Here is a 44,424-nt window from a genome sequence, read left to right as displayed (position 1 = left end):
CGGCCTCGGCCTCTCGGGCGGGCAGTCGCGCCGGCTCGCACTCGCGCGGCTGCTGCTGCGGCCCGTGCCGCTGTGGCTGCTCGACGAACCGACCGAGGCGCTCGACGCCGCCACCGCGCACGACGTGCTGCAGCGCCTGGCGCAGCAGGCCGGTGCGCGCACGCTGCTGATCGCCACGCACCTGCGCCGCGAAGCCGCGCTGGCCGACCGCCTCGTGTGCATGGCGCAGGGCCGCATCGTCGCCGACCTGCGCCGTGGCACGGAGGCCTTCGAGGCCGTGCTGCGCGGCCTGCGCCCCGATTGATGAGTTGACCGACCGAGCAACGAACGAACAGAACATATAAAGGAAGCCCCCATGGACCTTGACATCGTCGCGCTCTCGCGCCTGCAGTTCGCCGTGACGGCGCTGTACCACTTCCTGTTCGTGCCGCTCACGCTCGGACTGTCGATCATCCTGGCCATCATGGAGACGGTCTACGTGATGACCGGGCGCGTCATCTGGCGCGACATGACCAAGTTCTGGGGCGTGCTGTTCGGCATCAACTTCGCGATGGGCGTGGCCACCGGCATCGTGATGGAGTTCCAGTTCGGCATGAACTGGAGCTACTACAGCCACTACGTCGGCGACATCTTCGGTGCGCCGCTGGCCATCGAAGGGCTCATGGCCTTCTTCATGGAAGCGACCTTCGTGGGCCTGTTCTTCTTCGGCTGGGACAAGCTCTCCAAGGTGGGCCACCTCACGGCCACCTGGGCCGTGGCCATCGGCTCCAACTTCTCGGCGCTGTGGATCCTCATCGCCAACGGCTGGATGCAGAACCCCGTGGGCGCGGCCTTCAACCCCGCGACCATGCGCATGGAGGTGACCGACTTCGCCGCCGTGCTGACCAACCCGGTGGCGCAGGCCAAGTTCGTGCACACCGTGTCGGCCGGCTATGTGTGCGCCGCGGTGTTCGTGCTCGGCGTGTCGGCGTGGTACCTGCTCAAGGGCCGCCACATCGAGCTGGCCAAGCGCTCGATGACCGTGGCCGCATCGTTCGGCCTGGCCGCCGCGCTGTCGGTGGCGGTGCTCGGCGACGAGAGCGGCTACCTCTCGGGCGAACACCAGAAGATGAAGCTGGCCGCCATCGAAGGCATGTGGGAGACGCAGCCCGCGCCCGCCGCCTTCACCGTGATCGGCTTCCCCGACCAGAAGGCGCGCGAGACGCACTACGCGATCCACATCCCGGCGGTGATGGGCCTCATCGGCACGCGCTCGCTCAACACCGTGATGCCCGGCATCGACGAGCTCGTGAAGCGCGCCGAGGCCCGCATCCGCGAGGGCCTGAAGGCCTACGACGCGCTGCAGAAGATCCGCGAGGCCGGCGGCACCGACAAGGTCACGCAGGGCGTGCGCGGCGACTTCGAGGACAACGGCATCAACATGGGCTACGCGCTGCTGCTCAAGCGCTACGTGGACGACCCGCGCCAGGCCACCGACGAGCAGATCGCCAAGGCCGCGTGGGACACCGTGCCGCAGGTGGCGCCGCTGTTCTGGCTGTTCCGCGTGATGGTGGGCATCGGCATGCTGCTGATCCTGCTGACGGGCACCTTCTTCGTGCTGTCGGCGCGCCGTGCGCTCGACCGCCACCGCTGGCTGCTGAAGGTCGCGGTGTGGGCGATTCCGCTGCCGTGGATCGCCATCGAATCCGGCTGGCTGGTGGCGGAGTTCGGTCGCCAGCCCTGGGTGATCGAAGGCGTGCTGCCGACCGCGGTGGCCGTGTCGAACCTGGGCGTGACGACACTGCTGATCACGCTCGCGGGTTTCATCGCGATCTACACCACGCTGCTCATCATCGAGATGAAGCTGATGCTCAAGGCCATCCGCAAGGGGTCCGAGGTCGAGCATGCGCCTACCGAGGGCGATGCCCGCTCGCACATTCCGCCGGCGCGTGCCGCCACGTCTTCCTCTTCTGCCTCGACCGGGAGCGCCGCATGATCCTCCACACACTCCTCGACTACGACACCCTGCGCTTCATCTGGTGGCTGCTGATCGGCGTGCTGCTGGTCGGCTTCGCGGTGACCGACGGCTTCGACCTGGGCGCCGGCATGCTGCTGCCCTTTGCGGCGCGCAACGACATCGAACGGCGCGTGGTCATCAACAGCGTGGGCCCGGTGTGGGAGGGCAACCAGGTGTGGCTCATCCTGGGCGGCGGTGCCGTCTTTGCGGCCTGGCCGCAGCTGTACGCCGTGTCGTTCTCGGGCTTCTACCTGGCGATGTTCGTGATCCTGTCGGCGCTCATCCTGCGGCCGGTGGCCTTCAAGTTCCGCAGCAAGCGCGAGTCGCCGCAGTGGCGCGCGCGCTGGGACGGCGTGCTGTTCTTCAGCGGCTTCGTGCCCGCGCTGATCTGCGGCGTGGCCGTGGGCAACGTGCTGCAGGGCGTGCCGTTCCGCTTCGGCGCCGACATGCACATCTTCTACGACGGCAGCTTCTTCGGCCTGCTGAACCCCTTCGCCATCCTCTGCGGGCTGGTGTCGGTGGCGATGCTGGTGATGCACGGCGCGGCCTGGCTGCTGCTCAAGACCGCCGGGCCGGTGGCCGAGCGTGCGCGCAGCTACGGCATGGTCGCGGCGGTGCTCACGCTCGTGTTCTACGCGCTGGCCGGTGTGTGGCTGGCCATGGGCATCGGGGGCTTTCGCATCAGCAGCGTGGTCGACGCGGTGGGCCCGTCGAACCCGATGCTCAAGACCGTCGAGCTGCATGCCGGCGCCTGGATGGGCAACTACGCGGCGCACCCCTGGACCATCGCCGCGCCGGCGGCGGGCTTCGTCGGCACGCTGGGCGCATTGCTCGGGCTGGTGCTGCGCCGGCCGGGGTTCGCGCTGCTCACGGCGGCACTGGGCATCGCCGGCATCATCCTGAGCGTGGGCGCGTCGATGTTCCCGTTCATCCTGCCGTCGTCGATCGACCCGCGCGCCAGCCTCACGGTGTGGGATTCGTCGTCGAGCCACCTGACGCTGTTCATCATGCTGGTGGTCACCGCGATCTTCATCCCGATCATCGTGGCCTACACCACCTGGGTCTACCACGTGCTGTGGGGCAAGGTCGACGAGCAAGCCATCCGCGACGAGAGCGGGCACGCCTACTGAAACGGGAAGGAAAAAGACATGTGGTACTTCGCCTGGATCCTCGGCCTGCCGCTGGCCGCCGCCTTCGCCGTGCTCAACGCCATGTGGTACGAGCTGATGGACGACGAGGCCATCCGCAAGGAAAAGCTCGGCACGCCGGAAACCCCGCAGGGGCAGGAACGGCTGTGAGGGCGTAGCGCCCCGTCCGTTCCCTCAGTCTCGCGGCGCGACTCAGGTTTCGCCCGCGGGGCCTTTGCTCTTCTTCGACGCACCGCCCGTGAGGCGGTCCTTGAGCGTCAGCACCTTCGTCACCGTCGCGCCCATGCCCATGAGCTGCATGGCGGTCTCGGGCGCCAGGCGCTGCACGTCGTCGAACCACTTCATCAGCCGGTCGATCAGGTCGTGCATCTCGCGCATGCGGGCCTGCGCGTGGCGCTCGGCGTCGCTGGTGGGCGATTCGAGCAGCGCGTTGCGCAGCATCGAGAGCGTGGGCTCGATCTCGCGGCGCCGGCGTTCCTCGGCCAGCACGCGGAAGATTTCCCACACGTCCTTCGGCGCCTCGAAGTACTCGCGCCGGTCGCCCGCGTGGTGGCGCAGGTGCACGAGGCGCCAGGCCTGCAGCTCCTTCAAACCCATGCTCACGTTGGAGCGCGAGAACTCCAGCATCTCGGCGATCTCGTCGGCGTTGAGCGCGCGCTCCGACAGGAAGATCAGCGCGTAGATCTGACCGACGGTGCGGTTGATGCCCCACTTGCTGCCCATCTCGCCGAAGTGGGCGACGAACTGGCGGTTGAGGGGAGGGAGTTCGGGTGCGGAAGCCATGCGGCGGATTGTCGCGCCGGATTGCTGGACCTTCGGAAGTTTCCGAAAACTCCGCAGGGCACCCACTTCGCACGAATACCTAGTTTCAGCGATGGGTTTGAAACAATTTATTTACAAAAATAAATGTTTGCTGACTATTTGCCCGCTTCTGGTGCAAGCGGCCCTCTTTCTCAAGGTTTTCCTCCCCATGAACAAAGCACATCGCAGCCTCTGGAACTCGGCACTCGGCGCCTGGGTTGCCGTTTCCGAACACACCCACGCCAGGGGCAAGAAGAGTCGCGGGGCCGTGGCGCTGGCGGCGGCGGGTGCGGCGTCGCTGCTGATGCTGGCCGGGCCGTCATTCGCGGGGGGCGATGGCGGTGGAGGGGGTTACCTGGTCAACGGCAACCATGGCGTGGGGCACACGGCGGGCAACAGCACGACCGGTGAAGGCGGTCATGGGGGGCAGGGCGATCAGTCCGCCGCGGGTGCCGCCGGGGGCGCCCTCGGTGCCAACGGAACGAACGGGGCTGCGGCGTCGAGCGGCAACAACCCGGACAGGCTCGACGGCAGTGGTGGCGGCGGCGGCGGTTCCGCCCGGACCGGCTCCGCGCCTGTCACCACCTCGATCAAGGCCGGTAGCGGCGGCAACGGGGGGACCGGCGGCTACGCCGGCTCAATAGACCCTGGCGGTGCAGGCGGCGGCGGCGGTGGTGGCAGTGTGCTCGCCACCCAATCATTCGAAGTCAAGACGACGGGGGCGCTCCTCGGCGGCGATGGCGGCAACGGCGGCGATGCGTTCACAGGCACTTCGTCCCTGAAGGGGACTGGCGGCGGCGGCGGCGCAGGCGTGCTGGTGGTGCCTGTGGGCGGCGTGACGATCACCAACGCCGGCTCAATCGCGGGCGGCAACGGCGGCAAGGGCCTGGCCGCCCGAGGAACCCATCCGATTGTGAACGTGACGGTCTATGGCGGTGCCGGCGGCAACGGTGAAGGCGGCGCGCAGGGCGGCACGCAACTGGGTGCGTATGCGCAGGGCGGCGCGGGCATCGTCGGCAGCAATCTCACCATCGTCAACAGCGGCATCATTTCCGGTGGACTCGCAGGCGACGGGGTGACCCGCGCCAATTCGCTCCAGCTGGGCGGCAGCAACAACTCGCTCACGCTCCAGGCAGGCTCCGTGCTCAACGGCGGCGTGGTCGCCCAGGGCACGGGCAACACGCTGCGCCTAGAGGGTACGAACATCGAGGACGACGCGTTCGAGGGCTTCTCGCGCATCCATGCCGCCAGCGGCAGCAACTGGAGGCTGGCCGGCAGATTCCTGCCCGCGGGCAATCTCGCGGTCACCGTCGACGGCAGCGGCGCGACGCCCGCGCAGTTGGCGATGAACGGCTTCATCTCCGGCATCGGCAGCCTTACGGTCGACGGCGGCGGCACACTGGCGCTGGGCAGTCCCAACGCGTACCTCGGCGGAACCACGATCAAGACAGGCACCACGGTGCAGATCGGCACGGCCGGCGCGCTCGGCGCCGGCACGGTCACGCTCGACGGCGGCACGCTGGCCGCCACCTCGAGCCTCGACCTGACCAACAACCTGACCTTCGCGACCGGCCAGCGCAGCACGGTAGCCGCCGCAGGCGGCAAATCACTCGGGATCGGTGGCAGTCTGTGGCTGGGCGCCGGGGCGACCGCCGTCTTCGGCAGCGCCGCTGAGGACGGCACTGTGCGCCTGGGCAGCGGCACCACCACCGTCACCAGCAATGCGGCGGTCGTCGTGGCCGGTGGCACGCTGCAGGTGTCGGACGCGGTGCGCGCCGGCACGATCCTCGCCAACGTGGCGTCGACCACCGTGGAGGCGGGGGCCACGCTCGACCTGAACGGCTACAGCATCACCATTGCCAATCTGCAGGGCACCGGCACGCTGAACACCCGGACCGGCGCCGGCTCGGCCCAGGCCACGACGGTGCGGTCCGGCAACTTCTCCGGCGCGATCACCGGCACGGGCCAGCTCGTGAAAACGACGGCGGGCACGCTGACCCTGACGGGCGCCAGCACCTACACCGGCGGCACGACCATCAGCGCGGGGACGCTGCAGATCGGCGACGGCGGCAGCCTCATCGGCAACGTGGTCAACAACGGCACGCTGGCTTTCGACCGCACCGACAGCAGCACCTTCTCCGGCGCCATCAGCGGCTCGGGCGACGTGACGAAATGGGGCACCGGCACGGTCACGCTCTCGGGCAGCAACACCTACCAGGGCGGCACCACCGTTCGCGGCGGCACGCTGCGGTCCGGCGCCGCATCGGCCCTGTCGCAGAACACGGCGTACACCGTGCTTGGCGGCGTGCTGGACCTGGGCAGCTTCAACCTGCGTGCCTCGAGCCTGTCGGGCACCGCAGGCACCGTTCAGCTGGGCAGCGCCACCCTGACTGTCGGGTCGGCCAACGCCAGCACCACCTTTGCAGGCAGCATCGACGGTACGGGCTCGCTGGTCAAGGAAGGCTCCGGCACCTTGACGCTCTCGGGTTCGAACACCTACACCGGCGGCACGACGGTCAGCGCGGGCACCTTGCAGATCGGCAGCGGCGGCAACAACGGCAGCATCACCGGCGACGTCACCAACCACGCGGCGCTGGTCTTCAACCGCGCCAACGGCATCGCTTTCGCGGGCAACATCAGCGGCGTCGGCAGCGTGACGAAGACCGGCGCGGGCACGCTGGTCTACACCGGCAGCGCCACGCACGCCGGTGGCACCACCATCGACGGCGGCACCCTGCAGATCGGCGATGGCGGCACCGTCGGCAGCATCGCCGGCAACGTCACCAACAACGCGGCGCTGGTCTTCAACCGATCGAACGATGCGGCCTTCGCGGGCAACATCACCGGCAGCGGCAACGTGACGAAGACCGGCGCGGGCACGCTGGTCTACACCGGCAACGCCACGCACACCGGCGGCACGACCATTGACAGCGGCACCCTTGAGATCCGCGACAGCGGCAGCATCGTCGGCCACATCGCCAACAACGCCGCGCTGGTGTTCAACCGCAGCGCCGACACCACCTTCGCCGGCAACATCAGCGGCACCGGCAGCCTGCTGCAGAAGGGCGCGCGCAAGCTGACCCTGACCGGCGACAACACCTTCACGGGCACGACCACCGTCGTGGCCGGCAACATCCTGCAGATCGGCGCGGGTGGCACCACCGGCAGCATCACGGGGAGCATCAGCAACGACGGCGACCTGGTCTTCGACCGCGCGGGCGAGCTGAGCTACGCAGGCGTCATCAGCGGCTCCGGCACCCTGTCCAAGAACGGCACGGGTGTGCTGGAACTGACGGGCGCCAGCACCTACAGCGGCGCGACCGAGGTCAACGCCGGCACGCTGCGCGTGAACAACACCACCGGCAGCGCCACGGGCACGAGCACGGTGCAGGTCAAGAGCGGCGCCACGCTCAGCGGCGGCGGCAGCATCGCGGGCCAGGTCACCATCGCCAACGGCGCGACGCTCGCACCGGGCAGCAACCTCGGCACGCTGACCACGGGCATGCTGCGCTTCGATCCCGGCGCCTTCCTGAGCTACGAGCTGGGCCAGGCGGGCGTGGCGGGCGGCCCGCTCAACGACCTCGTCAAGGTCAACGGCGGCCTCGTGCTCGACGGCACGCTCAACGTGGCAGAGGCGCCCGGCGGCACCTTCGGGCCCGGGTTGTACCGACTGATCAGCTACTCCGGCTTGCTGATCGACAACGGCTTGAACATCGGCACGGCGCCGGCAGGCACGGCGGCCGGCGACCTGCACGTGCAGTCGTCGGTGCTGGGCGAGATCAACCTGATCAACAGCAAGGGCGTGTCGCTCGGCTTCTGGGACGGCGCGGGCGGCGATGCTTCCACCTACAACGACGGCACGATCAGCGGCGGCTCCGGCACCTGGCGCCTCGGCAACTCCACCCTCAACGACCCGTCCGACAGTTGGACCGGCGCCAACGGCAAGACCAACACCGGCTGGCAGCAGAACCAGTTCGCGCTGTTCGGCGGCGCGGCCGGCACGGTCCGGGTGGACAACACGGGCGGCGCCATCAGCATCGACGGCGCGCAGTTCTCCACCAGTGGCTATCTCGTCACCGGCGACGCGCTGACGCTGGGCAACGCCAACACCGTCATCAAGGTCGGCGACGGCACGGCCTCGGGAGCGCAGATGCAGGCCACCATCGCGTCGGTGCTGAGCGGCGCGGGCGGCCTCACGAAGGACGACCTGGGCACGCTGGTCCTCCAGGGCGCCAACACTTACACCGGCGGAACGCTCGTGCGCGCCGGCACGCTGCAGGGCGACACCACCAGCCTGCGCGGCGCCATCGTCAACGACGCCCGGGTGGTCTTCGACCAGGTGGCCAGCGGCAGCTTCGCAGGCACGATGAGCGGCGCGGGCAGCCTGCGCAAGATCGGCGGCGGCGAGCTGCTGCTCACGGCGGCCAACAGCTACAAGGGCGGCACGCAGGTCGATGGCGGCACCTTGAATGTGGGCGTGACAGGCGCGGTGGGTACCGGTCCGGTGGGCGTGAGCAGTGGCGCGGCCTTGATCTTCAGCGGCAGTGCGGATGCGGAAAGCCTAAAGATCACGGCAGGCGCCGCCCAGTCGGGCAACGGCGGCTTCGTCCAGTTCCAGGACAACGCCTCGGCCGGCCACGCGACCTTGACCGCGCATGCCGGCGGCTCGATCGACTTCCGTGGCAACGCGACGGCCGGCAATGCCACCATCGAGAACCGCGGTGGCGAGGTCATGGTCTGGTTCAACGCCAACGCAGGCAAGACCCACATCACCAACTTCGCTGGTGGCACGACCTACCTCTGGGGCGACGCTTCCGCCGAGCAGGCGACCATCGTCAATGAGCGCGACGGCGTGCTGGACATTCGCGACAACGCAACGGCCGCGCAGGCGAGCGTGGTGAACAAGGCGGGTGGCACGGTCTTCCTGTCCAACCTTGGCACGCCAGGCATCACCATCGGATCACTCGAAGGGGCAGGCCGCGTGCTGCTCGGCGCGAAGTCACTGACCACGGGCGCTCTCAATACCGACACCGAAATCTCGGGCGTCATCTCCGGCGTGGGCGGTTCGCTGGTCAAGGTCGGCACGGGCGCGCTCACGTTGTCGGGCGAGAACACCCACACCGGCGGCACGGCGCTGCGCCAGGGCCGCCTGAACGTGGGCCACAACCAGGCGCTGGGCACCGGCACGCTCTCGATGGACGACGACACCACGCTGGGCTTCAGCGCGAACGGCCTGACGATCGCCAACACCATCAAGCTCACCGGCAACAACGACCCCGTCATCGACACCGGTGCATTCAGCGGCACGCTGAGCGGTGCGATCAGCGGCGGCGGCTTCATCACCAAGCAGGGCACGGGCACGCTGACGCTGTCGGGCGCCAACACCTACACCGGTGCGACGAACGTGGCGCAAGGCACGTTGAAGGCCGGCGCGGTGAACACGCTGAGCGCGGCTTCTGCGCACAGCGTGGCCACAGGTGCCACGCTCGACCTGGCGGGCTTCAACCAGACCATCGCTTCATTGGCCAACAGCGGCACTGTGTCGCTGGCCGGCGTGACCGCAGGCACCACGCTGACAGTCAAAGGCGCCTACGTCGGCACGAACGGCGTGCTCAAGCTGAGCACGACGCTCAACGGCACCGGCCCCTCCGACCGCCTCGTGCTCGATGGCTCCAGCGCCGTCGCCAGCGGCAAGACCACGGTGCAGATCAGCAACCTCGGCGGCCTGGGCGCACTCACGAGCGGCAACGGCATCGAGGTCATCACCGCACAGAACGGCGCGACCACCACCGCACAGACCACGAAGGACGCCTTCTCGCTGGCCGGCGGCCATGTCGACGCAGGCGCCTACGAGTACCGCCTGCATGCCGCCGATGCGAAGGGCGCGGGCGAGAGCTGGTACCTGCGCTCCACCACCGACGCGGTCGCGCCGGGCCAACCGGTGGGCCTGCCCGTCGTCACTTACCGACCGGAGGCTGCGCTCTACGCCGCGCTGCCGGGCCAGCTGCGCCAGGGCAACCTCGCGATGCTGGGCGATGTGCGCAAGCGCGTGGGCGACGACGATGTGAAGGGCGCCGCGAGCACACCGACGGGATCGGACCGCCGCGCCTGGGCCCGCGTGCTCTCCACCGACATCGACATCCAGCAGGGCGGCACCGTCTCGCCCACCAGCAAGGGCCGCCTCACCGGCTTCCAGGCCGGCACCGACCTGCTCGCCACGCCGAACTGGCGCGCCGGCCTGTACGTGGGCCAGCTCGACGGCGATGCCCGCGTGAGCGGCTTTGCCAGCGGCATCCGCCACCTCGCCGTGGGCCGCAGCGACCTGCGCAGCCAGTACGTCGGCGTGTACGGCACCTACACCGCCGACAGCGGCTTCTACGCCGATGCCGTGGTGCAGTCGGGCCGCCACCGCTACACGGTCGAGCCGATGCTCGGCGCCGGCGTAGGCGGCAAGGGCCACAGCCTGCTGGGCTCGATCGAAGTGGGTCAGGCCTTCGCGATCGGCGGCAGCGGCTGGCGCATCGAGCCGCAGCTGCAGCTGATCCACCATCACATGGACCTGGGCAACTCGGCCATCGTCGGTGCCATCACGCAACCCCAAGCCGACAGCGGCTGGATCGCCCGCGCGGGCGTGCGGGTCAAGGGCCAGCTCGACACCGGCCTGGGCGTGCTGCAGCCCTATGGCCGGGTCAACGTCTACAAGACTTCGAGCGGCACCGACATCGCGCGCTTCGTGAACGGCGCGACCACGACCGACATCGCGGCGCCCACCGGCGGCACCAGCACCGAACTGGCCGGCGGCTTCACGCTGGCGCTGAGCCAGACGACCAGCCTCTACGGTGAAGTCGGCAAGCTCTGGTCGTCGGGCGGCGATGCCAAGGTGAAGAGCTCGGTCAACGGATCGCTGGGCGTGCGGGTGAAGTGGTAGGGCGGCAGCTTCAGGCCTCCGGGTCCGGCAGGGGCCGCCGCCGATACGACCCCGGCGCCCCACCGGTCCAAGTCTTGAAGGCGCGCTGGAACGCCGCGCTGTCCGAAAAGCCCAGCTCCTCGGCCAGCGCCGCCAGCGGCACGGTGCTGGTGTTCAGGCGCACGATGGCCACGTCGCGCCGCAGCTGGTCCTTGAGCGACTGGAACGAGGTGCCCTCGGTGGCCAGGTGGCGCTGCAGGGTGCTCACCGACATGTGCAGGCTGCGCGCGGCCGTGGCCAGGTCGGCCCAGGCCGGGCGGTGCTGCTGCAGCACGGTGCGCACGCGCGCGCTCACCGCCAGCTCGCCCAGCGGCGGCAGGATCACATGGGCCGGCGCGGCGGCCAGAAAGTCGCGCATGGCCCGCGCGTCGCGGCGGATCGGCGTGACCAGCGCGCTGGCGTCGAACCACACGGCCGACAGCGGCTGGCCGAACTGCAGCGGCGCGGGAAACACCTTGTTGTAGCGCGCCGCGTAGGGCGGCTGCTCGAAGCCGAAGTCGAAGCGACGCGCCGTCAGCCGGCCGCCGTGCAGCCAGGCAAAGAGCCGCCAGTACACGCGCAGCATCAGCTCGTGCAGGAAGTTCAGCGGCGCGCTCGGCATGCCCTGCACCCGCAGGCCGAAGCCCGCAAGCGGCCCTTCGTGCAGCAGCACCATCTCGAGGTCGTCCTGCAGCAGGCTGAAGGTGCGGGCCACGCGCCGCAGCGCCACCTCGAGCGTGGGGGCACCCATCGTGGCGCGGGTCATGAGCGCGAAGCTGCCGCAGCGCAGGCGGCGCGACAGGAAGCACAGGGCCTCGTCGTCCAGCCGTTCCATCAGCAGCGCGAAAAGCGCCACGTACTGCTCGGCCGTGACGCGCGCGCCCGGTGCATCGAGCAGGGCGGGGGCGATGCCGGCATCCTGCAGCGCGGTGTCGATGCAGATCGGCGCATCGTCGCCGCGCGCACGCACGCCCGAGAGCATGCCCTGGACGAACACGATCGGGATGGTGACGGGCGGTTGCAGCATGCGTGAGCGGATCAGACCCGGTGGCGGCGCGGGTGTCGATTGAGGTTTTCTGCCATGCGGGCGATGCGATGCGCAATCGCCGCGGCACGGCGCGGTTTCTACCATGCGCCTACACAAGAACCGAACGGAGACAACCGCCATGTACCAGACCCAGTCGCTGCACCGCAGCGTGCAGCAGCACCCCGACCGGATCGCCGTGCGCGCTTCGGGCCGCACCCTGAGCTTTCGCGCGTACGCCGAGCGCGTCGCGCGCCTGGCGGGCGCCCTGCAGGGGCTCGGCATGCAGGCGGGCGACCGGGTCGCCATGCTGGCGCTCAACTCGGCGCGCTACCTCGAATACCAGATGGCCGTGCCCTGGGGCGGCGGCGTGCTCAACCCCTGCAACATCCGCTGGTCGGCGGCCGAAATTCTGTACTCGCTGGACGACTCGGGCTCCACGCTGCTGCTGGTGGACGACACCTTCCGCCCGGTGGTCGAGCAGATGCGCGGCCAGGCGAGCAGCCTGCGCGAGGTGATCTACTGCCGCGACGGCCCGACGCCGCCCGGCATGCTCGGCTACGAGGCGTTGCTGGAGGCCGCCTCGCCCGTGCCCGACGCCGGCCGTTGCGACGACGACCTGGCGGGCATCTTCTACACCGGCGGCACCACGGGCTTTCCCAAGGGCGTGATGCTGAGCCACACCAACATGGGCAGCTCGGGGCTGGCCCTGCACGCCGAGGGCCTTGCCTCGCCCGAGGGCTGCTACCTGCATGCCGCGCCGATGTTCCACCTGGCCGACATGGGCCTGGCCGCACCGCACTGGTTCGAGGGCAACACGCACGCGATCATTCCGGCCTTCAGCCCTGAAGCGGTGCTGAACGCTATCGAGCAGGACCGCGTCACGCACGCGCTGCTGGTGCCCACCATGATCCAGATGCTGGTCGACCATCCCGCGATGCGCGAGCCGCGCGACCTCAGCAGCCTGAAGTGCATCACCTACGGCGCCTCGCCGATCTCGGAGGCGGTGCTGACCCGCGCGATGGCCGCCTTTCCGGGCGTGGACTTCGTGCAGGCCTACGGCATGACCGAGCTGTCGCCGCTGGCCACCATCAACCCGGCGCGCAACCACACGGCCGAAGGCCAGCGACGAGGCAAGCTGCGCTCGGCCGGCCGCGCGAGCTACTGCACCGAGGTTCGCATCGTCGACGGCGAGGGCGCCGAAGTGCCGCGCGGCACGGTGGGCGAGGTCGCGGTGCGCGGCCCCAATGTGATGCAAGGCTACTGGAACCAGCCCGCGCAAACGGCCGCGGCCGTGCGCGGCGGCTGGATGCACACGGGCGACGGCGCCTACATGGACGACGACGGCTACATCTTCGTGGTCGACCGCCTGAAGGACATGATCATCAGCGGCGGCGAGAACATCTATTCGGCCGAGGTCGAGAACGCCATCAACCAGCACCCGGCCGTGGCGGCCTGCGCCGTCATCGGCATCCCCAGCGAGGCGTGGGGCGAGGCCGTGCATGCGGTGCTCGTGCTCAAGCCGGGCCAGCAGCTGGCGGACGAGGCGCTCATTGCGCATTGCAAGGCGCTGATTGCACCCTACAAGTGCCCGCGCAGCGTGGCGGTGGTCGAGGCGCTGCCGCTGTCGGGTGCCGGCAAGGTGCTCAAGACCCGGTTGCGCGAACCGTTTTGGCAAGGGCGCCAACGAAGCGTAGCCTGAGCCCTGTTTCTCTTCCCATTTCACTCATTCATTCACTTCAGGAGCCCCTCATGAGCCAGGATGTCCACGTCGTCGGTGTCGGCATGATCCCCTTCACCAAACCGGGCGCGAACCAGCCCTACCCGCAGATGGCCGCGCACGCCACCAACGCCGCGCTGAAAGACGCCGGCATCGGCTACGAGCTGGTGCAGCAGGCCTACGTCGGCTACGTGTACGGCGACTCGACCGCCGGCCAGCGCGCGCTGTACGAAGTCGGCATGACCGGCATCCCGGTCGTCAACGTCAACAACAACTGCTCCACCGGCTCCACCGCGCTGTTCCTGGCGCGCCAGGCCGTGGCCAGCGGCGCGGCCGACTGCGTGCTGGCACTGGGCTTCGAGCACATGAGCCCCGGCGCGCTGGGCGCGGTGTTCAACGACCGTCCGAGCCCGTTCGACCACTTCGAGTCGATCACCGACGAGCTGGTCGGCAACGAGCAGGTGCCGCTGGCGCTGCGCTACTTCGGCGGCGCGGGCCTGGCGCACATGCAGCAGTACGGCACGCAGATGTCCACTTTCGCGAAGATCCGCGCCAAGGCCAGCCGCCATGCGTCGAACAACCCGGTGGCGCTGTTTCGCACCGTCGTCACCGAAGACGAGGTGATGGTTGCGCCCGTCATGTGGCCCGGCGTGATGACGCGGCTCATGGCCTGCCCGCCGACCTGCGGCGCGGCGGCCGCCATCGTCTGCTCGCCGCGTTTCGCCGAACGCCACGGGCTGGACCGCAGCGTGCGCATCAAGGCTCAGGCCATGACCACCGACCGGGCTATCACTTTCGAGGCGCGCGACATGCGCGAGGTGGTCGGCTTCAGCATGGCGCAGGAGGCCGCGCAGAAGGTGTACGACGCGGCCGGTGTCGGCCCGCAGGACATCGACGTGGTCGAGCTGCACGACTGCTTCGCGCACAACGAGCTCATCAGCTACGAGGCGCTGGGCCTGTGCCCGGTCGGCGGTGCGGAGAAGTTCGTGGTCGATGGCGACAACACCTACGGCGGCAAGGTGGTCACCAACCCGTCGGGCGGCCTGCTGTCGAAGGGCCACCCGCTCGGCGCGACGGGGCTCGCGCAATGCACGGAGCTGGTCCAGCAGCTGCGCGGCACGGCCGAGAAGCGCCAGGTCGAAGGCGCGCGGATGGCGCTGCAGCACAACCTCGGGTTGGGCGGCGCCTGCGTGGTCACGCTGTACGAACGCGTCTGAGGGCGGAGCACATGATCGACAAGAAATGGATCGGTCACGAACTGCCCGCCTCGGTGCTGCCCATCGAGCGCAGCCGGCTGCAGTTCTTCGCCAAGGCCATCGGCGAGACCGACCCGGTCTACACCGATGCCGCCGCCGCGCGCGATGCCGGCTACCCCGACCTGCCGGTGCCGCCCACCTTCCTGTTCGCCGCCGAGCTGGACTCGGGCGCCTCCGACCAGCTGCTCACCGACCTGCAGATTCCGTTGTCGAAGCTGCTGCACGGTGAGCAGAGCTTCAGCTACCACCGCCCCGCCTGCGTGGGCGACACGGTGACGGTGCGCTCCATCATCAGCGACATCTACGACAAGAAGAACGGCGCACTCGAGTTCGTGGTGAAGACCTCGCGCGCCACCAACCAGCGCGACGAACTCGTGGCCGAGCTGCGCACGGTGATCGTTTGCCGCCACTGAAGAAAGAACCTGCGATGACCCTCCGCTACGACACCGTCCAGGTCGGCGACGAACTTCCCGCGCTGCAACTCCCGCCGGTGAACCGCACGACGCTCGCGCTCTTCGCGGGCGCCTCGGGCGACCACAACCCGATCCACATCGACACCGACTTCGCGCGCAAGGCCGGCATGCCCGACGTGTTCGCGCAGGGCATGCTGGGCATGGCCTGGCTCGGCCGGCTGCTCACGCACTGGGTGCCGCAGGCGCAGCTGCGCCGCTTCGACGCGCGCTTCCAGGGCATCACACACCTGGGGCATGCCGTGCGCTGCACCGGCCGCGTGGTCGAGAAGCTGGAGCTGGACGGCGAGCGCTGCGTGCGCGTGGAAGTGCTCAGCGCCAACCAGCACGGCCAGACGCGCATCGCGGGCGAGGCGCTCGTGGCACTGCGCTGATGCCTTGAACGTACGAATGAAAGAAGAGAGAAGAGAGAAGAGACATGACACCCAAACTCGAAGGCAAGGTCGCCCTCATCACCGGCTCGGGCCGCGGCATCGGCCGTGCGATCGCGCTGAAGCTCGCCAGCGAAGGCGCACGCGTCGTCGTCAACGACCTCGACGCCGAACCGGCTGACGAAACCGTGCAGGCCATCCGCGCCGCGGGCGGGCAGGCCGTGGCCTGCGTCGGCAGCGTGTCGGCGCCGGACTTCGCCGAGCGCTTCGTCGGCACGGCGGTGAACGAGTTCAAGGGCCTGGACATCATCGTCAACAACGCCGGCTACACCTGGGACAGCGTCGTGCAGAAGATGACCGACGAGCAGTGGTACGCCATGATCGACGTGCACCTGACGGCCCCGTTTCGCATCCTGCGCGCTGCGCAGCCCGTGATCCGCGCGCTGGCGAAAACCGAGGGCGAGGCCGGTCGGCGCGTGGTGCGCAAGGTGGTCAACATCTCGTCGGTGGCCGGGCTCTTCGGCAATGCGGGTCAGGCCAACTACTCGACCGCCAAGGCCGGCATCGTGGGCATGACGCAGACGCTGGCCAAGGAGTGGGGCCGCATGAACGTCACGGTGAACTGCGTGGCCTTCGGCTTCATCCAGACGCGGCTCACGGCCAGCACGGCCGAGGCCACCACCGCGAACATCGAGGGGCGCGAGATCAAGGTCGGCGTCAACCCCGGCCTGCTGGCGATGATGGAACAGTCGATCCCGCTGGGCCGCGGCGGCACGCCCGAAGAGGCGGCCGGCGCGGTGTACCTGCTGTGCGCGCCCGAGTCGGACTACGTGAGCGGCCAGACGCTCATGTGCACCGGCGGGCTCACGGGGATCTGAGATGCAGTTCGAAGAAGGCATTGCCTGGGGCGTGCAGGACGGCATCGGCCGCATCGTGCTGAAGCGGCCCGAACGCGCCAACTCGGTGTCGCTGGCGAGCAGCCATGCGCTGGCGCGCGCCATCGACGAGGTGCTCGAAGCGGCGCCGCGCGCCATCCTGCTGACCGGCGAGGGGCGCGTGTTCTGCGCGGGCGGCGACATCGACAGCTTCGTGGCGGCCGGCGACAAGCTGCCCGAACTGGTCGACGCCATCCTCGACCGGCTGCATCCCGCGCTGCTGCGGCTGGCCCAGAACCCGGCGCCGCTGGTGGTGGCGGTGAACGGCACGGTGGGCGGCGCCGGCGTGGGGCTGGCGCTGTGCGGCGACTTCGTGCTCGCCACCGAGTCGATGAAGCTGCGAACGGGCTACGCGGCCATCGGGCTGTCGCCGGACGCGGGGAGTTCGTATTTCCTGTCGCGCCGCATCGGACCGGTGCGCGCGCAGCAATGGCTGATGCTGAGCGACCCGATCGACAGCGCGCGCTGCCTGGCGGCGGGCGCGGTCGATGCGCTGTACCCGGACGCCGAACTGGCGGCGGCCGCCGAAGCGCTGGTGACGCGGCTGGCGAACGGTGCCACCGCATCGTTCGCGGGCATCAAGGCGCTGTGCGGCGGTGCCACCGCGCGCCCGATCGAAGAGCACTTCGAGATGGAGCACCGCCTGCTGCGCCGACGCGCGGGCAGCGCGGACGGGCGCGAAGGCGTGAAGGCCTTCACCGAGAAGCGCGCACCGCGCTTCTCGGGCCGCTGAGCGCGGCGGGCTGCTGCAGGCTCAGCTCTTCTTCTTGAAGAGCTTCGTGAGGCCCCACAGCGCCGCGCCGCCGGCCACCACGGCGACCTTCGCGAACTTGGCCAGGAAGGCGAGGGCGACCGCGAACAGGCCCAGCTTCTTCGCGGCCGCACCGGCCACCAGCGCGGCCAGGCCGTAGGCGGCGACCTTGTCGGTGGACGCATTGAAGTCCGCGTACTTCTTGCCGTCGTCGTACTGCAGCGCGCCGAGCAGCTGGGTGGCGTCGGGCTTGTACTTCTCGAGGTCGTTCGCGTTGGTGATGAGGTTCAGGCTCAGGTAGCCCTCGCGGCCCAGTGCGTAGGTGTTGTAGTTGACGCCGGGGTTGCCGCCGTCGCTGCCCTTCTTCTTCGACAGGGCCGACCACACCAGCCGGTGCGTCGCGGCGTCGTACTGCGGCTTCTGCGCCCAGCCCGTGACCTCGATGCCCGGGATGCCGCGCTTGGCGCGTTCCTCGTTCGCGGCCTCGGTGCCTTCCTTCAGGCTCGTGAGCAGTTCGTCGGCGTTCCAGTCCTTGGCGTCGTCGTCCTTGATGTAGCCCTCTTTCACGAACTTCACGACCGCCATCCAGTCGGCGTCGTCCGCGGGGAAGATCGCGCCGATGAAGGTGTCGTCGGTGCGGTTGCCCATGCTGCGCATGAGCTGCGCGGCGGCAGGTGTCGGCACCCAGACGTAGCCGGCGGGCAGCTTCAGGTGGGCCTGGTCGCGCAGGACGATGTCGGCGGGGCCGGCTTTCTGCACGGCCTTGGCGGCCTTGAAGGCGGCTTCCTGCTCGGCTTCGAGCGAGCTCGCAGCAGAGGTTGTGGAAGCTGTGGTGGGGGATGCGGCGTTGCTGAGATTGGCGGCGGTCAGGGCGCACGCGAACAGCAAGCCGGCCGTCAGGCGGGCAGTATGAATACGCAAGTTCTCTCTCCTCGGTTGTTGTCGTTTCTGGTGAGACGCGAGGAGTTTATCGGCGCGCGAAGCCGCGCTGGCAGCGGGTTTCAGGGCCAGGGCGTGGGCGGCGGAATTTCGCACACCGGCTCGACGTCGATGCTCTTGAAGTCGGCCGGCGAGACGATCTCCAAGTACTCCATGTCGGGCGAGTAGTCGAAGAGAAAGTGGCGGATGCCGGGGCGCTGGTGCACCACGTCGCCGGCCTCGACGCGCGTCTCCTTGTCCTCGTACATGAAGCGGGCCCAGCCCTTGAGCATGATGACGATCTGGAAGTCCGCCTCGTGGCGGTGCCAGCCGGTGCCCGCTTCCGGTGCCATGTTGGCCTTGACCAGGTGCGCGATCACCTTGCCGTGCGTGGCGGCCGCAATGCCGAGGTCGCGGTACAGGAAGAAGTCTCGCAACCCGCCCGAGACGTACTCGGTGTCACCGGGCTTGACGTGGGAGAACTGGGTGGCGGTTCGGTCCAGCATGGGCGCTCCTTCGCGGGGGATGATGCTGCGATGCAGCATGCATAAACCGTTCCTGCGCACGGCCCATTGCTTGACGGCCTGCGGGCCCCTCCAGATACTCAACCGCATGGTTCACTCAGATGCCCTGGACGCCGTGTTTGCGGCCCTGTCCGACCCGACCCGCCGCAGCGTGCTCGAAGCGCTGGGTGAGGGCGGCCTCAGCGTGACCGAGCTCGCCGAACCGCACGGCATGTCGCTGACCGGCTTCATGAAGCACCTGCGCGTGCTCGAAGGCGCCGGCCTCATCTCGCGCACGAAGGCGGGCCGCGTCGTGCGCTGCGAGCTGTCGCCGGGCCCGATGCAGGAGGCTGCCGTGTGGCTCTCGCGCTACGAGAAGTTCTGGACCGGCCGCCTCGATGCACTGGCGCGCTTTCTCTACCACCAGGAGGACACCGAATGGCGAAACCTTCCCCCGGCCCCACCGCCGGCCCCGGCACCGATCGCCCCTCGCTCACGCTCCGCCGGCACTTCCGCGTCAGCCCCGCCAAAGTCTGGCGCGCGTGGACCGACCCGCAAGCGCTGAAGCACTGGTTCGGCCCCGAGGAGATCGTCGACGTGCCGCTGGCCGAGGTCGACCTGCGCGTGGGCGGGCGCTTTCGCGTGACCATGTTGGCGGCGGACGGCGAGACGCACGACGTGAGCGGCACCTACCTGGAGGTCGTGCCCGAGCGCCGGCTGGTCTTCAGCTGGGCCTGGCGCAGCACGCCCGAGCGCGAGTCGCGCGTCACCGTGCAGCTCGAGCCCGACGCGGGCGGCTGCGAACTCGTGCTCATGCACCAGCAGTTCTTCGATGAAGCGGCGCGCGACGGCCATAACCATGGCTGGACCGGCTCGCTCGTCAAGCTCGAGCGTTGGCTGGCCGGCGGCGACACCGGGTGACCGAACAACCGACGGCGATCGCCGACACGCTCGACGCGATCTACCGCAGCGAGTCGCGCCGCATCTTCGCCACGCTGGTGCGGCTGCTGGGCGATTTCGATCGGGCCGAAGAAGCGCTGCACGACGCCTTTCGCGCCGCGCTCGAGCAATGGCCGCGCGAAGGCGTGCCGGCCAACCCGCGCGCCTGGCTGGTGTCGGCGGGGCGCTTCAAATCGATCGACGGCATCCGCCGGCAGGCGCGCTTCACGGCGTGGGACGACGCCACCGCCCACACCGACACGCTGGCCGACCCCGCGCCCGCCTGGCACGAAGCCGATCCCGATGCCGACGCGCTCGAGGACGACCGCCTGCGCCTCGTCTTCACCTGTTGCCATCCCGCGCTCGCGCCCGACGCCCAGGTGGCGCTCACGCTGCGCGAGGTCTGCGGGCTGGCGACCGAGGAGATCGCGCGGGCCTTCCTCGTGCCCGCGCCCACCATCGCGCAGCGCATCGTGCGGGCCAAGGCGCGCATCCGCGACGCGGGCATTCCGTACCAGGTGCCGGGCCTGGCCGAGCTGCCCGAACGGCTCGATGCCGTGCTGCGCGTGGTGTACCTCGTGTTCAACGAAGGCTACGCGGCCTCGTCGGGCCAGAGCGTGACGCGCGCCGACCTCTCGGCCGAGGCGATCCGGCTCGGTCGGCTGGTGGCCGAGCTGCTGCCCGACCCCGAGGCGCTGGGCCTGCTCGCGCTGATGCTGCTGCACGACGCGCGCCGCGCTGCGCGCACCTCGGCGCAGGGCGAGCTCGTGCTGCTCGACGCGCAGGACCGCGGCCTGTGGCACCTTGGGCAGATCGGGGAGGGCGCGGCGCTGGTCGAGCGCGCGCTGCTGTCGCGCCGCTTCGGTCCGTACACCTTGCAGGCCGCCATTGCCGCAGTGCATGCCGAAGCGCCCGAGGCCGCCGACACCGACTGGCCGCAGATCGTCGGCCTGTACGACGTGCTGCTGCGGCTCGATCCCTCGCCCGTGGCCGAGCTCAACCGCGCGGCGGCCGTGGCGATGCGCGATGGGCCGGCTGCGGGGCTCGCGCTGATCGACGCGCTGCTCGCGCGCGGCGAGCTGGCGCGCTACCACCTGGCGCATGGCGCGCGTGCCGAACTGTGCCGGCGCCTGGGTCGCACCGAGGACGCGCGCGCCGCTTATCTGCAGGCGTTGTTGCTGGTTCGCCAGCAGCCCGAGCGGCAATTCCTGGAGCGGCAGCTGGCCTCGCTGCCCGACACGAAAAATTTTTGACGCCCCTTGTCGATTCCGGCCGTCGCCGTTCGACCAGTGATGTCCTCACTCACATCTGCAAGGAGATTCCGCATGAAATACCTCTGCCTCGTTCATTGCGACGAAGCGGTGCTTCGCGCGCTGCCGCCCGACGAGCGCCGCGCGCTCAATGCCGACTCGATGGCCTACGACCGCCTGCTCGAAGCCGCCGGCCACTTCATCGTCGCCGAGGCGCTGAGCCCGGTGCGCGCCGCCAAGGTGGTGCAGGTGCGCCAGGGCCAGCGCTCGCACGTCGACGGTCCGTACGCCGAAGCGCGCGAGCAGCTGTGCGGCTTCATCCTGGTCGAGGCGCGCGACCTGAACGCCGCGATCCAGCTGGCGGGCCGCATTCCGATGGCGCGCTACGGCGCCATCGAGGTGCGTCCCATCGAGGTCATGGAAATGATCGAAAACCCCGAGGGGAATGCCGCATGAGATACCTTTGCCTGATCTACGGAACCGACGCGCAGACGAGCCACTTCTCGGCGCAGGACATGGACCACTACATCAACGAACACATCGACTACGACGCCCACCTGCAGGCGCTCGGCAAGCTCGTCGTGGCCGAGGCCCTGCAGCCGGCCGGCACGGCGGTCACGGTGCGCATGCGCAACGACAAGCTCTCGGTCACCGACGGGCCGTTCGCCGAAACCAGCGAGCAGCTGGGCGGCTTCTACCTGGTCGAGGCCGACAGCGACGAAGAGGCGCTGCAGCTTGCGGCCGGCATTCCCTCGGCGCGCTTGAGCAGCATCGAGGTGCGCAAGGCCTGGTCGGCAAGCGACAGCGGAGCCGGCCCATGAGCGGCGCACCCGACCGGGCGGCACCCGCCCCGCGCCACGGCGCGCGAATGGACCGGGCTGGCCGTCATCGCGTTGCCCTGCATGCTCTATTCGATGGACCTCACGGTGCTGAACCTGGCGATCCCGTCGATCAGCGAAGACCTCAAGCCGACCGCCTCGCAGCTGCTGTGGATCGTCGACATCTACGGCTTCTTCGTGGCCGGCCTGCTGGTCACCATGGGCACGCTGGGCGACCGCATCGGGCGGCGCCGGCTGCTGCTGATCGGCGCAGTGGCGTTCGGCGTGGCCTCGGTGCTCGCGGCCTTCTCGACCAGCGCCAACATGCTGATCGCCACGCGCGCGCTGCTCGGCGTGGCGGGGGCGACGCTGGCGCCGTCCACGCTCTCGCTGATCCGCAACATGTTCCTCGACCCGGCGCAGCGCACCGTGGCCATCGGCGTGTGGATCTCCAGCTACTCGGCCGGCGCGGTCATCGGCCCGGTGCTGGGCGGCGTGCTGCTGCAGTTCTTTCCGTGGGGCTCGGTGTTCCTCATCGGCGTGCCGGTGATGGTGCTGCTGCTGGCGCTCGGGCCGTGGCTCTTGCCCGAGTACCGCGACCCCGACGCGGGCGCGCTCGACCTGGCCAGCGTGGCGCTCTCGCTGGGCGCGGTGCTGGCGGCCATCTACGGCATCAAGCAGGTGGCCGAGCACGGGCCCGACGCGGTGTCGCTGCTGGCCATCGCGGCCGGTGCGCTGCTGGGCTGGCTGTTCGCGCGCCGGCAGGGGCGGCTGGCCAACCCGATGATCGACCTGCGCCTGTTCAAGCTGCCGGCCTTCAGCGTCTCGCTGGGGGCCTACATGCTGGCCTGCTTCGTGATGTTCGGGCTCTTTCTGTACAACGCGCAGTACCTGCAGCTGGTGCTCGGCCTGCCGCCGCTGGCGGCGGGCCTGTGGAGCATGCCGGGCGCCGGCGCCTTCATCGTCGGCTCGATGATCGTGCCCGCGCTCACGCGGCGCCTGTGCCCGGCCTACGTGATGGGCGGCGGACTGGGCGTGGCGGCGCTGGGCTTCGGCATGCTGGTGCTGCTGCCCGCGCAGGGCGGGCTGGCCTGGATGGTGACGAGCGCGGTCATCTCCTCGCTCGGCCTGGCGCCGGTGTTCACCCTGGCCACCGACCTGGTTGTGGGCAGCGCGCCGCCCGAGCGCGCGGGCGTGGCCTCGGCCATCTCGGAGACCAGCTCCGAGTTCGGCGGGGCGCTGGGCATCGCCATCCTCGGCAGCGTCGGCGCGGCGATCTACCGCGCGGCCATGGCCGACGCCGTGCCCGCCGGTCTGGCCGATGCGGCCGCGGTCGAAGCCGCCCGCAGCACGCTGGGCGGGGCGGTCGCGCTGGCCGGGGAACTGCCCGGTACCACCGGCGCCGTGCTGCTCGACACCGGGCGCGAGGCGCTGCTGCGCGCCCTGCGGCTGGTGGCCGGCCTGTGCGCCGCGGTGCTGCTGTTCGTCGGCGTGCTGGTGGCGGTGCGGCTGCGCGGGGTGGGCGCGTCCCACGCGGAGGAGGTCGCCGTACCCCCGGGCGGCGCCGCATTGCCGGAGCGTTGACGAGCCTCCATACTGGGGCTTCCACGACGCACCCCACGACCGAACGGAGGCCCCATGAGCAACGAACTGCGCAAGAAGCTGCATGACCTGGCGGAACTGTCCGACAGCACCTCCGACCCGCAGACCAAGGCCATCGTCGAGGCGATCCGGCTGCAGACGGCGGTGCTGAACGAGCGGCTGTTCAGCATCGAGCTGCAGCTCGGCGCGCTCGCCAAGCGCATGGAAAACACCACCGACTGAGTCGGCTGCTGCTTTGTGGGGATAATCCCCGGCATGAGCGGCAACACCTTCGGAACTCTCTTCGCGGTCACCAATTTCGGCGAGTCGCACGGCCCGGCCATCGGCTGCGTGATCGACGGCTGCCCCCCGGGCATGGCCCTGAGCGAGGCCGACATCCAGGGCGACCTCGACCGTCGGCGCCCCGGCACCAGCCGCCACGTCACCCAGCGCAACGAGCCCGACGCGGTGCAGATCCTGTCCGGCGTATACGAGGGCAAGACCACCGGCACGCCCATTGCGCTGCTGATCCAGAACACCGACCAGCGCAGCAAGGACTATGGGCAGATCGCCCAGCAGTTCCGCCCCGGCCACGCCGACTTCACCTACTGGAAGAAATACGGCATCCGCGATCCGCGCGGCGGCGGGCGTTCTTCGGCACGCCTCACCGCGCCCATGGTCGCGGCCGGCGCGGTCGCCAAGAAGTGGCTGGCCGAAAAATACGGGATGGTGTTCCGCGGCTGCATGACGCAGATCGGCGAGATCGCCATTCCCTTCGAGAGCTGGGACCACGTCCCCAACAACCCCTTCTTCGCCCCCATCGCCGACGTGAGCGCGCTGGAGGACTACATGGACCGCCTGCGCAAGGCCGGCGACTCGTGCGGCGCGCGCATCCGCGTCACCGCCACCAACGTCCCCGTGGGCCTGGGCGAGCCGCTCTTTGACAAGCTCGACGCCGAGATCGCCTACGCCATGATGGGCATCAACGCCGTGAAGGCCGTGGAAATCGGCGCCGGCTTCGACAGCGTCACGCAGCGCGGCACCACGCACGGCGACTCGATCACGCCGACCGGCTTCCTCAGCAACAACGCGGGCGGCATCCTGGGCGGCATCAGCTCGGGGCAAGACCTCGAGGTGAGCATCGCGATCAAGCCCACCAGCTCGATCATCAGCCCGCGCCAGTCGATCGACATCCACAACAACCCGGTCGAAGTCATCACCAAGGGCCGCCACGACCCGTGCGTGGGCATCCGCGCCACGCCCATTGCCGAAGCCATGCTCGCGCTGGTGGTGATGGAGCACGTGCTGCGCAACCGCGCGCAGTGCGGCGACGTGAACCCGCCCGTCGAGAAGAGCGAAGCTGCGTCGCCGCAGTCGTCTTTCCTGTAGTGTCTGCCGCGCCACCTGTGGCCGCCGGACGCGGCCACCTGTTGGCGTTCGCTGGCCTGTCGGCCAGCTACTTCGCGCACATCGGTTTCTTCAATCCTTACCTGCCTCTGTGGCTCAAGGACCTGGGCCTGCCGATCTTCACGATCAGCCTGCTGGCCTCGGTGCAATCGATCACGCGCGTCTTCGCGCCCTACGCCTGGGGCGCGCTCAGCGACCACACCGGCCAGCGCGTGAAGTTGCTGCGCTTCAGCGCCGCGGTGGCGCTGGCCAGCTCCTTCGGGCTGTGGTGGCACGGCGGCGCCTGGTGGCTCGCGCTGGTGCTGCTCGTGATGTTCACGCACACCAGCTCGATGATGTCGCTCACCGAAGCGGCCATGGCGCAGATCGTCGCGGGCGACTGGGGGCGCTACGGGCGCATCCGCCTGTGCGGCTCGGCCGGCTTCCTGGTCACCGTGTTCGTCGCGGGCGAGTGGTTCGAGCGCTTCGGCATGAAGCACTTTCCGTACTGGGCCGCCGGCACGCTGGCCGTGGTGCTGCTCGCGACCATGAAGCTGCCCGACCTGCGCGAACCGCCGGCCGCGCACGACGCCGTGAAGGAGCCCATCGGCCCCGTGCTGCGCATCCCCGCCGTGCGCTGGTTCTTCGCCTCGCTGTTCTTCCAGGTGATGTCGCACTTCTCGGTGTACGCGTTCTTCTCGCTGTACCTCGATTCGATCGGCTACGGCAAGAGCACCATCGGCCTCTTGTGGGCGCTGTCGGTGGTGGCCGAGATCGTCTGGTTCTTCCTGCAGGGCCGGCTCATCGGCCTGTTGCCGATGCCGCGCTGGATGCTGGTGTGCGGCATCGCGGGCGTGGCGCGGCTCGGGCTCACGGCCGGGCTCGGCGGCTTCATCGCGGCGCTGGTCATCGCGCAGTGGCTGCATGCGCTGAGCTTCGCGGCGCACCACACGGCCTGCATCGCCGTGGTGTCGCGCCGCTTCCCCGGCCACCTGCGCGGACGCGGGCAGGCGCTGTTCACGGTGATCGGCTACGGCTTCGGCGGTGTGCTGGGCGTGTTGCTCGGCGGCGCGGTGGCGCAGGAGCTGGGGTATCGCACGATGTTCGCGCTGGCGGCGTTGCTGGCGGTGGCGGGCACGCTGTGCGCGTGGCGGATGGTGGTGCTCGAGCCGTCGGGGCGCGCGGCCAAGGCCTGAACCGGATTCAGGGGAGGGCGCTTCGGGGACGAAGTGTCATGGGCCGTACATGACCGAGTCATGGCCGCGACCTACGCTGGGTGCTTCCCAACGTTTTCTCTTGTCATGTCCGATTCCGTCGATCCGCGCGGCGCACGCGCGCTTCCGCTTTCCCCGTCTTCTTCCCCCTCCGCTCCCGACACCGAACGCGTCCCGCAACGCCGGCAGATGCTCAAGCTCGGCGCCTCCCTGCTCACCGTCGGCGGCAGCAGCGCCCTCATCGCCGCCTGCGGTGGTGGTGGTGGCGGCAGCGCCGGCTTCGGCCCGCTGCCCGCTCCCGCACCGGCGCCCAACCCGCCCGCGCCAGAACCTGCCGTGAGCAAGCGTTCGAGCTTCGCGCTGGCCGTGATGCCCGACACGCAGTTCTATGCGCGCTACGCCACCGCCGCCGAGAGCGACCAGTACGATAAGCGCTTCGGCAGCGCGCCCTTCGCGGCGCAGACGAAGTGGATCGCCGCCAACGCCAAGGCGCTGCACATTCCTTTCACCATCCACCTCGGCGACGTGGTCGACCAGGTCGGCAAGCCCGACCAGTGGAAGGTGGCCGATGCCGCCATGAAGGTGCTGGAGGACGCGAAGCTGCCCTACAGCGTGCTGGCCGGCAACCACGACGTGCTGAACGACGTCGACTACGGCGTCGACCCCGTCAATGGCACCGACGCCGCGCGCAACCTGGCCGCCGAGCCCTACCTGCAGTGGTTCGGCACCGAGCGCGCGAAGAAGCAGGCCACCTTCGGCGCGCGCGACACCAGCGGCTTTCACGAGTACCACGTGTTCGAGGCGCAGGGCCAGAAGTTCATGGTGCTGTCGCTGTCGTGGCGCGTGTCCGACGCGGGCATCGCGTGGGCGCGGCAGGTGATCGCGAAGAACCCGACGCTGCCCGTGATCCTGGTCAACCACCAGCTGCTCAATATCGCGCCCGACGGCACCAGCCCGCTGGAAACCGACTACGGCAAGATGCTGTGGGAGAAACTGATCCGCGACAACGACCAGATCTTCATGACGCTCAACGGCCACCACCACGGCGCCGCGCACCTCACGAAGACCAACGACTTCGGCCACAAGGTCGAGGAGATGGTGGTCGACTACCAGATGGCCTACCAGGGCGGCAACGGCCTGATGCGCCTGTACGAGTTCGACCTGACGAACAAGCAGATCAAGGTGCTGTCGTTCTCGCCCTGGGTGCCGCAAAAGCCCGCTGCCACGCTGAACGCCTTCGACCAGGCCGTGCTCACCACACCCAACGAGGCTTTCACCATCGAGATGGATTTCGCGCAGCGCTTCGCCGGCTTCAACAAGGGCTTTGCTGCGGGCGAGGCCACGGTCGAGCAGTCGCTGGTCGAGCAGGCGAAGGCGCTGATCCTGGCCAACTACAAGGACCCCGAAGCCACCGTGCAGCGGCCCGCCGCCGATGCGGAGGACTATCCCAAGGTCGCGAACACGCTGGCCCACTGGCGCTTCATCGGCGGGACGGTGAACCAGCCGGTGTTGCCGGGCACCGTGATTGCCGACGTGACGGGGACCAACCCGCTGCGTCGCGATGCCCTGAACCAGAGTGTCATCCGCAATGCCGCCGACAGCGACATCATCTGGACGGACGACCGCCACCGCCTCTCGGCCGCGCCGGGCTCGGTGCGCTTCCTCAACACCAACAGGAACGAACCGCCTCGGATGAGCTATTTCCTCACCGATGCGGCAGCGCCGATCAATGCGCACACGCTGGACCAGGGCTACACGGTCGAAGCCTTCGTGAAGATCGACAAGGCCTGGACCAGCGACAACCACAAGTGGATGAACATCATGACGCGCGACGGCCTCAGCGGGAAACTGCCCGGTTTCCTGGGCGACGCCGAGGCGCCGCCGATGCTGTTCGCCATTTCGAGCCTGCGTGAAGTGCAATGGGAGGTCGTGCCGAGTCCGGCGGGAACGCCCCGGGCCAAGACCAACTGGTCGGGCGAGGTCATTGCCGACCGCTGGGTGCACATCGCGATCGTCAATGACCCGGTGTCGCACGACACCACGATGTACGTCGAGGGCGCGCCGGTGCTGCGCAATGCCGCGGCGGCGCAGGGACTGGCTTCGGTCTCCGCCACCTCGCAATGGGTGGTGGGCGGCGGCTCCTGGAATGGTGCGCGCGCCGACGGCTTCTTCGGCCACATCGGCGAGGTGCGCGTGGTGGCGGCGGCCCTGGCGCCGTCGCAGTGGTTGACGGCGCGCAGGGTGGGCTGAGCGCCCTGCGGGGCCGGTAGCCGGGGAGAAGGGCTACTTCTTCTTCCCGGCCTTGCCCGTCTTCACGGGCTTGACCACGGCGGTCTTCGCCGTGCCCGCCTTGCTACCCCCCACCTCCTTCTCGAACATCGCAAAGTACTCCGAAGCCATCTTGCGCAGCGAGCGCCCGATGTTCGCGTAGTCGTACTCGTTGAGGTTGGCCAGCGACACGCGCCCCGAGGGGTGCTTGCCGCCGAAGCCGCGGCCGGGCAGCAGCACGATGCTGGTTTCGGCGGCGATGCGGAACAGCGCTTCGTTGGGCTGCAGCTTCGTGAGAATCCACTTGCCGAAGCGCTCGCCGTGCATCTGCGTGGCGATGTCCTGCAGGTCGAGCAGGTGGTAGTAGCTCACCGAGTTCGGGTCGGGCTGCAGCGGCAGGCCGAGCTCGCGGTACAGCGCTTCCTTGCGGCGCGAGACGATGTGCTTCATCGACTTCTTGTAGGTCTCGCCCTCGTCCATGAGGCAGAACAGCGAGAACATCACCATCTGCGCCTGCACCGGGGTCGACAGGCCGGCCGTGTGGTTCAGCGCCACGGTGCGACTGTCGGCCACGAGGCGGTCGATGAACTTCAGCTTGCGCGGCTCGGTGGTGATGGAGCTGTAGCGCGCGTCGAGCTCCTTGCGCTTGGCCTCGGGCAGGGCGGCGATCTTGCGGTCGAGGATGTTGTCCTCGTGCGTGGCGACCACGCCCATGCGCCAGCCGGTGGCGCCGAAGTACTTGGAGAACGAATACACCAGGATGGTGTTTTGCGGGCAGATCGCGAACAGCGACAGGAAGTTGTCGGCGAAGGTGCCGTACACGTCGTCCGTGAGGATGATGAGGTCGGGCCGCTGCTTCACGATGTCGGCGATGTAGCCCAGCACCTCGTCGCTGATCTTCACCGAGGGCGGGTTGCTCGGGTTGCACAGGAAGAAGGCCTTGACCTTCGGGTCGAGCAGCTTCTGCAGCTCCTTCTTGGTGAACTGCCAGTTGTTCTCCGGCGGCGCGTCGATCAGCGCCTCGATGAGCTGGTAGTCGTTCAGGTGCGGGATCTCGATGTAGGGCGTGAAGATCGGCATGCCCAGCGCGATGGTGTCGCCGGGCGACAGCAGGTGGTTCTCGCGCAGGCTGTTGAACAGGTAGGTCATGGCGGCGGTGCCGCCTTCCACCGCGTACATGTCGAACTTGCCCACGAAGGGGTGGGTGCCGATCATTTCCTTGTGGATGTACTGGCCCACGACGATCTCGGTCAGGCGCAGCATGCGGTCGGGCACCGGGTAGTTGCAGCCCAGGATGGCTTCGCACATCTCGTAGATGAAGTCGCCGGCCGACAGGCCCAGCTGGTCGCGCACGTAGGACACGGCGGCCTCGATGAAGCGCACGCCGGGCTCGCCCTCGTGCGACTTGGCAAAGAGCTCGAAGCGCGCCTCGATGCCCTCGCGCTGCGGAAAGCCGCCCACGTCCGCCATGTAGATGTACGAGCGCTCGGCCTCGGTCATGGCAAAGAGGCCGAACTGGAAGAAGCCGTGGCGCGGGGTGGTGGCCAGGAAGTTCGGGTTGCCGCGGCCGGCGTTGAGCATGAGGCGGTCACTCTGTCGTGCGACCTGGATCAGCGCATCCTTCAGTTCGAACGGGCTCAGGCCGCCCAGCTTTTTCACGTCGCCGAAATCCATGGAGTACTCCTTGGTTGAAAAAAGAAAGAAGAAAGAAAAGGGAAGGCGTGGTGCTCAGACCAGAGCCACGATCAGCGGCCCCAGCAGCGTGAGGAACACGTTGGCCAGCGCATAGGTGATGGCGAAGGGCACGGTGGGAATGGCGTTCTCGGCCTTGCCCAGCACTTCGCCGAAGGCCGGGTTGGCGCTGCGCGAGCCGCTCAGCGCACCGGCGAAGACGGCCGTGTTGTCGTAGCGCAGCACGTAGCGCCCGAACAGCATCGTGAGGATCATCGGCACGAGCGTGACGACCACGCCGACGCCGAAGATGGTCAGGCCCAGTTCCTTGATGGTCTGCACGGCCTGCAGGCCCGACGTGAGGCCGACCACGACCACGAAGCCCGCCAGGCCCAGGTCTTTCAGCAGCTGCACCGCGCTGGGCGGCAGCGCGCCGAAGGTCTGCTTCTTCGCGCGGTACCAGCCGAACAGCAGGCCCGACAGCAGCGCGCCGCCGCCGGCGCCGAGCGTCAGCGGAATGGCGCCGATCTTCACGCTCAGCAGGCCGACCAAGAGGCCCACCACCAGGCCCGCGCCCAGGTACACGAAGTCGGTCTTGGCGCTGGGCACGATCACGTCGCCGACGAGGGAGGCGACGCGCTTCACGTCCTGCTCGGCGCCGAAGATCGACACCAGGTCGCCCACCTGCACCACGGTGTCGGGCTTCATCGGCAGCACCTGGCCCATGCGGCTGAGCTGCACCACGAAGATGCCGTGGCGCACGCCGCCGGCGGTGGCCTGGCGGATCTGGTCGACGGTCTTGCCGCCGAAGTCCTTGTTGGTGAGCACGATCTCGCGCTTGTTCAGCGTCAGCTCCATGCCGTCGACCGCGTCGACCTCCTTGCCCAGCAGCGGCGCGCTCGCCACCACGGCATCGCGCCGGCCCACGGTGAGCACGTAGTCGCCCTGGCGCAGCACGAGCGTGGGGCTGACTTCGACGAACTTGCCGTCGCGCTTCACGCGCTCGATGGTGATGGTGGTGGCCGGGTTGGCGTTCTCGATGTCGGCCACCGTGCGCTGCGGATCGCTCGTGAGCTGGTAGATGCGCCCGACCAGCGAGGGCGCGGCTTCTTCCTGGTCGGGGCCGAGCACCTTCACGCCGGCCTGCATCGCGGTCTCGGCCGCGATCGCGTCGTCGCGGATGCTGCGGCCCATGAGCTTGGGCAGGATGTTGACGCACACGATGATCGCTCCGAACGAGCCGAACACGTAGGTCACGGCATAGCCGATGGCCACGTTGCCCTGCAGCCGTGCCGTCTCGGCCGCGGCAAGGCCGAGCTTGCCGATGGCGTCGCCTGCCGTGCCGATGATGGCGCTCTGCGTGAGGCCGCCGGCCGCCACGCCCGCCGCCAGGCCCTTGTCGAGCCCGAACAGCTTGGCCATGACCACCACCGTGGCCAGGCCCGTGGCCGCCATCACGGCGGCCAGGATGATCTCCTTGATCGACTGCTTGCCCAGCGAGCTGAAGAACTGCGGCCCGCTCTCGAAGCCCACGGCGTAGATGAACAGCGCGAACAGCACGGCCTTCACGCCGCCGTCGATCTGCACGCCGACCTGGCTCACGATCACCGCCACCAGCAGCGAGCCGGCCACGCCGCCGAGCTGGAACTTGCCGAACTTGATCTTGCCGATCCAGTAGCCGACCGCCAGCGAGAGAAAGAGCGCCATTTCGGGCGACTTCTTGAAGAGTTCATGCAGCCATTCCATAGGGGAAGTCCTTTCAGTGCATCAATGAGAAGAAGAGAGAAGAGAAGGGCGTGGGGCGTCTCGGGTCGTTGTCTTATTTCGCGTGCTGCACCAGTCCGGCCAGGGCCACGATCAGCGGACCCATCAGCGGCAGCACGACGTTCGAGATGGCGTAGGTGATCGTGTAGCCCAGCAGCGGCGTGGCGTTGCCCGCGGCGTTCTGCACGGCGCTGAGCGCGGGCGTGCTGCACTGCTGGCCGGCGATGGCGCCCAGCAGCACCGGCGCCTCGAGCTTGAGCAGGCGGTGGCCAACAAAGAGCGAGATGCTGGCCGGCACCACCGCGACGGCGATGCCCACCAGCGGCAGCGCAACGCCGAACTTCTGGACCAGCGCCAGCGCCTGCGGCCCCGAGGCCAGGCCCACGCAGGCGATGAAGGTGGCCAGGCCCAGGTCCTTCATGAGCGCCAGTGCGTCGGCCGGCACGCTCAGGCGGTGCGGGTGCTTCGACTGGTACCAGCCGAAGGCCAGTCCCGTGAGCAGTGCACCGCCGCCGGTGCCGAGCGAAAACGGAATGCCGCCGAGCTTCGCGCTGAAGCTGCCGATGAACACGCCCAGCAAGATGCCCGCGGCGGCGAAGCTGATGTTGCTGCGCGTGGAGGCGATCACGCGGTCGCCGACCTGTGCGATGGCGCTCGCCACCTCGGGCGCGGGGCCGTAGAGCTGGAGCACGTCGCCGCGCTGCAGCGTGAGGTCGTTCACGAGCGGCATGGCGTGGCCGTCGCGCGCCACGCCGATCACCTGCACGGCGGACGGCAACTCGTTTTCCAGCATGCGCAGCCCGCGGCCGAACCATTCGCGACGGTTGGCGACGACCTCGGTGGTCTCGACCACGGTGTCGAAGGCGGTGGTGTCGGCGAACTCGCGGCCCAGCAGCTCGCCCACGTTGACGAGCGCGCTGCGCCGGCCGATGGCCAGCACCTGGTCGCCCACGCGCAAGTGCAAGTCGGGCTCGACCGCGAGGCTCTGGCCGTCGCGCACCACGCGCTCGATGCTGGCCTGCCGCCCGAGGATCGACGTGAGCTCGCCGACCGAGCGGCCGCGTCCCACGGTGACGCGGAACACGCGCCCGACCATCTCGGGCGTGGCGCTGGCGGCGTCCGGATCGTCGGCGCCGCCGCCCATGGTTTTCCAGAGCTTGTCGGCTTCGGCGCGCAGGTTCACGCGCAGCAGCAGCGGAAACACCTGGCTCGTGACCACCACGATGGCGATGAGCCCGAACACGTAGGTGATGGAGTAGGCCGTGACCACGTTGGCCTGCAGTTGCGCGATCTCGGCGGCGGGGAGCGACAGCTTCGAGATCGCGTCGGTCGCCGTGCCCACCACCGCCGATTCGGTGGCCGCGCCCGCCATCAGCCCGGCGGCCGTGCCGCGGTCGAGCGACAGCAGCACGGTGGCGCCGAGCACCAGCGCGAGCACTACCACCACCTCGACCAGGCACAGCAGGCCCAGCCGCAGGCCCTTGGCGTCGAGGTTGGCGAAGAACTGCGGGCCGCCCGCGTAGCCGAGCGCAAAGATGAAGAGCATGAAGAACACGTTCTTCACGCTGTCGTCGAGCCGGATGCCCAACTGGCCGACCACCAGCGCGGCAATCAGCGTGCCGCAGATGCCGCCCAGCTGGATCGGCCCGAAACAGATCTGGCCCACCGCGTAGCCAATGCACAGCACCAGAAACAATGCGATCTCCGGACTGTTTCTGAGTATTTCCACAAGGTGGCCGAACATGTGCCGCGATCCCTCCAGGTTATTTGTTCATTCGAGCGGGTCGGCGGATCGCAACGAAAAAAGGAGCACTGCATCCATTGGCATCAACGGCTGGCGAGTGGTGGGGCTCCAGCGAAAACTTTATTTTTCGTTTTGCGAATTGCCGATTCTTTGCATCTTCGATGACGATAAATCAACATCCATGACAATTGTCAAAATCAGAAAAGAATTGAGCGAGCGGCAATAGAAACGAGGCCGTTTGAATTACAAATTACGCGCTGCACGGAATCCTCCGTCGCAGTCAGCTCTGACCGCACGAACCTGTCCGGCCTCGGGTTTCCGATAACTCAAGTGACTTGATTTAGTCGGTCGACTGCTCGATAGTCCCCCTCGTCCGAATGCCTTCCCGCTCGTTGGCGGGTCGTCATCCGGTTCCATAGCAAGCACGGCAGGCGCTGTGCGCCCGCCCCCCTGAAGGAGACAACCTCATGTTCATCAGCCCGCGCTTCGTTCCCGCCCTGGCCGTCCTGGCCCTTGCCGCATCGGCCACGTCCACGGCCCTGGCCGCCGACCCGCCCGTCATCGGCCTGGTCACCAAGACCGAGACCAACCCCTTCTTCGTGAAGATGAAAGAGGGCGCGCAGGAGGAGGCCAAGAAGCTCGGCGCCAAGCTGCTGTCGGGGGCTGGAAAGGCCGACGGCGACAACGCGGGCCAGATCACGGCGATGGAAAACATGATCGCCGCCGGCGCCAAGACCATCCTCATCACGCCCAGCGACGCCAAGGCCATCGTGCCGGCGATCAAGAAGGCGCGCGACAAGGGCGTGCAGGTGATCGCACTCGACAGCCCGGCCGATCCGCCGGACGCCACCGACGCGCTCTTCGCCACCAACAACTACACGGCCGGCGTGCTCATCGGCGAGTACGCCAAGGCCGCGATGGCCGGCAAGACGCCCAAGATCGTCGCGCTCGACCTGCTGCCGGGCCACCCCGTGGGCGCGCAGCGCCACAACGGCTTCATGAAGGGCTTCGGCCTGCCGGCCAACGACGCCAAGTCGAACGAGCTGTCGAAGTCGCCCGAGATCGTCTGCATGGCCGACAGCTTCGGCGACCAGGCCAAGGCGCAGACCGTGATGGAGAACTGCCTGCAGAAGGCGCCCGACGTGAACCTGGTCTACACCATCAACGAGCCCGCCGCGGCCGGTGCCTACAACGCGCTCAAGCGCGCGGGCAAGGAGAAGGGCGTGATGATCGTCTCGGTCGACGGCGGCTGCCAGGGCATCAAGGACACGGCCGCCGGCATCATCGCCGCGACCTCGCAGCAGTACCCGCTGAAGATGGCCGCCATGGGCGTGGCTGCGGGCGTCGAATTCGCCAAGACCGGCAAGAAGGCCTCTGGCTACGTCGACACCGGCGTGACGCTCATCGCCGGCAAGAGCGTGGCCGGCGTCGACAGCAAGGACACCAAGACCGGCACCGAGCTGTGCTGGGGCAAGAAATAAACGGCCCCGGTCTATAGGGAAGCACACCGATGGCGAAATCTCCGACGCACCACATCCCGTGGGGCGCCCTCGGGCCGTGGCTGGCCCTGCTCGGCGCCTGCATCTTCTTCGCGACGCAGTCCGAGCGTTTTCTCACGGGCGGCAACCTGTCGCTGATCCTGCAGCAGGTGATGGTGGTGGGCGTGATCGCCATCGGCCAGACGCTGATCATCCTCACGGCCGGCATCGACCTGTCGTGCGGCATGGTGATGGCACTGGGCGGGATCATCATGACGAAGTTCGCCACCGAGCTCGGCATGCCGGTGCCGGTGGCCATCCTGTGCGGCATCGGCGTGACGACGCTGTTCGGCCTGCTCAACGGCCTGCTGGTCACGCGCATCAAGCTGCCGCCGTTCATCGTGACGCTGGGCACGCTGAACATCGCGTTCGCGATCACGCAGCTGTACTCGTCGTCGCAGACCATCACCGACCTGCCCGCCGGCCTCACGGGCCTGGGCACCACCTTCACCATCGGCAGCGCCGAGGTGGCGTGGGGCTCGGTGCTCATGCTGGCGCTCTATGCGCTCGCGTGGTTCGTGCTGCGCGAGACGGCGGCCGGCCGGCATGTCTACGCGATCGGCAACAACGCCGAGGCCACGCGGCTGGTGGGCATTCCCACGCAGCGTGTGCTGCTCGCGGTGTACGTGGCGGCGGGCGTGTTCTACGGCATCGCCTCGCTGCTGTCGGTGGCGCGCACCGGCGTGGGCGACCCGAACGCGGGTCAGACCGAGAACCTGGATGCCATCACGGCCGTGGTGCTCGGCGGCACCAGCCTCTTCGGCGGGCGCGGCATCGTGCTGGGTTCGCTCATCGGCGTGCTGATCGTGGGCGTGTTCCGCAACGGGCTCACGCTGATGGGCGTGTCGTCGATCTACCAGGTGCTGGTGACGGGCGTGCTCGTGATCCTGGCGGTGGCGGCCGATCAACTCTCGCGCAAGGGAGCCCGCTGATGAACACCGTGGCCAACCCCAAGATCGTGATGCAGGCCAAGGGCCTGGTGAAGCGCTACGGCCAGGTCACCGCGCTCGACGGTGTCGACTTCGAGCTGCGCGAAGGCGAGATCCTCGCGGTGATCGGCGACAACGGCGCGGGCAAGTCGTCGCTCATCAAGGCGCTGTCGGGCGCGATCGTGCCCGACGAAGGCCAGATCCTGCTCGACGGCGCACCGGTGCATTTCCGCAACCCGCTCGATGCGCGCCGCGCCGGCATCGAGACGGTCTACCAGGACCTCGCCGTCGCGCCCGCGATGACCATCTACGAGAACCTCTTTCTCGGCCGCGAACTGCGCCGCCCCGGCTTCCTGGGCAATGTGCTGCGCATGCTCGACAAGAAGAAGATGCTGCTCGAAAGCACGGCGCGCATGGCCGACCTGAAGGTCGGCATCCAGTCGATGACGCAGGCGGTCGAAACGCTCTCGGGCGGCCAGCGCCAGTGCGTGGCCGTGGCGCGCAGCGCGGCCTTCGCGCGGCACGTGGTCATCATGGACGAGCCCACCGCCGCGCTCGGCGTGAAGGAAGGCAACATGGTGCTCGAGCTGATCCGCCGCGTGCGCGAGCGCGGCCTGCCCGTGGTGCTCATCAGCCACAACATGCCGCACGTGTTCGAGGTGGCCGACCGCATCCACGTGGCGCGCCTGGGCAGGCGCGCGGCCGTGCTCAACCCGAAGAGGATCAGCATGAGCGACACCGTGGCCGTGATGACCGGTGCCATGACCGCCGACCAGTTGCCTGCGGAAGCCCATGCTTGATACCGATGCCCTCGAGCGCCCGTCGGCCTTGCTGCGTCCGCGCGGCTCCAACCAGGTGGGCATGCGCCAGTTCAACGAGCGCGTGGTGCTGCAGGCGCTGCGCGTGCACACCAGCCTGCCCAAGGCCGACCTCGCGCGGCTCACGGGCCTGAGCGCGCAGACCATCGGCCTCATCACCGCGCGGCTCGAGGACGACGGCCTCATCGTCAAGCAAAGCCGCGTGCGCGGGCGCATCGGCCAGCCCTCGGTGCCGCTGGCGCTGAACCCCGACGGCGCCTTTGCCATCGGCGTCAAGCTCGGGCGGCGCGGGGCCGAGTGGCTGCTGATCGACTTCGCGGCGCGGGTGCGCGAGCACCACGCGATCCGCTACGAATTCCCGGACGCCGCGGCGCTGCTGCCCGTGATCGCCGAGCACATCCACCGCCTGCGCGACGGGCTCGGGCCGCTGGCCGCGCGCAACGTGGGCGCAGGGCTGGCGGCGCCGTTCCAGCTCGGCGGCTGGCACCGCACGCTGGGGCTGTCGAAGGCGCAGTCGGACGAATGGAACCAGATGGACCTGCTGGCCGAGGTGCGCGCGCGCACCGACGTGTCCGTGGGCTTCGCGCGCGACACCGTGGCGGCCTGCGTGGCCGAGCTGGTGACGGGGCGCGGGCACGACCTCAAGAGCTTTCTGTACATCTTCGTCGACACCTTCGTGGGCGGCGGGCTGGTCATCAACTCGCACCTGCACACCGGCGCACACGGCAACGCGGGCGCGCTCGCGTCGATCCCGATGCGCACCGAGAAGCCCTCCGAAGGCCTGTCGACGCAGGTGGTGGCCGAGGCGTCGCTGTGGGAGCTGGAGCAGCGCCTGCGCGCCGAAGGCCTCGACGCCACCGCCGCCTACGACGACCGCGCGCTCGAAGCGCCGTTCGCCGCGGCCACGCAGGCCTGGCTCGGCAGCGCGTCACGCGCGCTGGCGCATGCCATCGTCAGCAGCACGGCGGTGCTCGACCTGGCCGACGTGGTGATGGACGGCTCGATGTCACGCGCGCTGCTCGACGCGCTGCTGGTGCAGACCCGCGCGGCACTCGCGCAGTGCAACTGGGAAGGCCTGTGGGCGCCGCAGTTGCATGGGGGCAGGGCGGGGGCGCAGGCCTGCGCGCTGGGCGGCGCGATGCTGCCGCTGCACGCCAACTTTGCGCCCGACCACGATGTGTTTCTGAAGGCGGGGTGAGAGAGAGGCCGCTGACCTTGCAGCGTACCTCTCGCACGCCTTGATGGCCGCCCATGCCTTGGGCGAAGCCGGAGTGAAAATTGCTTGAGGGAGGGCGATCAGCCGTTGGTGATCGCTCCCTCAGAGACACCGCTCAGTTGCCGCAAGTGCCCGACTGCGCCAGACCGAGCGAGGCGATATCAGCCTTGCCTTGCTCCTCCGGAATCTGCTCCAGATCGGCGCCACCCACGAACGCGCCCATCTTGATGAACTGACGGACGAAGTAATTCTTGCCGGCGTCCATGAACAGCTCCATGGCGTTGGGCGAGAACTCCGATTCCGTTTCGATCTTGTTCTTCTTGCCGCCGTCGACCTGCGTGTAGAAGAACACGTCGGAGGCGCTTTCGCCCAGGCACTTGCCGTTGACCCAGATGTCCTTCTTCAAGGCCTTGCCGACGAAGCTGTTGCGGTAGACATAAAGGCCGGACTTTCCGGTGTCCGGGGCACTGAACTGCTTGGCCTTGTCGCTCTCCTCTTTGCTGGCCATGTTGACCGACGCGCATCCTGTCATCAGCAGCGCCGACAGGACGACGATGGTGCTCTTGTGATTGATCTTCATTTTTGTGATCTCGGTTGTGCACACAAGACCGAGTACTCCCTTGACCCGGCCGCTCGCGGCAGGGTGTCGCGAGCGGCATCAATTATGCTGATTGCTTCAATATGTAATCTGAATTCAGACGTCGGATTCCTGCCGAAATTGGCATTTTCGGAACGTCCCTGTATGGACATTCGCCCCCCGACCGATCACGCGTGCGCAGCCGCCCGCTGCTGCGCTCACGGGCTTGCCAAGGCGTGCAGGTCGCGCGGCAATCGCAGCGTGCTCGCGCGTGCGCCCTCGGGGCACGGCCCGTCGGAGTAGGCAGCATCGCCCTCGGGCATGACGCACTTGTGCACCTCGACGACGGCAGGCACGGACTTGGCGGCCGGCGTTTCGGGGCCGATCACCGGGGGCTCGAAGTTCGCGTTTGTCGGGGTGACGGGTGCTGAGGATGCGCTTGGCGCCGCATTCGGCAACGTTTCGCGGGCGGCCAACTTTTCGGGCTTGGCGGGCACAACCGCAGTGGTCAAGGCCGCAGCACGCGCCGCGCTCTCGTGCACCAGGTCTTTCAAGGTCACATAGAAGAGCGACATCGCCACCAGCGCCACGCCCAGGCACGGGGCCCAGTACCGCCGGGGGTCGCCTGCGGACGGGCGGGCCCGCGGGGTCAGCGTCGCGGCCATGCCAGGCCTCCGTTCTGCAACACGCCGGCCAGCTTCGCGATGCCGCCGGTGCCGCTCGCCGCCCGGCCGATCAGCGCGCCGCCGGCGGCGCCCGCGACGACTCGCATCAGGAACGACCGGCTGCGGCCCGCGGCCAGCAACAGCAGCACGCCGGCGCCGAGCACGACGAGGTGTTCGCCGGGGTAGTCGGCGCGCGCCGCATCCACCTGCTTGATCTTGTCGATCGTCTGTTTCAGGTCCATGGCTGAAGCTCCTTGTCGTGTTCAGCCGTTCTTACCGGTGGGCGCCGGGCTCCGCTGTAGGTCGGCGCCATGCGCGGTGACGGAATCCGCCGCGAAAACGCCGTGGAGAAAGCCGCATCGCACGGGAGACAGGGCGCTCTCGATAATGCAACCCGCTTGTAGAGAACCCCACAGAAGCAGAGAACTAGAGAACCGCGAAATGAGTGCTGCAGATTTTCTTTTCGCCCCCGAGGTGCAAAAGCTCTTGATGGTCGCCTACGCGGCGCCCCAACAACCCTTGTCTTCCAGCGAGCTGGCCCATCGCTCGAAGCTCGACACGGCCGATGCGGAGCGCACCCTGGCGCACCTCGTCGGCAGCGGCATCCTGAAGAAGCAAAAGCCGAAGGCCGAGGAGGCCGAGACCTTCTCGATCGACCGCGCGTTCATCTTCCACGACGAACTGCGCAACATCGCGCTCAAGTCGTTCGCCGCGGCCGAGCCGGTTCGCGCGATGCTGCGCGGCAAGTTCAAGGCCTCGGTCGTGCGCACCTTCGTGCTCGCGGAGGACGAAGACGGCACCCTGGAGCTGCTCGTCGTGCACGGCCAGTCGATGCCCGACGAAGCCACCCTGGCGGCCGCCTGCCGAAAGCTCTCGAAGAGCATCCACCGTCACCTGAAGGTGCACGTCATCTCGAACGCGAAGTTCAACGGCCTCACGCCGCGCGATGCGCTCATGCCGAAACCCGCGGCGCTCGAGATCATCAAGCCCGGGGATACGAAGGCGCCGCTGCCCGTCGAGAAGGTCGGCCTCTTGCAGAGCGCGAGGAAGAAGTTGGCGACGCTGTCGCGTTCGTCGGCGTGATCGCCTGGCTTTTGTCCTGTGAGGCCAGCGGCCGTTGCAGGCCGCGACGGACCCCGACGTGTTCCTGAAGGCCGCCTGAGCCGGGGGAGGAGGGCGTGCTGGGGGACAATCGAAGCAACCCCCTCGACATCACAGCATTCCACGATCATGTCCCGCCTCGACGATCCCCGCCACGACGCCGAAGTCGGCTCCCGCGACAGCACGCTCGACACCACCCGCATCGACGACGTGCGCATCGGCGCCGTGCGTCCTCTCATGACCCCCGCGCTGCTGCAGGAGCGCGTGCCCGTGCGCGACAACACGCTGGCGCTGGTCGAAGGCAGCCGTGCGGCCATCGCCGACGTGCTGCACGGCCGCGACGACCGGCTGGTCGTCGTGGTCGGCCCGTGCTCCATCCACGACCACGACCAGGCCATCGAGTACGCACAGCGCCTGAAGAAGGTGGCCGATTCGCTGCAGGACGACCTGCTCATCGTCATGCGCGCCTACTTCGAGAAGCCGCGCACCACCGTCGGCTGGAAGGGCTACATCAACGACCCGCACCTGGACGGCAGCTTTGCCATCAACGAGGGCCTGGAGCGCGCGCGGCGCCTGCTGCTGGAGCTGACCACGCTGGGCCTGCCGACCGGTACCGAGTTCCTCGACCTGCTGAGCCCGCAGTTCATCGCCGACCTGATCGCCTGGGGCGCCATCGGCGCGCGCACCACCGAGAGCCAGAGCCACCGCCAGCTGGCCTCGGGCCTGAGCTGCCCGGTCGGTTTCAAGAACGGCACCGACGGCAGCGTGAAGGTGGCGGCCGACGCCATCCTCGCGGCCCGCGCGCCGCATGCCTTCATGGGCATGACGAAGATGGGCATGGCCGCGATCTTCGAGACGCGCGGCAACGACGACTGCCACGTGATCCTGCGCGGCGGCAAGGCGCCCAACTATTCGGCGGCGGATGTCGCTTCGAGCTGCGAGGCGCTGCTGGCCAACGGCCTGCGCCCGCAGGTGATGATCGACGTCTCGCACGGCAACAGCAGCAAGCAGCACCAGCGCCAGATCGTGGTGGCCGAGGACGTGGCCGCGCAGATCGCGGCCGGCGAGCGGCGCATCACCGGGATCATGATCGAGAGCCATCTCGAGGAAGGCCGCCAGGACCTGAAGCCCGGCGTGCCGCTGAAGCACGGCGTGTCGATCACCGATGCCTGCATCGGCTTTGCGCAGACGGTGCCGGTGCTCGAGGGGCTGGCGTCGGCGGTGAAGGCGCGGCGGCGGTTGGCCAAGGGCTGAGGCTGACGAGGGGGCAGGGCGACTCCCTGCCGTCTGCGCCCGGGCGGGTCCGGGCAACGCTTTGAGCCGGCCCGCATCGACTTCCTGAGGCTGGGCAGCCTCGGGCGCCACCAAGCCCTGCGCTTGTTGCGACCACTTCCCCACCCGCTATCGACCGCACCAAGGCCTCCACTTCGCGGAGGCAGGGGGCGCTTTGACTGTGGTGGAAATGTAAACAATGCAAACAGTTTTCCAATTGTTACGAGAACTAGATCACGAAATTTGAGCCGAGGCGCCGTGAATCCGAGGGCAAACGGGCCGGTTGTGGGGCATCCTTGCGCCACTTTGTAGTCAAAACGTATGCAAAATGATTACAAAATACCGACCTGTCAGGTCTTATTGATTACATTTGGAGTGCCTTCATGCTCAAGCTCGCAGTCGCCGCGGCGGCCACCGCCACCTTCGTTTTCGCATCCGGTTCGGCCTTGGCTGACACGGCCAGCGCCAACTTCCAGGTCAAGATGACCATCGTCCGCAGCTGCTCGGTGACGGCCGGCAACGCCTCCGACATCAGCCTGGGCACCACCGTGCAGCCCACCGCCACCAACCAGACGGGCAACAACACCATCTCGGTCACCTGCTCCAAGACCACGCCGTACACCGTCGGCCTGCTGCCTTCGTCCACGAACGGCGGCACCACCGACGGCACGGGTGCCATGTCGTCCGTCGCCAACTCGGCCACCAACACCGACAAGGTGCCCTACGCGCTGTACTCCAACGCGGGCAACACCACCGTGTGGGGCAACACCGTCGGCACCGGCGCCAATGTGGTCGGCGGCACGGGCACCGGTGCGGCGATCACGCACACGGTCTACGCCAAGAACACCAACGCCAACTTCACGCCGGACAGCTACGCCGACACCGTCACGGTGACGGTCACGTACTGAGCCCGTACCCGTACTGAATCGTGAGACGTGCACTTGCCATCCTCGGACTGTGGGGCGCATGCCTGCTTGGCGGCGGTGCGGTCCAGGCGGCCGGCCTGCAGGTCTCGCCGGTCACCCTGACCCTGGCGCCGACACGGCAGGGCGACGGGCTCTGGCTCAGCAACACGGGAACGGCGCCGCTGGACGCGCAGATCCGCGTCTTCCGCTGGACGCAGGTGGACGGGCAGGACCGCATGGAGCCGGCGGACGGACTGGTCGTCAGCCCGCCCATGCTGCAACTGCCCACCGACGGGCGGCAACTGGTGCGCGTGATCCGCAACGGCCCGCCGCCCGCGGGCCCGGCGGAAGAGGCCTACCGCGTGCTGGTGGATGAGCTGCCCGTGCCCCAGGCGGCAGGCGCGGCGGCGGATGGCAAGAAGAGCAACCTGAACTTCGTGATGCGGCACTCGCTGCCCATCTTCGTGTCTCCGGCGGGCGCGGAGCCGGCCCCCGCGCAGTTGCGCTGGAGCCTGCGGCGCGAGGACGGCAAGGCCGTGCTGGAAGTCAGCAACAGCGGCGGGGTGCATGCCCAGCTCGCGGACCTCGTGTTCACCGGCGCGGACGGCCGCACCGTCGCCGCCTACACCGGCTTGCTGGGCTACGTGCTGCCCGGCGCCACCATGCGCTGGCCGCTGAAGACGTCGCCCGCCGCCCTGGCTGGCGCGGGTCGCTGGCAGGTCATGATCGATGGCAGAACGACGGACGCCAACCTCGCGCCGCTGGCGCGCTGAGCGGGCCGGGTTCGCTGCGAGGGCCTTGCTGGCTCCGTTTGCACTGGCCCTGACCACGCTCCCCGCCCACGCAGCGCCCGCCGCGCAGTCCGTGCCGGGTGCCATGACGCTGTACCTGGAGGTCAGCCTCAACGGCATGGCGCGCGGGCTGCACCCGTTTCGCCTGCAGGCCGGGGCCTTGTCGGCCTCCCGCGCGGTGCTGCGCGAATTGAGTTTTTCCCTGCCCGACAACGGCGCCGAATGGCTGCCCCTGCGCGACCTGCCCGGGCTGGTGGCCGACTACGACGCCGCGCGCCAGCAACTGAGCCTGACCGCGCCGCTGGCGATGCTGCAGCTGCCCACGGCCACCGTGGGGCAGGCGGCAGTCACCGCCCAGCCCCTGAGCACGTCCACCGGCCTGCTGCTGAACTACGACCTCTATGGCACCCAGGGCAGGGGCGGCAGCGCCAGCCTGAGCGCCTTCGGCGAGCTGCGCGCCTTTCGTGGCGCCAGCGTGCTCAGCACCACCTGGCTGATGCAGCGCACGCACGACACCCAGGGCTGGAAGGACCAGTCCGTGCGCATGGACAGCACCTGGAGCATGGCCTTCCCCGACAGGATGCTCACCCTGCGCGTGGGCGATACGCTCACCGGCGCTGTGCCCTGGTCGCGCGCCACGCGCATCGGCGGCATCCAGCTGTCGCGCGACTTCGGCCTGCAGCCCTACCGGCAGACCGCGCCGCTGCCCAGCTTCATCGGTTCGGCCACGATGCCTTCGGACGTGGAACTGTTCATCGACGGCATCCGCCAGTACAGCGGCCAAGTGCCGGCGGGGCCCTTCCAGCTCAACGCGCTGCCGCGCATCAACAGCACGGGCACGGCGCAGGTGGTGGTGACCGACGCGCTGGGCCGCGCCGCCACGCTGAGCTTCTCGCTCTTCGACAGCAGCCGCCTGCTGGCGCCCGGGCTGAGCGACTGGACGGTGGACCTGGGCGTGGTGCGCCGCAACTACGGCCTGCGCTCCTTCGACTACGGCAAGCAGCCGGTGCTGACCGGCACCTGGCGCCGCGGCCTCAGCGACAGCTTCACGGTGGAAGCGCATGGCGAAGTGACGCGCGGCCTGGCGCTGGCCGGCGCCGGCGGCGTGTGGCAACTGGGCGCCGCGGGCACGCTGTCG

Annotated in this window: 39 protein-coding genes and 1 pseudogene; 30 read left to right on the top strand and 10 right to left on the bottom strand. The window is 68.7% G+C overall.

Annotated elements, in window-relative coordinates:
- The 4 genes from VBO01S_RS15265 to cydX form a co-directional block, all read left to right on the top strand.
- A partial coding sequence (locus VBO01S_RS15265; protein WP_157627373.1) for an ATP-binding cassette domain-containing protein occupies positions 1-304 on the top strand: 304 nt, incomplete at its 5' end.
- A gap of 51 nt (positions 305-355) precedes the next feature.
- Positions 356-1,975 carry a cytochrome ubiquinol oxidase subunit I gene (locus VBO01S_RS15260; RefSeq protein ID WP_062475792.1) on the top strand — a complete coding sequence of 540 codons (1,620 nt, stop codon included), beginning with the start codon at positions 356-358 and terminating at the stop codon, positions 1,973-1,975.
- Positions 1,972-3,126 (top strand): cytochrome d ubiquinol oxidase subunit II, encoded by a 1,155-nt coding sequence (gene cydB / locus VBO01S_RS15255; RefSeq protein ID WP_062475791.1) that lies wholly within the window; start codon positions 1,972-1,974, stop codon positions 3,124-3,126. Before VBO01S_RS15260 ends, cydB begins: the two co-directional genes overlap by 4 nt.
- A gap of 18 nt (positions 3,127-3,144) precedes the next feature.
- Positions 3,145-3,294 (top strand): cytochrome bd-I oxidase subunit CydX, encoded by a 150-nt coding sequence (cydX, locus tag VBO01S_RS15250; RefSeq protein ID WP_062475789.1) that lies wholly within the window; start codon positions 3,145-3,147, stop codon positions 3,292-3,294.
- A 42-nt stretch (positions 3,295-3,336) separates the two neighbouring features.
- Here cydX and VBO01S_RS15245 read toward each other — a convergent pair whose 3' ends face one another.
- Positions 3,337-3,927: a GbsR/MarR family transcriptional regulator gene (locus VBO01S_RS15245; RefSeq protein ID WP_062475786.1), complete on the bottom strand. Its 591-nt coding sequence runs from the start codon at positions 3,925-3,927 to the stop codon at positions 3,337-3,339.
- Positions 3,928-4,114: 187 nt separating this feature from the next.
- Here VBO01S_RS15245 and VBO01S_RS15240 point away from each other — a divergent pair, with 187 nt between their 5' ends.
- The gene (locus VBO01S_RS15240) at positions 4,115-10,873 is read left to right on the top strand and encodes an autotransporter-associated beta strand repeat-containing protein (RefSeq protein ID WP_169805055.1); all 6,759 of its coding nucleotides are present in this window, start codon (positions 4,115-4,117) and stop codon (positions 10,871-10,873) included.
- A gap of 10 nt (positions 10,874-10,883) precedes the next feature.
- Here the strand turns inward: VBO01S_RS15240 and VBO01S_RS15235 are convergent, their stop codons facing one another.
- The gene (locus VBO01S_RS15235; protein WP_062475780.1) at positions 10,884-11,918 is read right to left on the bottom strand and encodes an AraC family transcriptional regulator; all 1,035 of its coding nucleotides are present in this window, start codon (positions 11,916-11,918) and stop codon (positions 10,884-10,886) included.
- Positions 11,919-12,057: 139 nt separating this feature from the next.
- Here VBO01S_RS15235 and VBO01S_RS15230 point away from each other — a divergent pair, with 139 nt between their 5' ends.
- The 6 genes from VBO01S_RS15230 to VBO01S_RS15205 are packed head-to-tail and all read left to right on the top strand — an operon-like array spanning position 12,058 to position 17,400.
- Entirely contained in the window at positions 12,058-13,617 is a 1,560-nt protein-coding gene (locus VBO01S_RS15230) for a long-chain-fatty-acid--CoA ligase (protein WP_062475777.1), read from the top strand.
- 50 nt (positions 13,618-13,667) lie between these two features.
- Entirely contained in the window at positions 13,668-14,852 is a 1,185-nt protein-coding gene (locus tag VBO01S_RS15225) for a lipid-transfer protein (protein ID WP_062475774.1), read from the top strand.
- 11 nt (positions 14,853-14,863) lie between these two features.
- The gene (locus tag VBO01S_RS15220) at positions 14,864-15,304 is read left to right on the top strand and encodes a MaoC family dehydratase N-terminal domain-containing protein (RefSeq protein WP_062475771.1); all 441 of its coding nucleotides are present in this window, start codon (positions 14,864-14,866) and stop codon (positions 15,302-15,304) included.
- A gap of 14 nt (positions 15,305-15,318) precedes the next feature.
- On the top strand, positions 15,319-15,735 hold the full coding sequence (locus VBO01S_RS15215; RefSeq protein WP_062475768.1) for a MaoC family dehydratase: 417 nt from the start codon (positions 15,319-15,321) through the stop codon (positions 15,733-15,735).
- A gap of 44 nt (positions 15,736-15,779) precedes the next feature.
- The gene (locus tag VBO01S_RS15210) at positions 15,780-16,610 is read left to right on the top strand and encodes an SDR family NAD(P)-dependent oxidoreductase (RefSeq protein WP_062475766.1); all 831 of its coding nucleotides are present in this window, start codon (positions 15,780-15,782) and stop codon (positions 16,608-16,610) included.
- A 1-nt stretch (position 16,611) separates the two neighbouring features.
- The gene (locus VBO01S_RS15205; RefSeq protein WP_062475763.1) at positions 16,612-17,400 is read left to right on the top strand and encodes an enoyl-CoA hydratase/isomerase family protein; all 789 of its coding nucleotides are present in this window, start codon (positions 16,612-16,614) and stop codon (positions 17,398-17,400) included.
- 21 nt (positions 17,401-17,421) lie between these two features.
- Here VBO01S_RS15205 and VBO01S_RS15200 read toward each other — a convergent pair whose 3' ends face one another.
- Both VBO01S_RS15200 and VBO01S_RS15195 read right to left on the bottom strand, forming a co-directional pair.
- Positions 17,422-18,339, bottom strand: a complete 918-nt coding sequence (locus VBO01S_RS15200; protein ID WP_255221125.1) for a DUF2167 domain-containing protein — start codon at positions 18,337-18,339, stop codon at positions 17,422-17,424.
- An 80-nt stretch (positions 18,340-18,419) separates the two neighbouring features.
- Complete coding sequence (locus VBO01S_RS15195; protein WP_062475795.1) at positions 18,420-18,842, bottom strand: cupin domain-containing protein; 423 nt, start codon at positions 18,840-18,842, stop codon at positions 18,420-18,422.
- On the opposite strand from VBO01S_RS15195, the pseudogene VBO01S_RS33475 reads away from it, so the two are divergent.
- The 10 genes and pseudogenes from VBO01S_RS33475 to VBO01S_RS15150 all read left to right on the top strand — a co-directional run.
- Positions 18,739-19,128 (top strand): annotated as a pseudogene (locus tag VBO01S_RS33475) (ArsR/SmtB family transcription factor); the annotation flags it as partial. The gene VBO01S_RS15195 and the pseudogene VBO01S_RS33475 overlap by 104 nt on opposite strands.
- Before the next feature lie 149 nt (positions 19,129-19,277).
- Complete coding sequence (locus VBO01S_RS15190; protein ID WP_062475760.1) at positions 19,278-19,760, top strand: SRPBCC family protein; 483 nt, start codon at positions 19,278-19,280, stop codon at positions 19,758-19,760.
- A complete protein-coding gene (locus VBO01S_RS15185) occupies positions 19,757-21,031 on the top strand; it encodes an RNA polymerase sigma factor (protein ID WP_255221124.1) in 1,275 nt (424 codons plus the stop codon). The genes VBO01S_RS15190 and VBO01S_RS15185 overlap by 4 nt, the downstream gene beginning before the upstream one ends.
- A gap of 72 nt (positions 21,032-21,103) precedes the next feature.
- Entirely contained in the window at positions 21,104-21,484 is a 381-nt protein-coding gene (locus tag VBO01S_RS15180; RefSeq protein ID WP_062475754.1) for a YciI family protein, read from the top strand.
- Positions 21,481-21,849 (top strand): YciI family protein, encoded by a 369-nt coding sequence (locus VBO01S_RS15175; protein WP_062475751.1) that lies wholly within the window; start codon positions 21,481-21,483, stop codon positions 21,847-21,849. The genes VBO01S_RS15180 and VBO01S_RS15175 overlap by 4 nt, the downstream gene beginning before the upstream one ends.
- Before the next feature lie 57 nt (positions 21,850-21,906).
- Positions 21,907-23,430, top strand: coding sequence for an MFS transporter (locus tag VBO01S_RS15170; RefSeq protein ID WP_062475748.1), 1,524 nt, complete (start codon positions 21,907-21,909; stop codon positions 23,428-23,430).
- A gap of 54 nt (positions 23,431-23,484) precedes the next feature.
- Complete coding sequence (locus VBO01S_RS15165) at positions 23,485-23,670, top strand: hypothetical protein (RefSeq protein WP_062475744.1); 186 nt, start codon at positions 23,485-23,487, stop codon at positions 23,668-23,670.
- 33 nt (positions 23,671-23,703) lie between these two features.
- Positions 23,704-24,816: a chorismate synthase gene (aroC, locus tag VBO01S_RS15160; protein WP_062475740.1), complete on the top strand. Its 1,113-nt coding sequence runs from the start codon at positions 23,704-23,706 to the stop codon at positions 24,814-24,816.
- Between the two features lie 17 nt (positions 24,817-24,833).
- Positions 24,834-26,009, top strand: a complete 1,176-nt coding sequence (locus tag VBO01S_RS15155) for an MFS transporter (RefSeq protein WP_235926652.1) — start codon at positions 24,834-24,836, stop codon at positions 26,007-26,009.
- A 105-nt stretch (positions 26,010-26,114) separates the two neighbouring features.
- A complete protein-coding gene (locus tag VBO01S_RS15150) occupies positions 26,115-28,277 on the top strand; it encodes a LamG-like jellyroll fold domain-containing protein (RefSeq protein WP_062475733.1) in 2,163 nt (720 codons plus the stop codon).
- 33 nt (positions 28,278-28,310) lie between these two features.
- Here VBO01S_RS15150 and VBO01S_RS15145 read toward each other — a convergent pair whose 3' ends face one another.
- The 3 genes from VBO01S_RS15145 to aspT (VBO01S_RS15135) form a co-directional block, all read right to left on the bottom strand.
- Positions 28,311-29,969, bottom strand: coding sequence for a bifunctional aspartate transaminase/aspartate 4-decarboxylase (locus VBO01S_RS15145; protein WP_062475730.1), 1,659 nt, complete (start codon positions 29,967-29,969; stop codon positions 28,311-28,313).
- A gap of 54 nt (positions 29,970-30,023) precedes the next feature.
- On the bottom strand, positions 30,024-31,712 hold the full coding sequence (gene aspT / locus VBO01S_RS15140) for an aspartate-alanine antiporter (protein ID WP_062475727.1): 1,689 nt from the start codon (positions 31,710-31,712) through the stop codon (positions 30,024-30,026).
- 73 nt (positions 31,713-31,785) lie between these two features.
- Entirely contained in the window at positions 31,786-33,459 is a 1,674-nt protein-coding gene (gene aspT, locus VBO01S_RS15135; protein WP_306301670.1) for an aspartate-alanine antiporter, read from the bottom strand.
- A gap of 482 nt (positions 33,460-33,941) precedes the next feature.
- On the opposite strand from aspT (VBO01S_RS15135), the gene VBO01S_RS15130 reads away from it, so the two are divergent.
- The 4 genes from VBO01S_RS15130 to VBO01S_RS15115 are packed head-to-tail and all read left to right on the top strand — an operon-like array spanning position 33,942 to position 37,957.
- Positions 33,942-34,955 (top strand): sugar ABC transporter substrate-binding protein, encoded by a 1,014-nt coding sequence (locus VBO01S_RS15130; protein WP_062475722.1) that lies wholly within the window; start codon positions 33,942-33,944, stop codon positions 34,953-34,955.
- A gap of 29 nt (positions 34,956-34,984) precedes the next feature.
- The gene (locus VBO01S_RS15125; RefSeq protein ID WP_062475719.1) at positions 34,985-35,944 is read left to right on the top strand and encodes an ABC transporter permease; all 960 of its coding nucleotides are present in this window, start codon (positions 34,985-34,987) and stop codon (positions 35,942-35,944) included.
- Positions 35,944-36,741, top strand: a complete 798-nt coding sequence (locus VBO01S_RS15120) for an ATP-binding cassette domain-containing protein (protein ID WP_062475716.1) — start codon at positions 35,944-35,946, stop codon at positions 36,739-36,741. The genes VBO01S_RS15125 and VBO01S_RS15120 overlap by 1 nt, the downstream gene beginning before the upstream one ends.
- Entirely contained in the window at positions 36,734-37,957 is a 1,224-nt protein-coding gene (locus VBO01S_RS15115) for an ROK family transcriptional regulator (RefSeq protein WP_062475713.1), read from the top strand. Before VBO01S_RS15120 ends, VBO01S_RS15115 begins: the two co-directional genes overlap by 8 nt.
- A 133-nt stretch (positions 37,958-38,090) precedes the next feature.
- On the opposite strand, the gene VBO01S_RS15110 is transcribed toward VBO01S_RS15115, so the two are convergent.
- The 3 genes from VBO01S_RS15110 to VBO01S_RS15100 form a co-directional block, all read right to left on the bottom strand.
- A complete protein-coding gene (locus VBO01S_RS15110) occupies positions 38,091-38,555 on the bottom strand; it encodes a DUF2846 domain-containing protein (RefSeq protein WP_062475710.1) in 465 nt (154 codons plus the stop codon).
- A 215-nt stretch (positions 38,556-38,770) separates the two neighbouring features.
- Entirely contained in the window at positions 38,771-39,217 is a 447-nt protein-coding gene (locus VBO01S_RS15105) for a hypothetical protein (protein ID WP_062475707.1), read from the bottom strand.
- Positions 39,202-39,459, bottom strand: coding sequence for a hypothetical protein (locus VBO01S_RS15100; RefSeq protein ID WP_062475704.1), 258 nt, complete (start codon positions 39,457-39,459; stop codon positions 39,202-39,204). Before VBO01S_RS15100 ends, VBO01S_RS15105 begins: the two co-directional genes overlap by 16 nt.
- A 199-nt stretch (positions 39,460-39,658) precedes the next feature.
- Here VBO01S_RS15100 and VBO01S_RS15095 point away from each other — a divergent pair, with 199 nt between their 5' ends.
- The 5 genes from VBO01S_RS15095 to VBO01S_RS15075 form a co-directional block, all read left to right on the top strand.
- Positions 39,659-40,300, top strand: coding sequence for a hypothetical protein (locus VBO01S_RS15095; RefSeq protein ID WP_062475701.1), 642 nt, complete (start codon positions 39,659-39,661; stop codon positions 40,298-40,300).
- A gap of 147 nt (positions 40,301-40,447) precedes the next feature.
- Positions 40,448-41,572, top strand: coding sequence for a 3-deoxy-7-phosphoheptulonate synthase (locus VBO01S_RS15090; RefSeq protein WP_062475698.1), 1,125 nt, complete (start codon positions 40,448-40,450; stop codon positions 41,570-41,572).
- A gap of 401 nt (positions 41,573-41,973) precedes the next feature.
- A complete protein-coding gene (locus tag VBO01S_RS15085; protein WP_062475695.1) occupies positions 41,974-42,498 on the top strand; it encodes a Csu type fimbrial protein in 525 nt (174 codons plus the stop codon).
- A gap of 20 nt (positions 42,499-42,518) precedes the next feature.
- Positions 42,519-43,268 carry a fimbrial biogenesis chaperone gene (locus VBO01S_RS15080; protein WP_062475692.1) on the top strand — a complete coding sequence of 250 codons (750 nt, stop codon included), beginning with the start codon at positions 42,519-42,521 and terminating at the stop codon, positions 43,266-43,268.
- A 25-nt stretch (positions 43,269-43,293) separates the two neighbouring features.
- Positions 43,294-44,424, top strand: a 1,131-nt coding sequence (locus VBO01S_RS15075; RefSeq protein WP_255221123.1) for a fimbria/pilus outer membrane usher protein, incomplete at its 3' end; no start/stop codon positions are given.

Source organism: Variovorax boronicumulans NBRC 103145 (assembly GCF_001591345.1).
Classification (GTDB): Bacteria; Pseudomonadota; Gammaproteobacteria; order Burkholderiales; family Burkholderiaceae_C; genus Variovorax; species Variovorax boronicumulans.
This window is presented reverse-complemented; position numbering and strand designations above follow the sequence as displayed.

Coding starts and splice junctions, on each gene's coding strand:
- VBO01S_RS15260 (WP_062475792.1), top strand. CDS start 356: ATGGACCTTGACATCGTCGCGCTCTCGCGCCTGCAGTTCGCCGTGACG.
- cydB (WP_062475791.1), top strand. CDS start 1,972: ATGATCCTCCACACACTCCTCGACTACGACACCCTGCGCTTCATCTGG.
- cydX (WP_062475789.1), top strand. CDS start 3,145: ATGTGGTACTTCGCCTGGATCCTCGGCCTGCCGCTGGCCGCCGCCTTC.
- VBO01S_RS15245 (WP_062475786.1), bottom strand. CDS start 3,927: ATGGCTTCCGCACCCGAACTCCCTCCCCTCAACCGCCAGTTCGTCGCC.
- VBO01S_RS15240 (WP_169805055.1), top strand. CDS start 4,115: ATGAACAAAGCACATCGCAGCCTCTGGAACTCGGCACTCGGCGCCTGG.
- VBO01S_RS15235 (WP_062475780.1), bottom strand. CDS start 11,918: ATGCTGCAACCGCCCGTCACCATCCCGATCGTGTTCGTCCAGGGCATG.
- VBO01S_RS15230 (WP_062475777.1), top strand. CDS start 12,058: ATGTACCAGACCCAGTCGCTGCACCGCAGCGTGCAGCAGCACCCCGAC.
- VBO01S_RS15225 (WP_062475774.1), top strand. CDS start 13,668: ATGAGCCAGGATGTCCACGTCGTCGGTGTCGGCATGATCCCCTTCACC.
- VBO01S_RS15220 (WP_062475771.1), top strand. CDS start 14,864: ATGATCGACAAGAAATGGATCGGTCACGAACTGCCCGCCTCGGTGCTG.
- VBO01S_RS15215 (WP_062475768.1), top strand. CDS start 15,319: ATGACCCTCCGCTACGACACCGTCCAGGTCGGCGACGAACTTCCCGCG.
- VBO01S_RS15210 (WP_062475766.1), top strand. CDS start 15,780: ATGACACCCAAACTCGAAGGCAAGGTCGCCCTCATCACCGGCTCGGGC.
- VBO01S_RS15205 (WP_062475763.1), top strand. CDS start 16,612: ATGCAGTTCGAAGAAGGCATTGCCTGGGGCGTGCAGGACGGCATCGGC.
- VBO01S_RS15195 (WP_062475795.1), bottom strand. CDS start 18,842: ATGCTGGACCGAACCGCCACCCAGTTCTCCCACGTCAAGCCCGGTGAC.
- VBO01S_RS15190 (WP_062475760.1), top strand. CDS start 19,278: ATGGCGAAACCTTCCCCCGGCCCCACCGCCGGCCCCGGCACCGATCGC.
- VBO01S_RS15180 (WP_062475754.1), top strand. CDS start 21,104: ATGAAATACCTCTGCCTCGTTCATTGCGACGAAGCGGTGCTTCGCGCG.
- VBO01S_RS15175 (WP_062475751.1), top strand. CDS start 21,481: ATGAGATACCTTTGCCTGATCTACGGAACCGACGCGCAGACGAGCCAC.
- VBO01S_RS15165 (WP_062475744.1), top strand. CDS start 23,485: ATGAGCAACGAACTGCGCAAGAAGCTGCATGACCTGGCGGAACTGTCC.
- aroC (WP_062475740.1), top strand. CDS start 23,704: ATGAGCGGCAACACCTTCGGAACTCTCTTCGCGGTCACCAATTTCGGC.
- VBO01S_RS15150 (WP_062475733.1), top strand. CDS start 26,115: ATGTCCGATTCCGTCGATCCGCGCGGCGCACGCGCGCTTCCGCTTTCC.
- VBO01S_RS15145 (WP_062475730.1), bottom strand. CDS start 29,969: ATGGATTTCGGCGACGTGAAAAAGCTGGGCGGCCTGAGCCCGTTCGAA.
- aspT (WP_062475727.1), bottom strand. CDS start 31,712: ATGGAATGGCTGCATGAACTCTTCAAGAAGTCGCCCGAAATGGCGCTC.
- VBO01S_RS15130 (WP_062475722.1), top strand. CDS start 33,942: ATGTTCATCAGCCCGCGCTTCGTTCCCGCCCTGGCCGTCCTGGCCCTT.
- VBO01S_RS15125 (WP_062475719.1), top strand. CDS start 34,985: ATGGCGAAATCTCCGACGCACCACATCCCGTGGGGCGCCCTCGGGCCG.
- VBO01S_RS15120 (WP_062475716.1), top strand. CDS start 35,944: ATGAACACCGTGGCCAACCCCAAGATCGTGATGCAGGCCAAGGGCCTG.
- VBO01S_RS15115 (WP_062475713.1), top strand. CDS start 36,734: ATGCTTGATACCGATGCCCTCGAGCGCCCGTCGGCCTTGCTGCGTCCG.
- VBO01S_RS15110 (WP_062475710.1), bottom strand. CDS start 38,555: ATGAAGATCAATCACAAGAGCACCATCGTCGTCCTGTCGGCGCTGCTG.
- VBO01S_RS15105 (WP_062475707.1), bottom strand. CDS start 39,217: ATGGCCGCGACGCTGACCCCGCGGGCCCGCCCGTCCGCAGGCGACCCC.
- VBO01S_RS15100 (WP_062475704.1), bottom strand. CDS start 39,459: ATGGACCTGAAACAGACGATCGACAAGATCAAGCAGGTGGATGCGGCG.
- VBO01S_RS15095 (WP_062475701.1), top strand. CDS start 39,659: ATGAGTGCTGCAGATTTTCTTTTCGCCCCCGAGGTGCAAAAGCTCTTG.
- VBO01S_RS15090 (WP_062475698.1), top strand. CDS start 40,448: ATGTCCCGCCTCGACGATCCCCGCCACGACGCCGAAGTCGGCTCCCGC.
- VBO01S_RS15085 (WP_062475695.1), top strand. CDS start 41,974: ATGCTCAAGCTCGCAGTCGCCGCGGCGGCCACCGCCACCTTCGTTTTC.